At 62.9% G+C, this 56301-nt stretch carries 54 protein-coding genes and 1 tRNA gene (1 of these 55 cut by a window edge); 35 read left to right on the top strand and 20 right to left on the bottom strand.

Annotated elements, in window-relative coordinates:
* Positions 1-293: 293 nt before the first annotated feature.
* A complete protein-coding gene (locus AC57B1_RS10935) occupies positions 294-1070 on the bottom strand; it encodes an enoyl-CoA hydratase (RefSeq protein WP_408353024.1) in 777 nt (258 codons plus the stop codon).
* Between the two features lie 137 nt (positions 1071-1207).
* Between AC57B1_RS10935 and paaN the strand changes: the two genes are divergently transcribed.
* From paaN to paaK, 5 genes are all read left to right on the top strand, one after another.
* Entirely contained in the window at positions 1208-2908 is a 1701-nt protein-coding gene (paaN, locus tag AC57B1_RS10930; RefSeq protein WP_496417502.1) for a phenylacetic acid degradation protein PaaN, read from the top strand.
* Between the two features lie 124 nt (positions 2909-3032).
* Positions 3033-4235 carry a 3-oxoadipyl-CoA thiolase gene (gene pcaF / locus AC57B1_RS10925; protein WP_408187533.1) on the top strand — a complete coding sequence of 401 codons (1203 nt, stop codon included), beginning with the start codon at positions 3033-3035 and terminating at the stop codon, positions 4233-4235.
* 49 nt (positions 4236-4284) lie between these two features.
* Positions 4285-5076, top strand: a complete 792-nt coding sequence (gene paaG, locus AC57B1_RS10920) for a 2-(1,2-epoxy-1,2-dihydrophenyl)acetyl-CoA isomerase PaaG (protein ID WP_496417501.1) — start codon at positions 4285-4287, stop codon at positions 5074-5076.
* Position 5077: 1 nt separating this feature from the next.
* On the top strand, positions 5078-5539 hold the full coding sequence (paaI, locus tag AC57B1_RS10915; RefSeq protein ID WP_496417500.1) for a hydroxyphenylacetyl-CoA thioesterase PaaI: 462 nt from the start codon (positions 5078-5080) through the stop codon (positions 5537-5539).
* Positions 5540-5741: 202 nt separating this feature from the next.
* Complete coding sequence (gene paaK, locus AC57B1_RS10910; protein WP_091798744.1) at positions 5742-7046, top strand: phenylacetate--CoA ligase PaaK; 1305 nt, start codon at positions 5742-5744, stop codon at positions 7044-7046.
* 92 nt (positions 7047-7138) lie between these two features.
* On the opposite strand, the gene mltA is transcribed toward paaK, so the two are convergent.
* On the bottom strand, positions 7139-8371 hold the full coding sequence (mltA, locus tag AC57B1_RS10905) for a murein transglycosylase A (protein ID WP_408353163.1): 1233 nt from the start codon (positions 8369-8371) through the stop codon (positions 7139-7141).
* On the opposite strand from mltA, the gene AC57B1_RS10900 reads away from it, so the two are divergent.
* Positions 8292-8462, top strand: a complete 171-nt coding sequence (locus tag AC57B1_RS10900) for a hypothetical protein (protein ID WP_408353032.1) — start codon at positions 8292-8294, stop codon at positions 8460-8462. The genes mltA and AC57B1_RS10900 overlap by 80 nt on opposite strands.
* A 45-nt stretch (positions 8463-8507) precedes the next feature.
* On the opposite strand, the gene apaG is transcribed toward AC57B1_RS10900, so the two are convergent.
* Complete coding sequence (gene apaG / locus AC57B1_RS10895) at positions 8508-8882, bottom strand: Co2+/Mg2+ efflux facilitator ApaG/CorD (RefSeq protein ID WP_091798739.1); 375 nt, start codon at positions 8880-8882, stop codon at positions 8508-8510.
* Between the two features lie 289 nt (positions 8883-9171).
* On the opposite strand from apaG, the gene rpe reads away from it, so the two are divergent.
* The 8 genes from rpe to AC57B1_RS10855 all read left to right on the top strand — a co-directional run bounded on the left by rpe (position 9172) and on the right by AC57B1_RS10855 (position 16680).
* The gene (gene rpe, locus AC57B1_RS10890) at positions 9172-9855 is read left to right on the top strand and encodes a ribulose-phosphate 3-epimerase (RefSeq protein WP_007180282.1); all 684 of its coding nucleotides are present in this window, start codon (positions 9172-9174) and stop codon (positions 9853-9855) included.
* A 25-nt stretch (positions 9856-9880) separates the two neighbouring features.
* Positions 9881-10597: a phosphoglycolate phosphatase gene (locus AC57B1_RS10885; protein ID WP_408353036.1), complete on the top strand. Its 717-nt coding sequence runs from the start codon at positions 9881-9883 to the stop codon at positions 10595-10597.
* Positions 10598-10964: 367 nt separating this feature from the next.
* Positions 10965-12458, top strand: coding sequence for an anthranilate synthase component I (gene trpE, locus AC57B1_RS10880; RefSeq protein WP_091798732.1), 1494 nt, complete (start codon positions 10965-10967; stop codon positions 12456-12458).
* A gap of 13 nt (positions 12459-12471) precedes the next feature.
* A complete protein-coding gene (locus tag AC57B1_RS10875) occupies positions 12472-13074 on the top strand; it encodes an aminodeoxychorismate/anthranilate synthase component II (protein ID WP_408187528.1) in 603 nt (200 codons plus the stop codon).
* A gap of 17 nt (positions 13075-13091) precedes the next feature.
* The gene (trpD, locus tag AC57B1_RS10870) at positions 13092-14123 is read left to right on the top strand and encodes an anthranilate phosphoribosyltransferase (RefSeq protein ID WP_091800997.1); all 1032 of its coding nucleotides are present in this window, start codon (positions 13092-13094) and stop codon (positions 14121-14123) included.
* Between the two features lie 18 nt (positions 14124-14141).
* A complete protein-coding gene (gene trpC / locus AC57B1_RS10865; RefSeq protein WP_496417499.1) occupies positions 14142-14927 on the top strand; it encodes an indole-3-glycerol phosphate synthase TrpC in 786 nt (261 codons plus the stop codon).
* Positions 14928-14979: 52 nt separating this feature from the next.
* Positions 14980-15606, top strand: coding sequence for a CYTH domain-containing protein (locus AC57B1_RS10860; RefSeq protein WP_496417498.1), 627 nt, complete (start codon positions 14980-14982; stop codon positions 15604-15606).
* 231 nt (positions 15607-15837) lie between these two features.
* Positions 15838-16680 (top strand): uracil-DNA glycosylase, encoded by an 843-nt coding sequence (locus AC57B1_RS10855; protein ID WP_496417497.1) that lies wholly within the window; start codon positions 15838-15840, stop codon positions 16678-16680.
* Positions 16681-16817: 137 nt separating this feature from the next.
* Here the strand turns inward: AC57B1_RS10855 and AC57B1_RS10850 are convergent, their stop codons facing one another.
* The 4 genes from AC57B1_RS10850 to AC57B1_RS10835 form a co-directional block, all read right to left on the bottom strand.
* Positions 16818-17414, bottom strand: a complete 597-nt coding sequence (locus AC57B1_RS10850) for an FMN-dependent NADH-azoreductase (protein ID WP_091798715.1) — start codon at positions 17412-17414, stop codon at positions 16818-16820.
* A gap of 154 nt (positions 17415-17568) precedes the next feature.
* Positions 17569-19359, bottom strand: coding sequence for a M61 family metallopeptidase (locus AC57B1_RS10845; RefSeq protein ID WP_496417496.1), 1791 nt, complete (start codon positions 19357-19359; stop codon positions 17569-17571).
* Between the two features lie 94 nt (positions 19360-19453).
* Positions 19454-20179 carry a DsbC family protein gene (locus AC57B1_RS10840; RefSeq protein WP_091798709.1) on the bottom strand — a complete coding sequence of 242 codons (726 nt, stop codon included), beginning with the start codon at positions 20177-20179 and terminating at the stop codon, positions 19454-19456.
* Between the two features lie 121 nt (positions 20180-20300).
* A complete protein-coding gene (locus AC57B1_RS10835; protein ID WP_496417495.1) occupies positions 20301-21473 on the bottom strand; it encodes a UbiH/UbiF family hydroxylase in 1173 nt (390 codons plus the stop codon).
* 394 nt (positions 21474-21867) lie between these two features.
* Between AC57B1_RS10835 and ychF the strand changes: the two genes are divergently transcribed.
* Positions 21868-22962, top strand: a complete 1095-nt coding sequence (gene ychF, locus AC57B1_RS10830) for a redox-regulated ATPase YchF (protein ID WP_091798706.1) — start codon at positions 21868-21870, stop codon at positions 22960-22962.
* A gap of 113 nt (positions 22963-23075) precedes the next feature.
* Here ychF and AC57B1_RS10825 read toward each other — a convergent pair whose 3' ends face one another.
* A complete protein-coding gene (locus tag AC57B1_RS10825; protein WP_496417494.1) occupies positions 23076-24053 on the bottom strand; it encodes a glycerophosphodiester phosphodiesterase family protein in 978 nt (325 codons plus the stop codon).
* A gap of 327 nt (positions 24054-24380) precedes the next feature.
* Here AC57B1_RS10825 and ugpB point away from each other — a divergent pair, with 327 nt between their 5' ends.
* The 7 genes from ugpB to AC57B1_RS10790 all read left to right on the top strand — a co-directional run bounded on the left by ugpB (position 24381) and on the right by AC57B1_RS10790 (position 32399).
* The gene (ugpB, locus tag AC57B1_RS10820; RefSeq protein WP_408301950.1) at positions 24381-25706 is read left to right on the top strand and encodes a sn-glycerol-3-phosphate ABC transporter substrate-binding protein UgpB; all 1326 of its coding nucleotides are present in this window, start codon (positions 24381-24383) and stop codon (positions 25704-25706) included.
* A 113-nt stretch (positions 25707-25819) separates the two neighbouring features.
* Positions 25820-26704, top strand: coding sequence for a sn-glycerol-3-phosphate ABC transporter permease UgpA (ugpA, locus tag AC57B1_RS10815; RefSeq protein ID WP_091798697.1), 885 nt, complete (start codon positions 25820-25822; stop codon positions 26702-26704).
* Positions 26701-27546 carry a sn-glycerol-3-phosphate ABC transporter permease UgpE gene (gene ugpE, locus AC57B1_RS10810; protein WP_091798694.1) on the top strand — a complete coding sequence of 282 codons (846 nt, stop codon included), beginning with the start codon at positions 26701-26703 and terminating at the stop codon, positions 27544-27546. The genes ugpA and ugpE overlap by 4 nt, the downstream gene beginning before the upstream one ends.
* Before the next feature lie 85 nt (positions 27547-27631).
* Positions 27632-28720 carry a sn-glycerol-3-phosphate import ATP-binding protein UgpC gene (locus AC57B1_RS10805; protein WP_496417493.1) on the top strand — a complete coding sequence of 363 codons (1089 nt, stop codon included), beginning with the start codon at positions 27632-27634 and terminating at the stop codon, positions 28718-28720.
* 49 nt (positions 28721-28769) lie between these two features.
* Complete coding sequence (locus tag AC57B1_RS10800) at positions 28770-29063, top strand: DUF3761 domain-containing protein (protein WP_408353051.1); 294 nt, start codon at positions 28770-28772, stop codon at positions 29061-29063.
* Between the two features lie 233 nt (positions 29064-29296).
* On the top strand, positions 29297-30961 hold the full coding sequence (ettA, locus tag AC57B1_RS10795) for an energy-dependent translational throttle protein EttA (RefSeq protein WP_091798685.1): 1665 nt from the start codon (positions 29297-29299) through the stop codon (positions 30959-30961).
* 316 nt (positions 30962-31277) lie between these two features.
* Positions 31278-32399: a DUF748 domain-containing protein gene (locus tag AC57B1_RS10790; RefSeq protein ID WP_496417492.1), complete on the top strand. Its 1122-nt coding sequence runs from the start codon at positions 31278-31280 to the stop codon at positions 32397-32399.
* Positions 32400-32496: 97 nt separating this feature from the next.
* On the opposite strand, the gene AC57B1_RS10785 is transcribed toward AC57B1_RS10790, so the two are convergent.
* From AC57B1_RS10785 to AC57B1_RS10775, 3 genes are read right to left on the bottom strand one after another with little or no spacing between them, the layout of a single operon-like run.
* Positions 32497-33120: an HAD family hydrolase gene (locus AC57B1_RS10785; RefSeq protein ID WP_408353055.1), complete on the bottom strand. Its 624-nt coding sequence runs from the start codon at positions 33118-33120 to the stop codon at positions 32497-32499.
* Between the two features lie 30 nt (positions 33121-33150).
* Entirely contained in the window at positions 33151-34965 is a 1815-nt protein-coding gene (locus tag AC57B1_RS10780) for an aminopeptidase P family protein (RefSeq protein ID WP_496417491.1), read from the bottom strand.
* Between the two features lie 19 nt (positions 34966-34984).
* Entirely contained in the window at positions 34985-35239 is a 255-nt protein-coding gene (locus AC57B1_RS10775) for a hypothetical protein (RefSeq protein ID WP_496417490.1), read from the bottom strand.
* A gap of 204 nt (positions 35240-35443) precedes the next feature.
* Here AC57B1_RS10775 and AC57B1_RS10770 point away from each other — a divergent pair, with 204 nt between their 5' ends.
* The 7 genes from AC57B1_RS10770 (at position 35444) to AC57B1_RS10740 (ending at position 41592) form a co-directional block, all read left to right on the top strand.
* Positions 35444-36154, top strand: a complete 711-nt coding sequence (locus AC57B1_RS10770; protein ID WP_408353059.1) for a response regulator transcription factor — start codon at positions 35444-35446, stop codon at positions 36152-36154.
* Between the two features lie 63 nt (positions 36155-36217).
* Positions 36218-37504: a glutamyl-tRNA reductase gene (hemA, locus tag AC57B1_RS10765; protein ID WP_091798664.1), complete on the top strand. Its 1287-nt coding sequence runs from the start codon at positions 36218-36220 to the stop codon at positions 37502-37504.
* Between the two features lie 125 nt (positions 37505-37629).
* A complete protein-coding gene (prfA, locus tag AC57B1_RS10760; RefSeq protein ID WP_091798661.1) occupies positions 37630-38712 on the top strand; it encodes a peptide chain release factor 1 in 1083 nt (360 codons plus the stop codon).
* Positions 38713-38719: 7 nt separating this feature from the next.
* A complete protein-coding gene (gene prmC, locus AC57B1_RS10755; protein ID WP_496417489.1) occupies positions 38720-39580 on the top strand; it encodes a peptide chain release factor N(5)-glutamine methyltransferase in 861 nt (286 codons plus the stop codon).
* Positions 39581-39698: 118 nt separating this feature from the next.
* Positions 39699-40010: a Grx4 family monothiol glutaredoxin gene (gene grxD, locus AC57B1_RS10750; protein ID WP_007180255.1), complete on the top strand. Its 312-nt coding sequence runs from the start codon at positions 39699-39701 to the stop codon at positions 40008-40010.
* Positions 40011-40054: 44 nt separating this feature from the next.
* On the top strand, positions 40055-40654 hold the full coding sequence (locus AC57B1_RS10745) for a UbiX family flavin prenyltransferase (RefSeq protein ID WP_496417488.1): 600 nt from the start codon (positions 40055-40057) through the stop codon (positions 40652-40654).
* 152 nt (positions 40655-40806) lie between these two features.
* Positions 40807-41592, top strand: a complete 786-nt coding sequence (locus AC57B1_RS10740; RefSeq protein WP_408185669.1) for a DODA-type extradiol aromatic ring-opening family dioxygenase — start codon at positions 40807-40809, stop codon at positions 41590-41592.
* A gap of 129 nt (positions 41593-41721) precedes the next feature.
* Here the strand turns inward: AC57B1_RS10740 and AC57B1_RS10735 are convergent, their stop codons facing one another.
* Positions 41722-43317 (bottom strand): APC family permease, encoded by a 1596-nt coding sequence (locus tag AC57B1_RS10735; protein ID WP_091798648.1) that lies wholly within the window; start codon positions 43315-43317, stop codon positions 41722-41724.
* Between the two features lie 481 nt (positions 43318-43798).
* Between AC57B1_RS10735 and AC57B1_RS10730 the strand changes: the two genes are divergently transcribed.
* Positions 43799-44002, top strand: a complete 204-nt coding sequence (locus tag AC57B1_RS10730) for a cold-shock protein (protein ID WP_007180251.1) — start codon at positions 43799-43801, stop codon at positions 44000-44002.
* Between the two features lie 112 nt (positions 44003-44114).
* On the opposite strand, the gene AC57B1_RS10725 is transcribed toward AC57B1_RS10730, so the two are convergent.
* On the bottom strand, positions 44115-45365 hold the full coding sequence (locus AC57B1_RS10725; RefSeq protein ID WP_496417487.1) for an Hsp70 family protein: 1251 nt from the start codon (positions 45363-45365) through the stop codon (positions 44115-44117).
* A 188-nt stretch (positions 45366-45553) separates the two neighbouring features.
* On the opposite strand from AC57B1_RS10725, the gene AC57B1_RS10720 reads away from it, so the two are divergent.
* Positions 45554-47029: an MFS transporter gene (locus AC57B1_RS10720; protein ID WP_496417486.1), complete on the top strand. Its 1476-nt coding sequence runs from the start codon at positions 45554-45556 to the stop codon at positions 47027-47029.
* Between the two features lie 55 nt (positions 47030-47084).
* On the opposite strand, the gene AC57B1_RS10715 is transcribed toward AC57B1_RS10720, so the two are convergent.
* Positions 47085-47678 (bottom strand): nitroreductase family protein, encoded by a 594-nt coding sequence (locus AC57B1_RS10715; RefSeq protein WP_408353069.1) that lies wholly within the window; start codon positions 47676-47678, stop codon positions 47085-47087.
* A gap of 188 nt (positions 47679-47866) precedes the next feature.
* A complete protein-coding gene (locus AC57B1_RS10710; protein ID WP_496417485.1) occupies positions 47867-49150 on the bottom strand; it encodes an MFS transporter in 1284 nt (427 codons plus the stop codon).
* Positions 49151-49305: 155 nt separating this feature from the next.
* Between AC57B1_RS10710 and AC57B1_RS10705 the strand changes: the two genes are divergently transcribed.
* Positions 49306-49956 (top strand): TetR/AcrR family transcriptional regulator, encoded by a 651-nt coding sequence (locus AC57B1_RS10705; RefSeq protein ID WP_496417484.1) that lies wholly within the window; start codon positions 49306-49308, stop codon positions 49954-49956.
* A 106-nt stretch (positions 49957-50062) separates the two neighbouring features.
* Positions 50063-50617 (top strand): DUF1415 domain-containing protein, encoded by a 555-nt coding sequence (locus tag AC57B1_RS10700; protein ID WP_408353073.1) that lies wholly within the window; start codon positions 50063-50065, stop codon positions 50615-50617.
* 37 nt (positions 50618-50654) lie between these two features.
* Here AC57B1_RS10700 and AC57B1_RS10695 read toward each other — a convergent pair whose 3' ends face one another.
* Positions 50655-51497 (bottom strand): class I SAM-dependent methyltransferase, encoded by an 843-nt coding sequence (locus tag AC57B1_RS10695; protein WP_408353075.1) that lies wholly within the window; start codon positions 51495-51497, stop codon positions 50655-50657.
* 384 nt (positions 51498-51881) lie between these two features.
* Here AC57B1_RS10695 and AC57B1_RS10690 point away from each other — a divergent pair, with 384 nt between their 5' ends.
* On the top strand, positions 51882-52202 hold the full coding sequence (locus tag AC57B1_RS10690; RefSeq protein WP_091798629.1) for a type II toxin-antitoxin system HicA family toxin: 321 nt from the start codon (positions 51882-51884) through the stop codon (positions 52200-52202).
* Between the two features lie 89 nt (positions 52203-52291).
* On the opposite strand, the gene AC57B1_RS10685 is transcribed toward AC57B1_RS10690, so the two are convergent.
* Positions 52292-52501 (bottom strand): DUF1059 domain-containing protein, encoded by a 210-nt coding sequence (locus AC57B1_RS10685; protein WP_091798627.1) that lies wholly within the window; start codon positions 52499-52501, stop codon positions 52292-52294.
* Between the two features lie 378 nt (positions 52502-52879).
* Here AC57B1_RS10685 and AC57B1_RS10680 point away from each other — a divergent pair, with 378 nt between their 5' ends.
* Positions 52880-54163: a TIGR03862 family flavoprotein gene (locus tag AC57B1_RS10680; protein WP_496417483.1), complete on the top strand. Its 1284-nt coding sequence runs from the start codon at positions 52880-52882 to the stop codon at positions 54161-54163.
* A gap of 44 nt (positions 54164-54207) precedes the next feature.
* On the opposite strand, the gene AC57B1_RS10675 is transcribed toward AC57B1_RS10680, so the two are convergent.
* The 3 genes from AC57B1_RS10675 to AC57B1_RS10665 form a co-directional block, all read right to left on the bottom strand.
* Entirely contained in the window at positions 54208-55332 is a 1125-nt protein-coding gene (locus tag AC57B1_RS10675) for a methyltransferase (protein ID WP_408353079.1), read from the bottom strand.
* A 700-nt stretch (positions 55333-56032) separates the two neighbouring features.
* Positions 56033-56108, bottom strand: a tRNA-Thr gene (locus AC57B1_RS10670).
* 19 nt (positions 56109-56127) lie between these two features.
* Positions 56128-56301 carry the final stretch of a ClpXP protease specificity-enhancing factor gene (locus tag AC57B1_RS10665; protein ID WP_091798546.1) on the bottom strand. The gene runs 336 nt beyond the window's last position, so 174 of the gene's 510 nt are visible here — the last part of the coding sequence; its start codon lies off the right edge, out of view; the stop codon is at positions 56128-56130.

Raw genomic sequence — 56301 nt, 5'->3', positions numbered from 1 at the left:
AATTTTTAAAGATCGAGTCCGCATTCACTACCGAACCAGCACCGTATCGCCAACCTCGCAACACCCGGCACCGCTTCGTTCTGCGTCGCTGCATCAGCAGCAGAGAAACGAGATTATGAAGAACTTTCGCTACGTCGTCAACAGGTTTTTCTAACTTTCTCAACCCGCCCACTCCGCTGAAAGCCTTGCCACTACTGGCTCTCCCGCCCCCCGCGCTCCGTTCTCCGAAGCACGAAAGAGCGAGATTCTAGCGAGCCGGTCAGCGCCTTGCAAGCGTTATTTTGACAAGCGTATTAACGATGCTTGAAAACCGGTTTGCGCTTCTCCACGAACGCAGCCATGCCTTCCTTCTGATCGTCAGTAGCAAAGAGCGAATGGAACAGGCGGCGCTCGAAATGCACGCCTTCCGCAAGCGTTGTCTCGTAGGCGCGGTTGACCGATTCCTTCACCATCATCACGGCTGGCAACGGGAATTCTGCGATCGTGGCAGCCGCTGCTATCGCCTCGTCGACCAGAGCAGCAGCCGGAATAACACGCGATACCAATCCAGCGCGCTCGGCTTCGGCGGCATCCATGAAACGCGCGGTCAGGCAGAGGTCCATTGCCTTCGCCTTGGAGACGGCCCGCGGCAGCCGTTGTGTACCCCCGGCGCCCGGCATGATGCCCAGTTTGATTTCCGGCTGACCGAACTTTGCCGTCTCGGCGGCAAAAATGATGTCGCACATCATCGCCAATTCGCAGCCACCGCCGAGTGCGAAGCCGGCCACCGCAGCAATGATCGGCTTGCGGATGGAGCGAACCGTTTCCCAGTTGCGCGTGATGTAGTCACCCTTGTAGACATCCATATAGGTATAGGTGGACATCATGCCGATGTCGGCACCGGCCGCGAACGCCTTTTCGCTGCCCGTCACCACGATCGCACCGATCGCGTCGTCAGCATCGAACTCGCGCAGCGCGGCGCCCAATTCGTCCATCAACGCATCGTTAAGCGCGTTCAACGCCTTCGGGCGATTCAATGTGACCAACCCGACCCGACCCCGCGTCTCAACCAGAATGTTCTCGTAAGCCATGCCGCCTCCTTAAGGTAGAAAAATCGCGCGCGAAAACACTTCGCGCGGCCATCTTAATAATGCTAACATTCCCCAACCAACCGGTCGGTCAATTATTCGACAGGCTTTCCCCAACGTATAAGCCAAGCCCCTCTGCCATGACACATCCGCTATTCACCAAGCACGAAGACACGCTGCAAAAGGCACTCACCGCGATTGAAACGCGCGGCTACTGGAGCCCGTTCGTCGAAATGCCCAGTCCGAAAGTGTACGGGGAAACAGCTAACGCAGACGGCGAAGCCGCATTCAAGGCGCAACTGAACAAGACGTTTGAGTTGGACCAGCCGTCGACGGGCGAAACCGTCGGGGCCGAAGTCTCGCCGTTCGGATTCCCGCTCGGTGTGCGCTACCCCAAGGCCGCCCCGGCCACCCTGATCGCGGCGGCTGCCGCTGCCCAGGGCGACTGGCGTGCGGCTGGCCCGCAGGCATGGATCGGCGTGTGCCTCGAAATTCTTGCACGCGTGAATCGCGCCAGCTTCGAGATTGGCTACAGCGTGATGCACACGACCGGTCAGGCATTCATGATGGCCTTCCAGGCCGGCGGCCCGCACGCCCAAGATCGTGCGCTCGAAGCCGTCGCGTACGCATGGGACCAATTGCGCCGCATTCCCGGCGACGCCCACTGGGAAAAGCCGCAAGGCAAGAATCCGCCGCTCGCCATGCACAAGCGCTACACCGTCGTGCCGCGCGGCACCGGCCTCGTACTCGGCTGCTGCACATTCCCGACGTGGAACGGCTACCCCGGACTCTTCGCCGATCTGGCCACGGGCAACACGGTCATCGTCAAGCCGCACCCGGGTGCAATCCTGCCGCTCGCTATCACCGTACGAATTGCACGTGACGTTTTGCGCGAAGCAGGCTTCGATCCGAACGTCGTCACCTTGCTGGCCACCGAACCGAACGACGGCGCGCTTGTCCAGGAGCTGGCTGTGCGCCCGGAAATCAAGCTAATCGACTTCACGGGCAGTACGCAAAACGGCACGTGGCTCGAGCTCAATGCTCACCAGGCGCAGGTCTACACCGAAAAAGCCGGCGTGAACCAGATCGTGATCGACTCTGTTGACGACATCAAAGCCGTTGCCCGCAACATCGCCTTCTCGCTCGCCCTGTACTCGGGCCAGATGTGCACCGCGCCGCAAAACATCTACGTGCCGCGCGGCGGCATCCGCACCGCGGAAGGCACGCTCGGCTTTGACGAAGTCGCGCAAGCCATTGCCGGCGCCGTGCAAAAGCTAGTCTCCGACCCGGCCCGCGCGGTCGAGCTACTCGGCGCGATTCAGAACGAAGGCGTAGCCCGACGCGTGGATGAAGCCGCGAAACTTGGTCGCGTTCTCGTCGAGAGCCAGACGCTCGAGCATCCCGCTTTTACCGGTGCCCGCGTGCGCACACCGCTTGTGGTTCAACTGGATGCCGCGACCGACCACGCGCAATTCACCAAGGAGTGGTTCGGCCCGATCTCTTTCGTGATCGCGACAGACTCCACTGCGCAGTCCCTCGACCTCGCCGGTGCAATCGCCGCCGAACATGGCGCATTGACCCTGTCGGTCTACAGCACGGACGAAGCGGTGCTCGAACAGGCGCACGAAGCATCGATCCGCGGTGGCGTGGCCCTGTCGATCAATCTGACAGGCGGTGTGTTCGTCAATCAGTCGGCGGCCTTTTCGGACTTTCACGGCACGGGCGCGAACCCGGCGGCCAATGCCGCGCTGGCTGACCCAGCCTTCGTTGCAAATCGCTTCCGCGTAGTTCAGAGCCGCGTTCATGTTGAACCGAAAGCGGCGCCGGCGGTAGCTGGCTGAATGGCATAAGACAAAGCACGGCTTTGTCCTATACCGTTTGGCCGAATGGACCGGGCCGTGCGCCCCAACTAACATGAGACATCGGATCGGCATCTCTCGCCGATCCGCCTTGGCAGGAATCCACATGAACGACGCCTTCATCTGCGATGCGATTCGCACCCCAATCGGCCGCTACGGCGGCGCCCTGAAAGATGTCCGCGCCGACGACCTCGGCGCCGTGCCGATCAAGGCGCTGATCGAACGCAATCCCGGCGTCGACTGGCGCGCTCTCGACGACGTGATCTACGGCTGCGCCAACCAGGCCGGCGAAGACAACCGCAACGTCGCGCGGATGTCGGCATTGCTGGCCGGCTTGCCCACCGAGGCGCCGGGCGCCACCATCAATCGCCTGTGCGGCTCGGGTATGGACGCGGTCGGCACCGCAGCGCGCGCCATCAAGGCGGGCGAAGCACGCCTGATGATCGCCGGCGGCGTCGAAAGCATGACACGTGCGCCGTTCGTCATGGGCAAGGCTGCTAGCGCATTCTCACGTCAGGCTGACATTTACGACACGACGATCGGCTGGCGCTTCATCAATCCGCTGATGAAACGTCAATACGGCGTCGATTCGATGCCTGAGACCGCGGAAAACGTTGCTGTCGAATTCAGCGTGAGCCGTGCGGATCAGGACGCGTTTGCCTTAGCGAGTCAGCAAAAGGCGGCTCGCGCGCAGCAGGATGGAACGCTGGCCCAGGAAATCGTCGGCGTCGAGATCGCACAGAAAAAAGGCGACCCTGTCCGCGTGCTGCTGGACGAACACCCGCGCGAAACTTCGCTCGAAAGTCTCGGCAAGCTCAAGGGTGTGGTTCGGCCGGACGGCAGCGTGACGGCCGGCAATGCGTCGGGCGTGAACGACGGCGCCTGCGCGTTGTTGCTCGCGAACCAGCAGGCAGCCGATCAATACGGCCTGCGCCGCCGCGCCCGCGTGGTGGGCATGGCGACGGCGGGGGTCGAGCCGCGCATCATGGGTATCGGTCCGGCGCCGGCAACGCAAAAGCTGCTGAAGCAACTCGGCATGACGCTCGAACAACTCGACGTGATCGAATTGAACGAAGCGTTCGCGTCGCAAGGCCTGGCGGTTCTGCGCACACTCGGTCTGCGCGACGACGACCCGCGCGTCAATCCGAACGGCGGCGCTATCGCACTCGGCCACCCGCTGGGCGCGTCGGGCGCACGTCTGATCACGACCGCGCTGTACCAACTGGAACGGATCAACGGCCGCTTTGCGCTTTGCACGATGTGCATCGGCGTAGGCCAGGGCATCGCCCTGGTCATCGAGCGGCTCTAACGCCAACGCTACAGCGCCCATCGGCCAAGAGACTTTGAGGAGACACCCAATGTCATATGAAGCGATTCGTCTCGACATCGACGCATCGAGCCATGTCGCCACCATCACGCTGAATCGGCCGGACAAACTCAACAGCTTTACTCGCGCGATGCATCAGGAACTGAGCGCCGCGCTCGACCACGTCGAAGCGTCCGGTGCCCGCGCGCTTGTGCTAACCGGCGCGGGCCGCGGCTTCTGCGCCGGCCAGGATCTGGCCGATCTCGACTTCACACCCGGCGCCATGACCGATCTGGGTGAACTGATCGAACAACATTTCAATCCGCTGATTCGCCGCCTGCAAGCATTGCCGTTGCCGGTGATCGCCGCGGTAAACGGCACGGCGGCCGGCGCAGGCGCCAATCTCGCGCTAGCGTGCGACCTCGTGCTCGCAGCGCGTTCCGCCAGCTTCATTCAGGCGTTCGTGAAGATCGGCCTCGTGCCGGACTCGGGCGGCACGTGGTTTCTGCCGCAGCGGGTCGGCATGGCTCGCGCCATGGGACTTGCCATTACCGGCGACAAACTCAGCGCGGAAAAAGCCGAAAGCTGGGGTTTGATCTGGCAAGCAGTCGACGACGCGGAGCTTGCCAACACCGCGACGAAACTCGCATCCCAACTCGCGCAGCAACCCACGCGCGCCATTGCCGCAATCAAGCAGGCCATGCGCGCTGGCGTGACCCAAACGCTCGACCAGCAACTCGATCTGGAACGCGATCTGCAACGCGAACTGGGTGCCTCCCACGACTACGCGGAAGGCGTGCAAGCCTTCGTGGAAAAACGCGCGCCGCGCTTCGAGGGACGGTGACATGTCGACTCAAGCAAACCATCCCAGCCAGATGACGCCGGATGAACTCGCCCGCGCTACCGCGGCCGCGATGTACGAGAACGATGCGTGCAGCCGCGCCCTCGGCCTCGAAATCGCCGAAGTGCGCCCTGGATACGCGCGCCTGCGCATGGTCGTGCGCGACGACTTTCTCAACGGCCATCAGATTTGCCACGGCGGCCTCATTTTTACGCTCGCGGATTCCACGTTCGCGTTCGCCTGCAACACGTACAACATCAACACGGTCGCAGCGGGCTGCTCGATCGAGTTCTTGCGGCCTGTGCAAGGCGGCGACGTGCTGACGGCGGAAGCCGTCGAACAGACGTTGAGCGGCCGAACCGGCATTTACGACATTCGCGTAACCAATCGTGCCGAGGAAACCGTCGCGATGTTTCGCGGCAAATCGGCACAGATTAAGGGGAACCTGATTCCTACAGGCGACTGATATCGGCAAACTCGCGGCAAACTCGCGGCCAACTCACGGCGAATTCGCCGCAGCTCCGCAGTGACTTGCGACAAGCCCGCAACAGATTCGTGGCCTAGTGGCGCTCTCTGGCGCCACGCCGTTAAACAGCAGCCCGCCCCGGTTTTCGCGCACAAGCGCACGTACACCAGACCCAAGCATTGAGGCAGCAAGGAGACATTCAATGACCACCGCCCTTCCGCTCGATCCGATCGAGACCGCCAGCCGCGACGAACTTGCCGCGCTTCAACTTGAACGGCTCAAATGGTCGCTGAACCATGCCTATGAAAACTCACCCGTTTATCGACGCAAGTTCGATGAAGCCGGTGTTCACCCGAGCGAAGTGAAAAGTCTCGCCGACCTGGCGCGTTTTCCCTTCACCACCAAAAAGGATCTGCGCGACAGCTATCCGTTCGGAATGTTCGCCGTGCCGCAGGATCAGATTTCGCGGATTCACGCATCGTCCGGGACCACGGGCAAGCCGACCGTGGTGGGTTACACCGCGCGCGACATCGACACGTGGGCGAATCTCGTCGCGCGTTCGGTCCGCGCCGCCGGCGCAAGGCGCGGCGACAAGGTGCACGTGAGCTACGGCTACGGACTGTTCACGGGCGGTCTCGGCGCGCACTACGGTGCCGAGCGCGCCGGGCTCACCGTGATACCGTTCGGCGGCGGCCAGACTGAAAAGCAGGTCCAATTGATCCAGGACTTCCGGCCCGACATCATCATGGTGACGCCGAGCTACATGCTCTCGATTGCGGACGAACTCGAGCGTCAAGGCGTGGACCCGGCCAATTGTTCGCTGCGCCTCGGCATTTTCGGCGCTGAGCCGTGGACCAACGACATGCGTCAGGCGATCGAAACGCGCATGGGCATCGACGCTGTCGACATCTATGGCCTGTCCGAAGTCATGGGACCCGGCGTCGCGTCCGAGTGCGTGGAAACGAAAGACGGCCCGACCATCTGGGAAGACCATTTCTATCCCGAGATCATCGATCCCGAAACCGGCGAGGTGCTGCCGGACGGTGAACTGGGTGAACTGGTGTTTACGTCGCTGACCAAAGAAGCGCTGCCGATTATTCGGTACCGGACCCGCGACCTGACACGCCTCCTGCCAGGCAGCGCCCGCACCATGCGCCGGATGGAGAAAATCACCGGCCGCTCGGACGACATGATGATCGTGCGCGGCGTGAATGTGTTCCCGACGCAGATCGAAGAACTGCTGCTCAAGCAGCATGCACTCGCACCGCACTATCAGATCGTGCTGACCAAGGAAGGCCCGCTCGACGTGTTGACGTTGAACGTCGAACCTTGCCCGGAATCGGCACCGGACACGGCCGCGCTGAACACGGCCAAGCAGGCATTGGCCTATGACATCAAGGCGCTGATCGGCGTGAGCGCGGTGGTGAATGTGCTGGGTGTGAACGGGATTGAGCGTTCAGTGGGCAAAGCCCGGCGTGTGGTGGACAAGCGCCAGTCGGGGCTTTAACAAACGGGAAATACCGAACGGGAAACAGCAGACGGGAAGTAGCGCGCGACGCGGCGTATCCACGCCGAGCCATGCGCTACTCGCACCGCAGGTCAGGAATTCGGCAGCAACAACCACATCCGGCCGCCCTGCTTCATCTTGCCGGCCAGGTCGCCGGCGTCGTCGCCGAGGCCCCAGAAGTAATCGGCGCGCACGCCGCCCTTGATCGCGGAGCCCGTGTCCTGCGCGAAGACGAGGCGATTCATCGGCGAGTTTGTCAACGGACGCGTGGTCTGCAAAAACACCGGCGTACCGAGTGGAATCGCCGTCGGATCGACCGCGATCGACCGCTCAGGCGTCAGCGGTACGCCCAGTGCGCCAATCGGACCGTCCGCGCCGCCGCTCGGCACGTTTTCGCCAGACGGCATCTCACGGAAAAACACAAAACGCGGATTCGTATCGAGCAGCGCATCGACGCGGGCGGGATTCGCTCGCGCCCACGCCTTGATGCCCTGCATGGTCGCCTGTGCGGGCGTGAGTTCGCCGCGATCCAGTAGCCAGCGTCCAATCGACTTGTACGGCTGATTATTGGTGCCGCCAAAGCCTAGACGCATGACGCTGCCGTCTTCCATCACGATGCGTCCGGAGCCCTGCACCTGCAGGAAGAACGCTTCGATCGGATCGTCGACCCACACGATTTCATTGCCGTTGAGCACCCCCGCGCGTTCGAGTTGCGCGCGCGCCGGCAGCGGTGCGCCCGCGCGATACCCGGACGGCCAGCGATACAGCGCGGTCTGATACACGCCGTGCCGCGTACGCGAACCACGCAGCAAGGGTTCGTAGTACCCGGTGACCAGACCGTCGACTGTGCCGTCGGTATTCGCTAACTGAAAGGGCGTGAAATAGGCTTCAAAAAAAGCCCGCGCACTGGTGACATCGAGATCGTCGAGTTGCGAGGCCGCGGCACATGCGCGCGCCCAGTTCGGCTGACGCGCCAGCCGCGCGCAATTTTGCCGCAATGCAGCGGTTGCGCCGATCAGCGAGTCGTCCTGCCAACCCGGAACCTGCTGCCAGGCAACGGCTGTCAGCCGCGTCGCGGCAATCTGGCCGGGTATGATCGCGGCACCCGTGGGTGGCGCAACGGAAGGCCGGACCGCGCCGCTGCCACCGCAGGACGCCAGCAATACCGCAACCGAAAGCGCGCCGAGCCACCCTGCGGCCGTGCGGGCGAAACGCATACAATGTTCGTTCTTGATGGAAACCGCCATGTCTGATCTGTTCGACGAATACCCGATGCTTATCTTCGCGCTGGAATCGCTCCTTGCGCTCTTCCTGCTCGTCTTTATCGTTGTATGGACGTCGTCCGGCAAGAAGAAAGCGACGCGCGCCCACGCGAGTGAACAGCAAAAGCAACAAAAACAGCAAAACCCGCAGTAAAGCCGCAAGTTGAGCTTTCTAAAGACCGCGGGCCGCGCCTCCGGTTCAATGCAATGTGCGCGGCATGCGCAGGATGAACTCCGGCACCGGCGCATCGAACCGCTCGCCGTCCTCGGCCACGCAGAAGTACTCTCCGCGCATGGTGCCGACCGGCGTGGCGATCACCGCCCAACTCGTGTACTCGAAATGCTCGCCCGGTTTGAGCAGCGGCTGATGGCCGACCACGCCGAGGCCCTTCACTTCCTGCACATTCTTGTCGCTGTCCGTTATCACCCAATGACGCGCGATCAGCTGCGCGGGCACCTGGCCTGTGTTACGGATAGTCAGCGTGTACGCGAATGCGTACTGGCGGCGCTCCGGGTCCGACTCTTCGGGCAGGTATTGCACCTGCGAGGAGACGCTGAATTCGTACTGGCTCATCCTGATTCCGGTCTGCTGAAACGGGGCGTGAAAAATCGCGGGAAAGCCCGAACGCCAATGGTTTGCGGGCGCATTGGCGAAGCGGCGCTGATGGTGTTGGCATTCTGCTTGATGCGCGACACGCCCGCAACCGGACAAATCCCTTTGGCCAAGGGCTACTAAGGGGTTTTGTCACATTCGCTGCTCGAATCGAGGCCGGACATGGAGCCGGACTCAAAGCGTCCGCGAACCGCAGCGCCCGCGCACAAAACGGTAAAATGGCGCTTTCCCGCTTGCATCCTCCCCCGCCATGACGCAATTCCGCATCGCCCCCAGCATTCTGTCCGCCGATTTCGCCCGCCTCGGCGAAGAAGTCCGCAATGTCGTCGCCGCAGGCGCCGACTGGATTCACTTCGACGTGATGGACAATCACTATGTGCCGAACCTGACCATCGGCCCGCTCGTCTGCGAAGCGATCCGCCCGCATGTCGACGTGCCGATCGACGTGCATCTGATGGTGCGTCCGGTCGACCGGATCGTGCCGGACTTCGCCAAGGCCGGCGCGAACCTGATCAGCTTTCACCCGGAAGGCTCGGACCACATCGACCGCACGCTGTCGCTGATCCGTGACCACGGTTGCAAGGCCGGGCTGGTGTTCAATCCGGCCACCTCGCTGAATTATCTCGATCACGTAATGGACAAGGTCGATCTCGTGCTGATCATGTCGGTGAATCCGGGCTTCGGCGGCCAATCCTTCATTCCGGAAGCGCTCAACAAGCTGCGCGAGGCACGCCAGCGCATCAACGCCTACACGGAGCGCACCGGCCGCGAGATTCATCTGGAAGTGGACGGCGGCGTGAAGGTCGACAACATCGCGGAAATCGCGGCGGCCGGCGCGGATACCTTCGTGGCTGGTTCGGCGATTTTCGGCCAGCCGGACCACAAGGTCGTGATCGAAAAAATGCGCGCGGCACTCGCCAACATCCAGCACTGAGAATCAACGCATAACCGGCCCGCACATGACCACTCCGTTCCCTGCCCCAGCTTTCACGGGCCCGCGCCTGCAAGCCGCGATCATCGACCTCGACGGCACGATGATCGATACCGCCGACGACTTCACCGCCGGCCTGAACGGCATGCTCGCGCAGCTCGACGCCGAGGAGACTTCGCGCGAGGAAGTGGTCGGTTATGTCGGCAAGGGTTCGGAGCATCTGATCCGCAGCGTGCTGGCGCCGCGCTTCGAAACGGAGCATGCGCAAGAGCGCTTCGACGAGGCGCTCGCGATCTATCAGGAGGAGTACGCGAAGATCAACGGCACGCACACGCGTCTCTATCCCAACGTCGAAGCCGGCCTGAAGGCCATGCGCGACGCCGGACTCAAACTCGCCTGCGTGACCAACAAGCCGCATCGGTTCGCGGTGGAGTTGCTGCAGCAGTACGGGCTCGCGCAATATTTCAGCGTCGTGATCGGCGGCGACAGTCTGGCAAAGAAGAAGCCGGATCCGCTGCCCATGCTCACCGCCGCAGCGCAACTGGGCGTCGAGCCGCAAGCCACGGTGGCCATCGGTGATTCGGAGAACGATGCGCTGGCAGGCCGCGCAGCGGGCATGGCCACGCTAACGGTGCCCTACGGTTACAACCACGGCCAAGCTATACAAACAATAAAATCCGATGGTATAGTTGACTCGCTGCTCGACGCCGCCAAGGCGATCGCAGCGCACCAATCCACGACTTGAAAAGTCCTTCATCCTCATGTTTCTGAATAAAAAACGGAGTCTGATTAGCATCGACCGGGGAGCCTGGCCCTGGCGTCGCTGGTCGCGCTAACCTCGCCTGAGGTACGCTGAAGCTCGTCTTCGGCAACCGTTTTTTACTTCGCTGCGCTCACGCGTTTTTTCCATCACTTTGTTTCGCTGCATCGGTTGATTCGGCCTGCGTGTACCCGCAAAGTACATCTGTGCGCTGAAATCCCTTGCACGCGTCGATGGGAAACTCGCGCCGGTCGGTATCATCGTGTCGAAACGTCGAACGAACGCCTGACCGGGCGCGCTACGCCCCGCTTTGTCCGACGCACGCCGCCGGACCACCGTACAGGATCGGAACATGACCGAACTCGAATTCCAGTCCCTCGCCAACGAGGGTTTCAACCGCATCCCGCTGATCGCCGAAGCGCTCGCCGACCTCGAAACGCCGCTCTCGCTGTACCTGAAGCTCGCGCAGAGCGAGCGCAACGGTGCCAACTCGTTCCTGCTGGAATCGGTGGTGGGCGGCGAACGTTTCGGCCGCTACTCGTTCATCGGCCTGCCGGCGCGCACGCTGCTGCGCACCCGTAACGGCGTGTCGGAAGTGGTGCGCGACGGCAAGGTCGTCGAAACGCACGAGGGCGATCCGCTCGAATTCATCCAGCAATTCCAGGGCCGTTTCAAAGTGGCACAGCGCCCAGGTTTGCCGCGTTTCGCGGGCGGTCTGGCTGGCTATTTTGGCTACGACGCGGTGCGCTACATCGAGAAAAAGCTCGCGCACACGGCGCCGAAAGACGATCTGAATCTGCCCGACATTCAATTGCTGCTGACCGAAGAAGTCGCAGTGATCGACAACCTGGCGGGCAAGCTCTATCTGGTGATCTACGCCGACCCGACGCAACCGGAGGCTTACACCAAAGCCAAACAGCGTCTGCGGGAATTGCGCCAGCGCTTGCGCACCACCGTGCAGCCGCCGGTCACCTCGGCCAGCGTGCGCACCGAGACCTATCGCGAGTTCGCGAAAGACGATTATCTGGCGGCCGTGCGCAAGGCGAAGGAATACATCGCGGCCGGCGAACTGATGCAGGTGCAGGTCGGCCAGCGCCTGATCAAGCCGTACCGCGACAATCCGCTCTCGCTGTATCGCGCGCTGCGCTCGCTGAATCCGTCGCCGTATATGTATTACTACAACTTCGGCGACTTCCACGTGGTGGGTGCATCGCCGGAAATCCTGGTGCGCCAGGAAAAGCGCGGCGAGGATCGCATCGTGACGATCCGGCCGCTCGCCGGCACGCGTCCGCGCGGCAACACACCGGAACGCGACGCGGAACTCGCGACCGAACTGCTGAACGACCCGAAGGAAATCGCCGAACACGTCATGCTGATCGACCTCGCGCGTAACGACGTGGGCCGCATCGCGCAGATCGGCTCGGTGGTCGTCACCGACAAGATGGTGATCGAAAAGTACTCGCACGTGCAGCACATCGTGAGTTCGGTCGAAGGCAAGCTGAAACCCGGCACCACCAATTTCGACGTGCTGCGCGCCACCTTCCCGGCCGGCACGCTGTCGGGCGCGCCGAAGGTCCGCGCGATGGAACTGATCGACGAACTGGAACCCGTGAAGCGCGGCCTGTATGGCGGTGCGGTCGGTTATCTGTCGTTCACCGGCGAAATGGATCTGGCCATCACGATCCGCACCGGCGTGATCGCGAACGGCAATCTGTACGTGCAGGCGGCAGCGGGTGTAGTCGCGGATTCGGTGCCGGAATCCGAATGGCAAGAGACCGAGAACAAGGCACGCGCCGTGTTGCGCGCCGCCGAACAGGTTCAAGACGGCCTCGATAGCGACTTCTGACCGGAGACACACCATGCTGCTCATGATCGACAACTACGACTCGTTCACCTACAACCTGGTGCAATACTTCGGCGAACTCGGCGAAGACGTGCGCACCTATCGGAACGACGAAATCACGCTGGACGAAATCGCGAAGCTCAACCCAGAGCGCATCTGCCTGTCGCCTGGTCCGAGCAATCCGCAACACGCCGGCATCACGCTCGACGTGCTGCGCGAATTCAGCGGCAAGACGCCGATTCTCGGCGTCTGTCTCGGCCATCAGGCGATCGGCGAGGCTTTCGGCGGGCGCGTGGTGCGCGCGCAAACCATCATGCACGGCAAGGTCAGCACGATCGAAACCGACTGCAAAGGCGTGTTCGCCGACCTGCCGAAACACTTCGTCGTGACCCGCTATCACTCGCTCGCGATCGAACGCGAATCGCTGCCCGATTGCCTCGAAGTGTCGGCATGGACTGAAGACGGCGAGATCATGGGCGTGCGTCACAAGGAACTGGCCGTGGAAGGCGTGCAGTTCCACCCGGAGTCGATTCTGTCCGAACACGGCCATGCGCTGCTCGAAAATTTCGTGAAGCAGTCGAAGCTCGCCGGCGCGCAAACGGCCAATCGCAACGCTTGATGAAGAGAGACGACATCATGACGATTACGCCCCAGGAAGCGCTGCAACGGACCATCGAGCACCGCGAAATTTTCCACGACGAAATGCTGCATTTAATGCGGCTCATCATGCGCGGCGAACTCTCGCCGGTGATGGCGGCGGCGATCATCACCGGCTTGCGCGTCAAAAAAGAGACCATCGGCGAAATCACCGCCGCCGCCACGGTGATGCGTGAATTCGCCCGGCACGTCGACGTGCCGGACAACTCGAACTTCGTCGATATCGTCGGCACCGGCGGCGACGGCTCGCAGACCTTCAACATCTCCACGGCAACCATGTTCGTGTCGGCCGCGGCGGGCGCCAAGGTCGCGAAACACGGCGGCCGCGGCGTGTCGAGCAAGTCAGGCAGCGCGGACGTGCTCGAAGCGCTCGGCGTGAATATCGATCTGCAGCCGGAACAGGTGGCGGCTTCGATTGCGGAAACCGGCATGGGCTTCATGTTCGCGCCGAACCACCATCCGGCCATGAAGAACATCGCGCCGGTGCGCCGTGAGCTCGGCGTGCGGACCATCTTCAACATTCTCGGTCCGCTGACCAATCCGGCCGGTGCGCCCAACCAGCTGATGGGCGTATTCCACGGCGACCTCGTCGGCATTCAGGTGCGCGTGATGCAGCGCCTCGGGGCGAAGCACGTACTCGTGGTGTACGGTATGGACGGCATGGACGAAGTCTCGCTCGGCGCGGCGACGCAAGTCGGCGAGTTGCGCGACGGCCAGGTCCACGAGTACGAAATCCACCCGGAAGACTTCGGCATGCAGATGGTGTCGAACCGCACCCTGAAAGTGGCCGACGCCACCGAATCCAAAGCGATGCTGCTCGACGCGCTCGACAATAAACCGGGCGTAGCCCGCGAAATCGTCACGCTGAACGCGGGCACGGCGCTCTATTCGGCGAACGTGGCCTCGTCGATTGCTGACGGCATCCAGTTGGCGCGCGAAGCGATCGCGAGCGGCAAGGCGCGGGCGAAAGTCGACGAGCTGGTCCGCTTCACCCAGCAATTCAAGCAGTAGTCACGTAGCGAGACACTTATGAGCGACATCCTCGACCGTATCATCGCGGTCAAACGCGAAGAAGTCCGGGCGGCAGAACAAAGCGCGCCGCTCGAAGAGTTGCGCCTCGAAGCGTCGTCGCGCGACATCCGCGACTTCGTCGGCGCATTGCGCGCGAAACACGCGGCGGGTCTTGCCGCAGTGATCGCCGAAGTCAAGAAAGCGAGCCCGTCCAAAGGCGTGTTGCGCGAGCACTTCGTGCCGGCCGAGATCGCGCGTTCGTATGAAAAGCACGGCGCGGCCTGCCTGTCCGTGCTCACCGACGTGCAGTTCTTCAAGGGCAGCGTCGCGTATCTGCAGGAAGCGCGCGCGGCCTGCAGTCTGCCGGTGCTACGCAAAGACTTTATCGTCGATCCGTATCAGATCGTCGAAGCCCGCGCGATGGGCGCCGACGCGATCCTGCTGATCGCCGCCGCGCTCGAAACGTCGCAGATGCAGGACCTCGAAGCGCTCGCGCATTCGCTGGGTCTGGCGGTGCTGGTGGAAGTGCACGACGAGAACGAACTGATGGAATCGCTCACGCTGAAAACTCCGCTCATCGGTATCAACAATCGCAACCTGCGCACCTTCGAGACGTCGATCGAGACGACGATCGGCATGCTCGAAGCGATTCCGGACGACCGCATCGTCGTGACGGAGTCGGGCATTCTGTCGCGCGCCGATGTGGAGCGCCTGCGCGCAATGGACGTGCATACGTTCCTGGTCGGCGAGGCGTTCATGCGCGCGGACGAGCCGGGTGTGGAACTTGCGCGGATGTTTTTCTGAGCGCTGTGTCGACACACGACGCAGGGCACGCGGCATAGGTAGCGGAGCAGTCATGGGTATGGAACGCGAAATCAAGCTGGCGCTGCCGCCTGCGCAGGTGCAAGCAGCGACGCAGTGGTTCGTCGCGCGCACCGGGGCGCAGGGTGGTCCGATCAAGCTGGTGAATATTTACTTCGACACGCCTGAACTGATGCTGGCAAGCTCGAAGAGCGCCTTGCGTTTGCGCCAGACGCCCGACGGCTGGCTGCAAACCTTCAAGACGGTCGGCAAGTCTGAAAACGGCATGCACAGCCGGCATGAATGGGAAATGCCGGTGGCCGGTGAAAAGCTGGAGATCGACGCGCTGCTGCGTGAGTGCGACGAACCGTCCGCCGCGAGCGCTTTGCGTCAAGCCGCGCCCGAACTTATCGAACTCTTCCGCACGAATTTCACCCGTACGCTGTGGCATGTCCAGGCGGACGGTTCCGAAGTCGAAGCGGCGATCGATCAGGGCGACGTGCTCGCCAAAGTTGACGGCGAGGCACGCCGCGCACCGATCTCGGAAGTCGAACTCGAGCTGAAGTCCGGTGACGAAGCCGCGCTCCACACGCTTGCCGCGGAGCTCGGCAAGCAGATAGCCGGTCTCGCACCCGACGACATCAGCAAGGCTCAGCGCGGTTATCAATTGCGGGCGGGTTGAGCCGCGTTAAGGCCGCTATCCCTGCCGGCCGGCACAGAGCCCGACTTTCGCGAATGACTTCCTCCCGGCGGCCGCCGGCTCGTGCAACGCAACGTCAGGTGTCAGGCGGGCGCTCGCCTATCCTGCAATCTCGTCGAACAGGAGCGCCTATCCTGCGCCCACGCTGACCAGATACGACACGCCGCCGCCACACCTTGAGCAACACCCCGATTGCTGCGACACTTCCCCGCCATGACCTCTGCTTCCCGCACCCGTTCCAATCCGTCGCAGGCTTCGCTGTTTGGCGAAGCGGCCCCCGAGCCGGCCACTGACATGACGACCACTGCGCCGCAGCAATCCGGTGCCAGCGCGCCGCCGCCAACGCTCGAGGCGCAATTCGAAGCGCTGCCGCCGGCATGGCGCGCGCATCTCAAGCCGTTTATCGAAAGCGATGCGTATGCACCGCTCTGCCGTTTCGTCGACGGTGAGCGCGCCGCCGGCAAAACCGTCTACCCCGCCGACGTTTTCCGCGCACTGCGCCTGACCAGCCCCGACGAAGTGAAAGTGGTAATCCTCGGCCAGGATCCGTATCACGGCGAGGACCGCGGCACGCCGCAAGCGCACGGACTGGCGTTTTCGGTGGCGCCGAATGTGCGCACGCCGCCGTCGCTGCGCAACATCTTCAAGGAAATCGCCGCGAGCCTCGGCCACGAGACGCCGCGTCACGGCTGTCTCGACACCTGGGCGAAGCAAGGCGTGCTGCTGCTGAACACGGTGCTGACCGTGGAGCGCGATTCCGCCGCCAGCCACGCAAAACGCGGCTGGGAAAAATGCACCGACACGCTGATCCATGAACTGGCGATGCGCCACGACGGCCTCGTGTTCATGCTGTGGGGCGCGCATGCGCAAGCCAAGCGCGCGCTGCTCGGCGGCAAGTCGCATTACGTGCTGGAGGCGCCGCATCCGTCGCCGCTGTCGGCGCATCGAGGTTTTCTCGGCTGCGGGCATTTTGCCAAGGCCAACGAATATCTCGCGCAGCACGGCCGCGAGCCGATCGACTGGCGGTTGCCCGACGAAGCGCAAATGCTCGCCTGAATGCGCCACCAACGGACAGGGACGAAGCAACCGCGACACATCGGCGCCACAAAACAAAAACGCCACGGATTCAGAACCCGTGGCGTTTTTTCATTCCAGAACACTATTCGCCGCAGCTTGAAGCGGCGCGGCCGGCTTTACGCAGCGGCGATCGCTTCGCGGGCGGAAGCCAGCGCGGCGCCGGCGGCGTCCGGGCCCATGTTCAGGCCTTCGGCGTAGATGAAGTTCACATCGGTCATGCCGAGGAAGCCGAGGAAGCTCTTCAGGTACGGCGTCTGGCTATCGTTCGGCGTGCCGAGATACTTGCCGCCGCGTGCCGACACGACGTACACCTTCTTGCCCTTCACGAGACCTTCCGGACCGTTCGCCGTGTACTGGAACGTGATGCCGGCGCGTGCGATGAAGTCGAAATACGTCTTCAGTTGCGACGAGATGCCGAAGTTGTACATCGGCGCACCGATCACGACGATGTCGGCGGCTTGCAGTTCGGCGATCAGCGCTTCGCTGCGCGCAGCGATCGCGGCTTGCTCGGCCGTGCGTTGGTCAGCCGGCGTGAAGAACGCGCCGAGGACGGCGTCGTCCAGATGCGGCAGCGGTTCGGCTTGCAGATTGCGGACGACGACTTGCGCGCCCGGATTCGATTGTTGCAGCTTTGCGGTCAGCTCGTTGACGAGTAGCGTCGAGTTCGCGCCTTGCGAGCGGGCTGCCGAGTTGATTTGCAGGATCGTGGTCATGGTTGACTCCAGTTGGGGCGCGCTGTGTTGCGCGAGTGGAGCCATTGTGTTTTTTTACCGACCCGGGAAAAAGCCATCCGGCAGCGACGGATTGTTGCACTGGTAGGACAATCCGCCGCGCCCGGCCGTCCATTGTGGACGGCCCGGATGACGATCAGCTTTCCAGCCAGCGCTCGCGCGCCTTGCGCGCGGCGGCCCGCTTGTCGCTGACGGCGAGCTTGTAGCGCGCGACCTCAGGCCCGTCCAGCTTGACTTGCGCGACGCGCAGTTCGTCGCGGCGGAACGCATGAACCTCGACTTTCGCGCCCGGCTGATAGCGCGCGAGCAACCCGTCAAGATTCGAGCCGGTCACGCGCAGGCCGTCCAGCGCGATCAGCACGTCGCCAGCCGAGAGCCCGGCTTTTTGCGCGGCGCTGCCGTCATGAACGGCCGCGAGCGTGCAATCCGCGCCGCCGCGCACGCGTGCGCCGAGCGACGGCTTGCCGTTCTTTTCGAGTTCCGGCGCGATTGCTACGCCGAACGGCGCGAGCAGCGTCTCGAGCGGCAGATCGTGCGTGCCGTGCACGGCTTCGGCGAACAACTCACCGAGTTTCGCGCCGGTCGCTTCCGCGAAAAGCGCCTCGATCTCGCTTTCGTCGACGCCAACCGGTTTGCCGCGATAGAAGTCACGGCCGAAGCGCTGCCAGAGCAAGCGCATCACGTCGTCGAGCGATTTGCGGTTGTTGGTCTGCGCGCGAATCGTCAGATCGAACGCCAGCGCGACGAGCGAACCCTTGGTGTAATAGCTGACGATCGCGTTCGGCGCGTTCTCGTCCTGCCGGTAGTATTTGACCCACGCGTCGAACGAGCTTTCGGCGACGCTCTGCTTCAAGCGCCCACTGCCGCGCTGCACGCCACCGACCACCTTGCCGAGCAGGCCGAAGTAGTCGTCCTGCGTGATCAGGCCGCTACGCACGAGGATCAGATCGTCGTAGTAAGAGGTGAAACCCTCGAACAGCCACAGCAGCGACGTGTAGTTTTCGACGCTCAGGTCGTACGGCGCGAACACGGCCGGCTTGATGCGCTTCACGTTCCAGGTGTGGAAGTATTCGTGGCTGCACAAACCGAGATAGGTCCGGTAGCCTTCGGTGAGCGCCTCGCGCCCTTCCACCGGCAAATCGCCGCGATTGCAGATGAGCGCGGTCGAAGCGCGGTGTTCGAGGCCGCCGTACCCATCCGTAACGGCCTGGGTCATGAATACGTAGCGATCCACCGGCGCTTTCTTCGACTTGGGCTCGAACAACGCGATCTGCGCTTCGCAGATGCGCTTCAGGTCGGCGGACAGACGCGCCATGTCCAGCCCGACCACGCGCCCGGCGATCACGACGTCGTGCGGCACGCCGTGCGCCTTGAACGTCGCGAGCGCGAATTCACCCAGCGTGACGGGATGATCGATCAGCTCGTCGTAGTTCTGCGCGCGATACTCGCCAAAACCATAACGCTTCGTGCCGCGCGCTTCCGGCAGCGCGGTGGCGACACGCCAGTTGCGATACGCCGCGCCTTCCGGCTTCTGGATATCGACCACGCACTGCGCTTCCTCGTGACCGAGCGGCGAGAGAAACACGCTCGTGCCGTTGAAAAAGCCCGTCGTATCGTCGAGATGCGCGGCGCGTACCGAGAAATCCCACGCGTAGACCTCGTAGCGCAGCGTCAGCGCGCCTTTGACCGGCGCGGCCTGCCAGGTGTGCTTGTCGGTTTTTTCGACGCGCACCTTGCGGCCCGCGTCGTTGAAGGCACGCAGCGTCACGATGTTGCGGGCGAACTCGCGCACCATGTAGCTGCCCGGAATCCACACCGGCAGCATGAAACGCTGACCGGCCGGATCGGGATCGGCGACGGTCACGGTGACTTCGAACAGGTGAGCGGCGGGTTGCTTGGGAACGATGGTGTAGCGGATCGGCTTCATCGGCGGCGATTAGGAGAGGTGAGGCGGGAATAGTTGGGCTTGATGCGAAAGGAGGCGCACGTCGCGCCTCCTTTGTTCGATGTGTTCCGTATGCTCAGCGCACTGCGGACATTTCCTTGTCCAGCCGGTCGGCCGGCACGGCGCCGGGCAGGCGGCGGCCGTCGGCGAGGAACACCGTGGGCGTGCCGTCGACGTTCATGGCGTGGCCGAGCGCGAGGTTCTTGTCGATCGCGGCGGTGTCGCAGGTGCCGGCGGCGGTGGGCGCCTGATGGTCCTGCATCCACGATTCCCATGCCTTCGCACGGTCCGTCGAACACCAGATCGACTTCGACTTCGCGGTCGAATCGGGCGACAGCACCGGGTACAGGAAGGTATAGATCGTCACGTTGTCGATCGATTTCAGCGACGTTTCGAGCTGCTTGCAATACGGGCAGTTCGGGTCGGAGAACACGGCGATCTTGCGCGCGCCGTTGCCCTTCACGACCTTCACGGCGTTGGCGAACGGCAGGCTCGCGAAATCGATACGGTTGGTTTCCGCGAGGCGCGCTTCGGTCAGATTCTTACGGGTCTTCGCGTCGACCATGTCGCCGAGCATCAGATAGTCGCCGTTCGCGTCGCTATAGACGATCTGCGAGCCGAGGTTCACTTCGTACAGGCCGGCGATCGGCGATTTCGTCACGCTCTTGATCGTCACGTCCGCGAGGCGCGTTTGCAGCGTGGCTTTGAGCTTGTCGGTAGTCTGGTCGGCCTGTGCGGAGCAGCCGATCGTGACGGCTGCGATTGCAAGCGCGGCGGCCGCCACGCGGAAAGTCTTTTTCATGCTGAATTCCTGGGTTCAATCGCGCTATTGCGCGTTTCGTGACGTTCCCGGTCTGACCGGAACGGCGTCCATCCGTTCATGATACCTGCCTGGCCGGCCGCGGCATGCCGGGCCGGGCGCGTCACCCCAACGCGGCCGACACCAGCCAGCGTTTGATGAACGGCTGTGCACCGACGAAAGCCATGCCGGTATTGCGTAGCGCCTTGGCGAACGGACCGGGAACGGAAAAGAGTTTTTGCAAACCGTCGGTGGCGATCATCAGCGCGCGAATGTCTTCGCGGCGTGCGCGTTCGTAGCGACGCAGCAGCACCATGTCGCCGAGATCGCGGAACGACTCCTTGCCGGCGACGGTCTCGACAAGCGCCGCGACGTCGCGCAGGCCAAGGTTCATGCCCTGCCCGGCCAGCGGATGGATCAGATGCGCGGCGTCGCCGACCAGCGCGACGCGTGGTGCCACCAGCCGGTCGACCGTTTGCAGCGCCAGCGGGAAACCTTGCGCGGGCGTCACGCAGTCAAGTGCTCCGAACTGGCCGCCCGTCACGCGTTCCACTTCAGCAGCGAGCTGCGCCGGATCGAGCGCGACCAGTTGTTCGGCGTGCTCGGTGCGCGCCGACCACACCAGCGAGACGTGGCCGTCCGGCATGGGCAAGAGCGCGATGATCTCGCCGTCCTTGAACCATTGATACGCGGTTTCGCTGTGGGGCTTCTCGGCCTTGAAATTGGCAACCACGCCGGTTTGCTTATAGTCGCGCCGCACCATCTTCGAGCCGATCTGCGCGCGCACCCACGAATGCGCGCCGTCTGCGCCAACCACCAGATCGGCTTCGAGCACATTGCCGTTGGCGAGGCCGACGCTGGCGCTGTCAGCGGTGAAGTCCAGCGCCTGGGCGCGCGTGTCGATCCAGGTAAGATTCGGCTGGAAGCGCAGCGCGGCGTCCAGTGCGCGCTCGATCACCGACGACTCGACGATCCACGCGAGTTGCGGCACCGAAGCCTGAAACGCGGAGAAATGCAGTTCGGCGTGCGCGTCACCGTAGACGCGCATGTCGTAGACCGGCCCGAGCCGCGTCAGATCGAGCGCCTGCCAGACCCGCAAACGCTCCAGCAGAGCCTGCGAGCTCGACGACAGCGCGTAGACTCGCGAGTCGAAGCTGGCGCCGTGGGGGAGCGCCGCGCAGGGCTGCGCGAGCAGCGCCACGCGCAGTCCGCCTTGCGTCAGCGCCAGCGCCGCGGTCTTGCCGACGAGCCCGCCGCCGATCACGGCGGCATCAAAGGTCTGGTGGTGTGCATTCATCCGCGCATTATAGCCGTGGGGGTTGCGAGGGACGGATCGACACGCTCGGCGTTTGCGCCCGAACAAGCGCGCCGATACTCGCAGACGACCGTCCGCCGCCAGCGCCGCGTCCGCTTCGCGCAGCCGCGTGAATTCGCGGTCTGAAGACAGGAACGCCATGCGCCCGCCCGGACGGCAAGCGCCGCTCTCCGTCTGCCGCAGCAGTGAGCCGATCCGAACGGGTTACAATTACGCTTTCCGTGAAAACTCGCACCCGGTCGTCGAGCAACGCCCCGATCCGGTGTCTTGTCCCGCTCCGCTGCATTTGTCCGCCACGCCACACGCGAAGGCTTCTCGAATCCTGCATATAGCGTCGAGCGCGTCACGCAACTTACTGAATCAATGAAGGATTTCCATGAGCCTCAAATGCGGCATCGTCGGCCTGCCTAACGTCGGCAAGTCCACCCTGTTCAATGCGCTGACCAAGGCGGGCATCGCCGCCGAAAATTACCCGTTCTGCACGATCGAGCCGAACGTCGGCATTGTCGAAGTGCCGGACGCGCGTCTGAAGGCGCTCGCTGAAATCGTCAAGCCGGAGCGCATCCTGCCGGCCGTGGTGGAATTCGTCGACATCGCCGGTCTGGTGGCCGGCGCGAGCAAGGGCGAAGGTCTGGGCAACCAGTTTCTCGCCAACATCCGCGAAACGGATGCGATCACGCACGTGGTGCGCTGCTTCGAAGACGAGAACGTGATTCACGTCGCGAACAAGATCGATCCGCTGTCCGATATCGAGGTGATCAACACCGAACTGGCGCTGGCCGACCTCGCGACCGTCGAAAAGGCGCTGGCGCGCTATTCGAAGGCAGCCAAGTCGGGTAACGACAAGGAAGCCATCAAGAACGCCGCCGTGCTGGAAAAAGTGCGCGCGCAGCTTGACCAGGCCAAACCGGTCCGCGCGCTCGACCTGTCCGACGAAGAAAAAGCCACGCTCAAGCCGTTCTGCCTGATCACCGCGAAGCCGACCATGTACGTGGCCAACGTGAAGGAAGACGGTTTCGAGAACAACCCGCATCTGGACGCGGTCACGAAGTTCGCGGCTGCGGAAAACGCGCCGGTCGTCGCCGTGTGCGCCGCGATCGAAGCGGAAATCGCCGACCTCGACGAAGCCGACATGGAAGTGTTCCTCGCCGACATGGGCATGGAAGAGCCGGGCCTGAACCGCGTGATCCGCGCCGGCTTCAAGTTGCTGGGCCTGCAAACCTACTTCACGGCGGGTGTGAAGGAAGTGCGCGCGTGGACGATCCATATTGGCGATACGGCGCCGCAGGCGGCCGGCGCGATTCACACGGACTTCGAGCGCGGCTTCATTCGCGCGCAGACCATCGCGTTCAACGACTACATCACCTACAAGGGTGAACAAGGCGCGAAGGAAGCCGGCAAGATGCGCGCGGAAGGCAAGGAATACGTCGTGCACGACGGCGACGTGATGAACTTCCTGTTCAACGTGTAAGTTTGAGTTTGAACCTCGGCTTCAGCGCGAGGCGGCCACGGGTGGAAACCTGAACGCCGCCATCCGCGCAGCCGGTGACATTGAAAGAGCCCGCTTTGAGCGGGCTCTTTGCTTTACTGCCCGCCACTTGTGCCGGCGCGCCCGCACTGCAGCGGCAACGCGATACCGTTCCTGACGGCCGTCATCTTCGACGGCGAATCCGCGAGCACGGCGTCGATGCCGAGGCACGCAGCCGTGCGGTAATCGTCCGCGTCGTTCACGGCGATCGCAACGATTCGCACGTCCGGCTTCTGCCTGAAGCACGCGACCGTGGCAGGCGTCCATAACATAGCCTGCACGTCCGAGCGCCCTTCGCCCAGCGTGAACTTCTCGACCACCGTCAATGCGCGACGCAACTCGAACGCGCTCATCGCGTGTTCGGCCGGCGCGTCCACACAACCCTGATTCAGCAGGACTCGCACGAGCCGCCCACGCGTGGCATCGCGCGATTCGAATAGCCGCGCTTGCGGATACGCGGCAAAGCTCCGTTGATAGTCCGCTTCAGTCGAATAGATCGACACGCGCCGCCATGCGTTTTCTTCATCGAGTACGCGCGCGACGGCCAGCGTCTGCGGTTCGGCGGGCAGCGCCTTCATATCGAGGATCACCGGCATGCCAGCCGGCATGATGCGCAGTGCTTCGCGCAGCGTCGGAATGCCCACAGGGTGATCGCGATACGGATAGCCATCCGCGCGGCGGAACGTCCACCCCGCATTCACGCGCGTGAGTTGAGCCGCCGTATACGCGGACACTGGCCCTTTCGCGTCGGTCAACGCCGACAGATCGCCCGGCCGATAAAGAACCGGTACGCCATCCTTGCTCAACTGCACGGTGAGCCACATCGCGTCGGCGTGATTCGTGATGGACAGGCGAATCGCTTCGAGCGTGTTCTCGGGCGCATCGCCCGTGCCACCGCGATGCGCGATGATCGCCGGCAACGCGCTCACCTGCGTGACGGCATTGTTCGGCGTCAAGGGAGGCGTGAGCCAACAACCCGCCAGTAAAAGGCCTGCAATAAAGCTGCCTCCCGTCAATCGTACTGAACTCAGCATCTGGAATCCTGATTAATACCCACCGTGGCGTAACGTACACGAAGCGGGCACACGCGCAACGGACGTCTATCATGCCCGCACGGGAACGGCCGCGTCCACCGAACGAGCTCAGTCCCCGCTCCCACGCAAACTCGCGCATTCATCGCCCACTCAATGGGCATATCAACACCCGCTGTTTCCGTTTTGTGACACCGATGTTAAATTGCGGCATTCGGCGACCGCCAAAAATGGTGCGCGCCGTCCGGCCGCCGACGCCGGACTGTCATCGAACACAACTAGAATCGCGCGATTCGCATCCGCGCCCGTTCCGACACTGGAGACAAATCGATGAGTTTGAAGCCGCTAATCCGTTCGCTATCCGTTGCCGCCGTGTTGAGCGCCGGCCTCACTCAGGCGGCCTGCGCCGCAACTGAAATCCAGTTCTGGCACGGCATGGAAGCCGCGCTGGGCGAACGGCTGAACGACATTGCCAACGCGTTCAACGCGTCGCAAAGCGACTACAAGATCGTGCCGGTGTTCAAAGGCACTTACGACCAGACCCTCGCCGCCGGCATCGCCGCCTATCGCAGCGGCAATGCGCCGGCCATCCTTCAAGTCTACGAAGTCGGCACCGCCACGATGATGCAGGCGAAGAAGGCCGTGATCCCCGTCTCCGAAGTGTTCAAGCAGGCCGGCGTGCCGCTGGATGAAAAGGCCTTCGTGCCGACCATCGCTAGCTATTACAGCGACGCGAAAACGGGCGAGCTGATCTCAATGCCGTTCAACAGTTCGACGCCGGTGCTTTACTACAACAAGGACGCCTTCAAGAAAGCCGGCCTCGATCCGAACCAGCCGCCGAAAACCTGGGCGGAACTGCAGGCCGACGCGCAGAAGCTGAAGGCGTCGGGTATGGCGTGCGGTTATTCGTCGGGCTGGCAGAGCTGGATTCAACTCGAAAACTACAGCGCCTGGCATGGCGCGCCGTTCGCGACGAAGAACAATGGCTTCGACGGCCCGGACGCGCAACTGGAATTCAACAAGCCGCTGCAGGTCGCGCATATCCAGTTCCTGCAAAACATGCAGAAGGACGGCACTTTCACCTACGTCGGCCGCAAGGACGAACCGGTGTCGAAGTTCTATAGCGGCGACTGCGGGATCATCACCAACTCGTCGGGGTCGCTCGCCACGATCAAGAAGTACGCGAAGTTCAGCTTCGGCACCGGCATGATGCCCTACGACGCCAGCGTGAAGGGCGCGCCGCAGAACGCGATCATCGGTGGCGCGAGCCTGTGGGTGCTGTCGGGCAAGGATCCGGCGGTCTATAAGGGCGTGGCGAAATTCCTCTCGTATCTGTCGTCGGCGCCGGTTGCGGCCAAGTGGCATCAGGACACCGGCTATCTGCCGGTCACCACCGCCGCCTATCAACTGACGCAGCAACAAGGCTTTTACGAGAAAAATCCGGGCAGCGACACCGCCATCAAGCAGATGCTCAACAAGCCGCCGCTGCCGTACACGAAGGGCTTGCGTCTGGGCAACATGCCGCAGATCCGCACGATCATCGACGAAGAACTCGAACAGGTTTGGGCTCAGAAGAAGACGCCGCAACAGGCGCTCGACGCGTCCGTGTCGCGTGGCGATGAACTGCTGCGCCGCTTCGAGAAAGCCGGCAACTGAGCCGGCAACTAAGCCGAAAACTGAGCGGAAAACTGAGCGGAAAACTGAGCGAACGAGGTTCCGGCGCGCCCGCGCCGGAACCCGTGGTTGCCGCAGAACCTTGGATATCATCGATGGAAAAGCGCTCCAGCTTCGGCACCAGCCTGCTGCCCTACCTGCTCGTCGCGCCGCAACTCGCGATCACGCTGCTGTTTTTCCTGTGGCCGGCCGGTGAGGCGCTGTGGCAATCCACGCAAAGTCAGGACGCGTTCGGCACGTCGAGCGAGTTCGTCGGGCTCGCCAACTTCAAGCAGCTCTTTGCCGATCCGCTCTACCTGTCGTCGTTCTACACGACGCTGATCTTCTGCGCGCTCGTCACGGTGTCCGGCCTCGTGATCTCGCTGTTGCTCGCAGTCTGCGCCGATCGCGTGACCCGCGGCGCCAAGACCTATCAAACGCTCCTGATCTGGCCGTATGCCGTCGCGCCCGCGATTGCCGCCGTGTTGTGGTCGTTTCTGTTCAACCCGAGCATCGGCCTCGTCACCTACGCGCTGGCCAAGTACGGCATTGTCTGGAATCACGCGCTGAACGCAGGTCAGGCGATGTTCCTCGTGGTGCTCGCGTCCGTCTGGAAACAGGTCAGCTATAACTTTCTGTTCTTCTATGCCGGCTTGCAGGCGATCCCGCGCTCGCTCATCGAAGCGGCGGCGATCGACGGCGCCGGCCCGGTACGGCGCTTTTTCGGCATCGCACTGCCCCTGCTGTCGCCGACCAGCTTCTTCCTGCTGGTGATCAACATCACCTACGCGTTCTTCGACACCTTCCCGGTGATCGACGCAGCAACCGGCGGCGGCCCCGCGCAATCCACTCGCACGCTGATCTACAAGATCTTCGCCGAAGGGTTTCAGGGGCTCGACATTGGCAGTTCCGGCGCGCAGTCGGTGATCCTGATGGGGATCGTCGTCGCGTTGACGGTCGTGCAATTCCGCTTTATCGAACGCAGGGTTCAATACTCATGATCGAGAACCGCCGCGGTTTCGACCTCTTCTGCCACGCGGTGCTGATTCTCGGCGTCGTGCTGGTGGTGTTTCCGGTCTACGTCGCGTTCTGCGCGGCGACCATGAGCGAGCAACAGGTGTTCAGCGTGCCGCTTTCGCTGGTGCCGAGCACGCATCTGTTCGAGAACATCGCGACGGTCTGGTCGCAAGGCAGCGGCAACGCGGCGGCGCCGTTCGGCCGCATGCTGTTCAACAGCCTCGTGATGGCGCTGGTGATTTCGATCGGCAAGATCGCGGTCTCCATGATCTCCGCTTACGCGATCGTGTTCTTCCGTTTCCCGTTTCGCAATCTCGCGTTCTGGCTGATCTTCATCACGTTGATGCTGCCGGTCGAAGTGCGGATCTTTCCGACCGTGCAGGTCGTGTCGTCGATGCATCTGAGCAATACGTACAGCGGTTTGACATTGCCGCTGATCGCCTCGGCCACCGCGACATTCCTGTTCCGCCAGTTCTTCATGACGCTGCCGGACGAACTGATGGAAGCGGCGCGCATCGACGGCGCGGGCGCCATGCGGTTTTTCTGGGACGTGGTCCTGCCGCTGTCGAAAACGAACATGGCGGCCCTCTTCGTCATCACCTTCATTTACGGCTGGAATCAGTACCTGTGGCCGATTCTGATCACGAGCCAGCAATCGCTGACCACGGCCGTGGTCGGCATAAAAAGCATGATCGCCTCCGGCGACACCGCGACCGAATGGCATCTCGTGATGACCGCGACGCTGCTAGCGATGCTGCCACCGCTCGCCGTCGTGCTGACGATGCAGCGCTGGTTCGTGCGCGGACTCGTGGACGCGGAGAAGTAAGCGGCGCCCGTTTGAGCGAGCTTATTCCGGCATTGAAATAACAACACCGCACGACGCGCGGCAAGCAACGAAAGGCTAAAACGGCATGGCTGCACTGACTCTGCAAGGCGTGAAAAAAACCTACGACGGCAAACAGTTCGTGTTGCACGGCATCGACGTGGACGTCGCCGACGGCGAGTTCGTCGTGATGGTCGGCCCGTCCGGCTGCGGCAAATCGACCTTGCTGCGGATGGTGGCGGGACTGGAGCGCATCTCCGAAGGCAGTATTTCGATCGCCGGCAAAGTGGTCAACCAGCTCGAACCGAAAGATCGCAACATCGCGATGGTGTTCCAGAACTACGCGCTCTATCCGCATATGAGCGTGGCCGAGAACATGGGTTACGCGCTGAAGATCGCGGGCGTGGACCGGGCGCAGATCAGGCAGCGCGTGGACGCCGCCGCGCAGATTCTCGAACTCGAAGCGCTACTGCAACGCAAGCCCCGCGAATTGTCCGGCGGACAACGGCAACGTGTCGCGATGGGCCGCGCGATCGTGCGCGAGCCGGCGGTGTTTCTGTTCGACGAACCGCTGTCGAATCTCGACGCGCGCCTGCGCGTGCAGATGCGGCTCGAAATCCAGCGTCTGCATGCGCGGCTCGCCACCACGAGCCTGTATGTGACGCACGATCAGATCGAAGCGATGACGCTCGCCCAGCGCGTGATCGTGATGAACAAAGGCCACGCCGAGCAGATCGGCGCGCCGACCGAAGTCTATGAGCGGCCCGCCACGGTGTTCGTCGCGAGCTTTATCGGCTCGCCCGGGATGAATCTGCTGGAAGGCCGCGTGTCGGACGACGGCTCCGTTTTCGAAGTGGCGGGCAACGGTCCAAAGCTGCCTTTGACGGGCGTGGCGTCGATCGGCCGCGAAGTCGTCAAAGGGCGCGAGTGGACACTCGGCATTCGTCCGGAACACATGAGCCCGGGTCAGGCGGACGCGCCTCACGCGACGCTCACCGTCGATTCCTGCGAACTGCTCGGCGCGGACAATCTCGCGCACGGCCGCTGGGGCAAGCATGACGTGACGGTGCGCTTGCCGCATGCGCATCGGCCCGCGGCGGGCGAAGCGCTGCACGTGGCGCTGCCCGCGCAACATCTGCATTTCTTCGACCCGGCCAGCGGCAAGCGCGCGAACTGAGGCCTGATAAATCGCCCGGGCAGTCAGAATAACAAGCACTCGAAAGACCATGATGGGCATGACCCGTAAGACCTTGCGATCCTGCGCGGTAGTCGCAGCGCTGCTGTTTAGCGTCTCGTCGGCGTTCGCGTATGTTGCGGGCACGACGCCGGACGAAGCGAACCTCAGCAATCACAACACCTACACCAATCGCGACGGCAACACCGTGCACGCGCCGGCCCGCTCGTTATCCGGCAAGGCGCCGGAAGGCGCCACGGCACGTTGCCGCGACGGCACCTACAGCTTTAGCCGCCACCGCAGCGGCACGTGTTCGCGCCACGGCGGCGTGGCGGATTGGCTCTGAGCATCCGGGCGGGACCTGGCCGAACGGACACCCACTGCCGTGCCCTGCCCCTGCCGAAGTACAATGCCATTTGAAGAACCCGCCCGCGCGCGGGGCGTCGCGAAGTTCGACGCCACGCTCCAAGCCGCGCCGGCCGGCGCCGGGCGCTCTGCCCGGCCATAACACCGATTACCCATCCACCCACGACTGCCCGCCCCCTCGCGGCCGGCGTCGTCAACGTCTATTGCAAGCAAATGGCCCAATACGTTTTCACCATGAACCGGGTCGGCAAGATCGTGCCGCCCAAGCGTCAAATCCTCAAGGACATCTCGCTGTCGTTTTTTCCCGGCGCGAAGATCGGCCTGCTCGGCCTGAACGGCTCGGGCAAGTCGACGCTGATCCGCATCATGGCCGGTGTGGACAAGGACATCGAAGGCGAAGCCACGCCGATGCCGAACCTGAACATCGGCTATCTGCCGCAGGAACCGCAACTCGATCCGAACAAGACGGTGCGTGAAGCCGTCGAGGAAGGTCTCGGCGATGTCTTCGGCGCGCAAAAGAAGCTGGACGAAATCTACGCGGCCTACGCCGAACCTGACGCCGACTTCGACGCGCTCGCCGCCGAACAGGCGAAGTACGAAGCGATCCTCGCCACCACCGACGGCAGCGCTGAGCAGCAAATCGAAATCGCTGCCGACGCGCTGCGCCTGCCGGCCTGGGACGCAAAGATCGAGCATCTTTCGGGTGGCGAAAAGCGCCGCGTCGCGCTGTGCAAGCTCCTGCTCGAAAAGCCGGACATGCTGTTGCTGGATGAGCCGACCAACCACCTGGACGCGGAATCGGTCGACTGGCTGGAACAGTTCCTCACGCGCTTCCCGGGCACCGTGGTCGCCGTGACTCACGATCGCTACTTCCTCGATAACGCCGCCGAGTGGATTCTCGAACTCGACCGCGGCCACGGCATTCCCTGGAAGGGCAACTACAGCAGCTGGCTCGATCAGAAGGAAGAGCGGCTGAAACAGGAAGAATCGTCGGAATCGGCGCGTCAGAAGGCCATCAAGAAGGAACTGGAGTGGGTGCGCCAGAATCCGAAGGGCCGTCAGGCGAAGTCGAAGGCGCGTATCGCCCGCTTCGAGGAACTGAACAGCCAGGACTATCAGAAGCGCAATGAAACGCAGGAAATCTTCATTCCGGTCGGCGACCGTCTCGGCAATGAAGTGATCGAGTTCAAGAACGTCAGCAAGTCGTATGGCGATCGTCTGCTGCTCGACAACGTCAGCTTCAAGATTCCGGCTGGCGCGATCGTCGGCATCATCGGACCGAACGGCGCGGGTAAGTCCACGCTGTTCCGCATGCTCACCGGCCGCGAACAGCCGGATTCGGGCGAGATCGTACAAGGCCCGACCGTCAAGCTCGCCTACGTGGACCAAAGCCGCGACGCGCTGGACGGCTCGAAAACCGTGTTTGAGGAAATCTCCGGCGGTGCGGACGTGCTGACGGTCGGCAAGTATGAAACGCCGTCGCGTGCGTATATCGGGCGCTTCAACTTCAAGGGCGGCGATCAGCAGAAGATCGTCGGCAATCTGTCGGGTGGCGAGCGCGGCCGGCTGCACCTGGCCAAGACGCTGATCGCGGGCGGCAACGTGCTGCTGCTCGACGAACCGTCGAACGATCTCGACGTCGAAACGCTGCGCGCGCTGGAAGACGCGTTGCTCGAGTTCGCAGGCTCCGTGCTGGTGATCTCGCACGATCGCTGGTTCCTCGACCGGATCGCCACGCACATTCTCGCGTTCGAAGGCGATTCGCAAGTCACGTTCTTCGACGGCAATTACCAGGAATACGAAGCCGACAAGCGCGCGCGTCTGGGTGAAGAAGGTGCGCGTCCGAAGCGTCTGCGTTACAAGCCGATCGCGCGATAAGGTCGAACCGGGCCGCCTGCTCGTCGGCTGGGCTGACGCGCAGGCCGCCTCGACGGCCGCGCTCTTGCGTGCGCGCGTGCCCACGTGTGCTCGCGCGGGCGAATTTTGCGGCGCCGCGTAGCAGGTTCCGCGAACACCTGGCGTCGCCGAGATGAGCAGCAGGGCACACACCTTGCGTACCATGGCGTGATACATGTCATCGCGGCGGGGCGCGTGCGGTCCGCCGCGATGATCCAATTCAGGCGCGCGCCCGCCCGTCGAGTGCAACGGCCGATCACTGCCACACCGCCCGGAACGCGGTGACGAGGAGGTAAGCATGACGATGTCGAAGGGCAAGCGCTGGGCCGTGGCCGTAGGCGGCGTGCTGCTGGTGCTGATCGTCGTCGTGGTCGGCGCCTTGCAGTTCGCGCAACGCGAGGTCAAGGAGCGCGTGATCGCGGCGCTCGGGCCACTGGGCAGCGCCGAAACCATCGACGTCGGCCTGACGTCCGTCCGTCTCACCAACGTTCTTCTGAAAGCACCGCCTGGCTGGCCGGCCGGCGATCCGCTCAGAGCGGACGAAATCACCCTCACACCCGACATTCGCGATCTGATCGCGCGGCGCATGCATGTCCGCAGCGTGGTGGTGCGCGGCTTCGATATCGCCGTGCTGCGTACCAAGGACGGTGCGATTCGCCTGATGCCGAATCTGCGGCAAACGGTGAACCAGGCCGAAATCGACGCCAGCGGCGCGACGGTGCCCATTACTCGCGAAAAGCAGGTCGATCACATCCGTTTCGAACAGGGCAACTTCCACTTCTACGACATGACGGTCGGTCCACCGGCGTTCAAGGTGACGGTCAGCAATGCCAACGCAACCGTCGACAATCTGCGCCTGCCCGCCCTCACCGAGCCGACCAGCGTCAATGTCACAGGCTCGATCAAAGGCCCCGCGCACACGGGCAGCGTGTCGTTCGGCGGCTGGATCAAGATCGCCAGCAAGGATTCGCAGACCACCAGCAAACTGCGAGGCGTCGACGTCGTGATGCTCGATCCGTACCTGATCAAGAAGGCCGGCGCCAAGGCCCAAGTGGCTAGCGGCACGGTCGACCTGACCGTCGAATCGACGGTGCGCAACTATCAGCTCCACGCACCCGGAACGTTGACGGTCCACAATCTGCAACTCGCCGACAGCGGCAATCCGCTCGACACCTTCATGTCGATTCCGACCAAAGCCGCCGTCGCGGCGCTCAAGACGCACAACGGCGATATCACGCTGCATTTCGTTCTGGATGGGAATTTGCGCGACCCGAAATTCTCGGTGCAGGAAGGCCTGATGCAGCGCATCGGCACCGGCTTTGCGAAGGCGCTAGGCGTGAGCGTCGAGGATGTGGCGAAAGGCGCGGGACAAACCGTGAAAGGTCTGGGTAATGCGTTGAAGAGTCTGCTTGGCCAGTAAGTCAGTCAGCCAAGGCGCAACGCGCGGACACATGCAGGGGTGAAGCGGCGCTTCTCGAAAACTGACGCACCGCCTTGCCGCCAGAACAACGCCCGCCTCAAACCGGCAGCCCCAGCTCGCGTAGTTTCGCTTCGGTTTGCCCGGCGCTGGTGTGATGCACGCCGTGCCAACCGAGCGCCGTCGCGGCTTCGGCGTTCTTCTGATTGTCGTCGATAAATACGAGTTCGGCCGGTTCGATGCCCGGCAATTGCGCCTCGATCCGCTCACGCATGGCCGCGAAGATGGCCGGATCGGGCTTCACCAACTGCACCCGCCCCGACACGACAATGTCGCGAAACCGCCGCAACACCGGGTAATGCTCCCACGCATACGGAAAGGTCTCCGCCGACCAGTTGGTCAGTCCGAAGAGCGGAACTTCGGCCGCTTCGAGCTTTTCCATGATCGCCACGCCCTCGTCCAGCACGCCGGCCACCATCTCGTGCCAGCGTTCGTAGAACGCGCGAATCAGCGTCTCGTGATCGGGAAATTTCGCGACGAGTTCTTCGGTGGCCTCGACGATCGGCTGGCCGCCGTCCTGACGGATTACCCAGTCCATCGAACAGACGTGCGTCAGAAACCAGCGGCGCTCGGTTTCGTCAGGGATCAGTTCCCGATACAGGTACTCGGGGCTCCAGTCGATCAGCACGCCGCCGAAATCGAACACCACTGCCTTGATGGCCATGCACGCTCCGTGAGCAGGTTTCCTGGGCGATCAGATGGGTTGCGTGCGCAACTCCAGCCACGCTTTGGCCTCGCCCGACACATGCGGCGACAGGCGCGTGCGGACCGTCTCGTGATACGCGTTTAGCCACGCGCGTTCGTCCTCGCGCAGCAGCGACAGGTCGAGACAACGTGTGTCGATCGGGCACAGCGTCAAGGTCTCGAACTTGAGGAAGTCACCGAACTCGGTCTGGCCGGCAGGCACGTTCAGCACCAGGTTCTCGATGCGCACGCCCCACTTGCCCGGACGATAGATGCCGGGCTCGACCGAGGTGATCATGCCTTCTTCCATCGCGGTCCACGGTTCGGCCGGCGCATAGTGCGAAATGACCTGCGGGCCTTCGTGCACGTTCAGGAAGTAGCCCACGCCGTGACCGGTGCCGTGGCCGTAGTCGGCGCCCGCTTCCCAGATCGGCGCGCGGGCGATCGCGTCGAGCATCGGCGAACGGATGCCGCGCGGGAACTGCGCGCGCGAAAGCGCCATGGTGCCCTTGAGCACGATCGTGAAATCGCCCCGCTGCGCTTCGCTGATGGTGCCGATCGGCACCACGCGCGTGATGTCGGTCGTGCCGCTCAGATATTGCGCGCCGGAATCGATCAGCAGCAGGCCGTTGCCCTCGATCACCGAATGGGATTCCTCGGTGGCGCGGTAGTGCGGCATGGCGCCGTTCGCGTTGAAGCCGGCGATCGTCGCGAAGCTCAGCGACACGAAGCCGGGACGGCGCGCCCGGGCCGCCGTCAACTGTTCGTCGATAGTGAGTTCGGTGATCGTTTCGCGGCCCAGCGCGCCTTCGAACCAGGCGAAAAATTCCGCCAGCGCCGCGCCGTCCTGTTCCATCGTCTCGCGCACATGCTCGGCTTCCGCCTCGGTCTTGCGCGACTTGAAGAAGGTTGACGGATTGACGCCCTCGACCACCGTGACCGTGGACGGCACCGATTGCAGCGAGCCGAACGTGATGCGGCGCGGGTCGATCAGCAGCGTGCTGCCGGCGGGCAGCGCGGCCAGCGCGTCCGCAGCCTTGGCATAGGGCTCGACGCTGATGTTGTCTTTCGCCAGCGCATCGGCCAGCGCCTGCGGCACCTTGCCGTCCGCGACAAAGAGGGATGCGTGATCCGCGCCGATCAGCGCGTGCGCCACGAATACCGGGTTGTAGCTGACGTCGGCGCCACGCAGATTCAGCAGCCACGCGAGGTCGTCGAGCGTGGAGATGAAATGCCATTGCGCGCCTTTGTCCGCCATTGCGCGGCGAATCTGCGCGAGTTTTTCCGAACGGGCGACGCTCGCGTGCGGCGCGGCATGCTCGAACACGGCGGCGGCCGGGAGCGACGGACGCTGCGGCCAGATCGCGTCGAACAGATCGACGTCGGTGCGCAGTTTCACACCGCGCGCGCTCAGCGCCTGGTTCAAGGCACGCGCCGCCGCCACGCCGAGCACGGCGCCGTCCACGCCCACGGTGCCGCCGGCCGGCACGTTCTGCGCGAGCCATTCGAAATGCGGCGCGGTCTGCTGGCCGCCGGTCATCTTCATCAACTGAACGCCGGTACCAGCCAGTTGGGTATTGGCCTGCTCCCAATAGCGGCTGTCCGTCCAGACGCCGGCGAAGTCGGCGGTGACGATCAGCGTGCCGGCCGAACCGGTGAAGCCGGACAGCCACTGTCGGCCTTGCCAGCGCCCGGGCAGATATTCGGATAAATGCGGATCGGCGGACGGCACCAGGTAGGCAGCAACGCCTTCGCGCGCCATTGCGTTGCGCAAAGTCGCGAGCCGTTCGGGAATGGAGGAAGTTTCGGGAAGTCGGGCATTCATCGGAGTTACCTGCAAATATTCATCGACGGGAAAGCAAGCCGACCGTCACGGCAACGGCGATCAACGCAATGGCGGTGCATACCGGCCATTCGAGCGTATCACCGTCATGAAAGAGACCAATCACATTGCCGGCCATGTGCGCGACGGCCGCACCCAGCACGCCCGCCAGCAGCGCCAGCCACCACCGGGCTCGACTCGCGCGCCGCAGCGGATGCAACCACCAGCCCGCGAGGCCAATCACCGCCCCCAATACCACGAGCCCAGGCCACCCCATTAGCAGCAGGCCTCGCGCAGTTTCGGATTCGTCTCATGGGCGCAAGGGGCCAATACAGCTAGCATTTTTGTCTCATTAACTATAGAAGTTCAGCACGGCGCTTTCCGCATAGCGGTTGAGTTTAGGGGTCGGGGTGATGTTAGGCAAGCTGTAAGCCTTACGGAAAAGCCTGGTCCCCGGTCATTGCCACGCTGAAAGCGCGTCATGCGAATCGCCCTTATCGAGCCGGACCTGCGGCACGCTGAACTGGTTGGCCGGCTGGTTTTCGCCGGCGGCCATCTGTGTCAGCACTTCACCGCGAGCGTCCCGTTTCTGACTCGCGCCAACGAAGAATTCTTCGACCTTCTCATCACCGAAAGCTGGGCCGGCGACCATTCCGCCGAAGACGTCATCCCGCGCGCCCGCGTCATCCTGCCGGGCTTGCCGGTGATCGTGCTGATGTCGGCCCCGCGCGAAAGCCAGATTGTTGCCGCGCTGCACGCCGGCGCCGACGACTGCCTGACCAAACCGGTCCGCGGCCCGGAGATGCTGGCGCGGGTGGACGCGCTGCTGCGGCGCGCGGGCTTGCGGCGGCCGCCCAACCGAAGGCGCGACATCATCGGCGAATATGCGTTCGACGCGGCGCAGTTCGCCGTCACATTCCGTAACCGGACGGTCACGCTCACGCCAAAGGAATTCCGCCTTGCGCTGCTGCTCTTCAGCAATCTGTCCCGGCCGGTGTCGCGGGCGCATATTCTTGAAAACGTCTGGGCACGCCGCCGCGACGTAAGGTCGCGCACCGTCGACACCCACGCGTCGCGGGTGCGCAGCAAACTGCAACTTCACCCCGAACACGGTTATTGCCTGACGCCGCTGTACGGCTTCGGCTACCAACTCGACGCAATCCCGCCGGAAGCCGTCATGGAGGCCGAATGACACCCTCACAATGTAAGAATCGTGGAAACGCTATAATATTTAGCTAAACCATAGCTCTCCCAAATGCAGCTTCTAACGATCGGAATCAACCACCACACTGCGCCTGTCGCCTTGCGCGAACGCGTGGCGTTTCCGCTCGAACAGATCAAACCTGCGTTGGACACCTTCAAGAGCATCTGGCTCGGCCCGTCGGCCAGTACCGCGCCGGAAGCGGCAATTCTGTCCACCTGCAACCGCACCGAGCTCTACTGCGCGACCAACGACCAGGCCGCGCGCGAAGCCGCGATCCAGTGGCTGTCCAAATACCACAACCTGCCCATCGACCAACTCGCGCCGCACGTCTACGCGCTGCCGCAGTCGGAAGCCGTGCGCCACGCGTTCCGCGTTGCGTCCGGGCTGGATTCAATGGTGTTGGGTGAAACGCAAATCGTCGGACAAATGAAGGATGCGGTGCGCACCGCGTCCGAAGCCGGCGCGCTCGGCACCTATCTGAACCAGTTGTTCCAGCGCACCTTCGCCGTGGCCAAGGAAGTGCGCAGCACCACCGAAATCGGCGCGCAGTCGGTTTCCATGGCCGCCGCCGCCGTGCGCCTCGCGCAGCGGATTTTCGACAAGGTCTCGAACCAGCGCGTGCTGTTCATCGGCGCGGGCGAAATGATCGAGCTGTGCGCCACGCACTTCGCCGCGCAGCAGCCGCGCGAACTCGTGGTCGCGAATCGCACGGCCGAGCGCGGCACGCGTCTCGCCGAGCGCTTCAACGGCCGCGCCATTCCGCTAGCGGAACTGCCCTCGCGCATGCATGAGTTCGACATCATCGTGTCGTGCACCGCGTCAACCTTGCCGATCATCGGTTTGGGCGCGGTCGAGCGGGCAGTGAAAGCGCGCCGCCATCGGCCAATTTTCATGGTCGATCTGGCCGTTCCGCGCGATATCGAACCCGAAGTCGGCCAGCTGGAAGACGTGTTTCTGTACACCGTCGACGACCTCGGCGCGATCGTGCGCGAAGGCAATGCATCACGGCAAGCCGCGGTCGCACAGGCCGAAGCGATCATCGAGACGCGCGTGCAGAATTTCATGCAATGGCTGGACGCACGCAGCATCGTGCCGGTGATCCGTCATATGCACACGCAGGCCGACGTGCTGCGTCGTGCTGAAGTGGAACGCGCGCAGAAAATGCTCGCTCGCGGCGACGATCCGGCGGCCGTACTCGAAGCGCTGTCGCAAGCGCTCACCAATAAATTGATCCACGGGCCCACGCACGCGCTCAATCGCGCGAGCAGCGAAAACCGTGACACGCTCATCGAACTCATGAGCGGTTTTTACAAACACTCCGGTTCCACGGAGCGTTAGCGGCGCAGCCAGCACCGCGCTGTCCGGGCCATCCGCTAATGGCCCGCGACGTGCTTCCGACCCAAGGGCATCCGCCCATTCCCCTAGTCGTCGTCCTCACCGGAGCCCGCTCCGATACCCGTCCGATGAAAACGAGCATGCAACGCAAGCTCGACCAGCTCACTACCCGGCTGGCCGAACTGAACGATCTGTTGAGCCGAGAGGACATCACCTCGAATCTCGACCAATACCGCAAGCTCACGCGGGAACACGCCGAGCTTGGGCCGGTGGTCGAGCACTACGCGCTGTGGCGCCAGGCCATGAACGACGCGGCCACCGCGCAGGAACTGCTGGCGGATGCGTCCATGCGCGACTTCGCGGAAGAAGAAATTCGCGCGGCCCGCGAGCGCATGGACAAGCTCGGCGCCGAGTTGCAGAAAATGCTGCTGCCGAAAGACCCGAACGACGATCGCAACATCTTTCTCGAAATCCGCGCCGGCACGGGCGGCGATGAATCCGCGCTGTTCGCGGGCGACCTGCTGCGCATGTACCTGCGCTTTGCCGAGCGCAACCGCTGGCAAGTGGAGATGATGTCGGCGAGCGAATCCGATCTGGGCGGCTACAAGGAAGTGATCGTGCGGATCGCCGGCGAGGCCGCTTACTCGAAGCTGAAGTTCGAGTCCGGCGGCCATCGCGTGCAACGCGTGCCGGCGACCGAAACCCAGGGCCGCATTCACACCTCCGCATGCACGGTCGCGGTAATGCCTGAAGCGGACGAAATCGGCGAGGTCGAGATCAATCCGGCCGACCTGCGCATCGACACGTTTCGCGCGTCCGGCGCGGGCGGGCAGCACATCAACAAGACCGATTCCGCGGTGCGCGTCACGCACTTGCCGACCGGCATCGTCGTGGAGTGTCAGGACGATCGTTCGCAGCACAAGAACAAGGACCGCGCGCTGAAGGTGCTGGCCGCGCGTATCAAGGACAAGCAGTCGCACGAACAGCAGGCGAAGGAAGCCGCCACGCGTAAGAGCCTGATCGGCTCGGGCGACCGCTCGGAGCGGATCCGCACTTACAACTTCCCGCAAGGACGTCTGACGGATCACCGCATCAATCTGACGCTCTACCGCCTCGACGCAATCATGGACGGCGATCTGGACGAGCTGATCGCGGCGCTCGTCAGCGAGCATCAGGCCGAATTGCTGGCCTCGCTGGGCGACGCGGACTAACGCGCGCATGACTTCGGCCACACCTGCTACGCCGGCCACGCCCGCCACGTTGCTGCGCGGCTCGCCGCTGCCGTCGCTCGAAGCGCGGATTCTGCTCACGCACGTGCTCGGCTGGCGGCCCACGCAGCTGATTACGCGCAGCGACGAAGTGCTGGGCGCCGAGCTTGTCGAACGTTATCTGGCGCTGCAAGCGCGGCGCGCAGCCGGCGAGCCGGTGGCGCAACTGGTCGGCGCACGGGAATTTTTCGGACTGGACTTCGAGGTGACGCCGCACGTGCTGATTCCGCGCCCCGAAACCGAATTGCTGGTCGAAACCGCGCTGGCGGCGCTCGAAAACAGCCCGCGGCCTCGCGTGCTCGATCTTGGCACCGGCACCGGTGCGATTGCCGTCGCGATCGCCTCGATGCGGCCGGACGCGCAGGTTTGGGCGCTCGACCGTTCCGCCGAGGCGCTCGCGGTGGCCACGCGCAACGCCGCGCGCCTACTCGACGCGAAGCGTCCCGGCGGCGCTGTCGTGTTGACGCAAAGCGACTGGTACGACTCGCTCGACGCCACGTTGCGCTTTGACGTGATCGTCAGCAATCCGCCGTATATCGCGAGCGGCGATCCGCATCTGGATGAAGGCGATCTGCGCTTCGAACCGCGCGGCGCGCTCACCGACGAAGCCGACGGGCTCAGCGCAATTCGCGCGATCGTCGCCGGCGCGCCCCCACGGCTCGCGGCCAACGGCGTATTGTGGATGGAGCACGGCTACGATCAGGCCGAAGCCGTTCGCGCGTTGCTAACGGCGCACGGCTTTGCGCAAGTCCGCTCGGAACGCGATCTTGCCGGCATCGAGCGGATCAGCGGCGGGCGTTTGGCCGGTTGACCCGCATCGCCTAATATCCACAAGCGCGGAACGGACATCGCGGCGCTCGGCCGGCTGTATCGAAATCCGCTATCATTTCAGCCTATTCCCTACACATACCGGAACCGCAAGGTCAGTCATGGATACGCAACAACGCATCAAGCAAATCGTCGACGACAACGCTGTCGTTCTCTTCATGAAGGGCACCGCTCAGTTCCCGATGTGCGGCTTTTCGGGCCGCGCCATCCAGATCCTGAAGGCGTGCGGCGTCGGTGAAATCAAGACCGTCAACGTCCTGGAGGACGACGAAGTCCGCCAGGGCATCAAGCAGTTCTCGAACTGGCCCACCATTCCGCAGCTCTATGTGAAGGGCGAATTCATCGGCGGCTCGGACATCATGATGGAAATGTACGAATCGGGCGAACTGCAACAACTGTTCGCCGCGGCCTGAGCGGTCCCGGTCAACCCGCTTTTATCCCTAAGGCGCCGCGAGCCATGGAAACACGCGCTGCGGCGCCACGCCGGCTGATCGTCGCGATCACTGGCGCGACCGGTGCCATCTACGGCATCCGTCTGCTCGAGACGCTGCGCCGACTGGGCGGCGTCGAAAGCCACCTGCTGATTTCGAGCGCGGGCTGGCTCAACATCCAGCACGAACTCCAATTGAGCAAAGAAGCAGTGCATCCGCTCGCGGATGTCGTCCATTCGGTGCGCGACGTCGGCGCGAGCATCGCGTCGGGTTCGTTTGCCACCGACGGCATGGTCGTCGCCCCTTGCTCGATGAAGACGCTCGCCAGCGTTGCCCACGGTTTCTCGGACAACCTGATCACGCGCGCCGCCGATGTCACGCTCAAAGAGCGCCGCCGCCTCGTGTTGCTCGTTCGCGAGACGCCGTTCAATCTGGTGCACTTGCGCAATATGACGGCGGTCACTGAAATGGGCGGCGTGATCTTCCCGCCCTTGCCGGCCTTCTACAACCAACCCGCTTCCATCGACGAAATGGTCGATCACACCGTGGCGCGCGTGCTGGACCTGTTTGCGCTCGGACCGGCCTTGTCGCCCGCGTGGGCTGGGCTGCGCGGTGCTCAGGAATAACGCGCCTGTGAAATAAGTCTGCGCACACGCGCTGATTAACAACACCTGCGACACAATCAATTCCTTTTTTAACCGTTTATCAAACAGCGGTTCACCCCTATATTGGTAGCAACCCAATCTCTGCGCCGCACATTAGCCGCGGCGCTGCTGCCATGAACCGCTTGCCTTCGCTTTTCCTGTCGCACGGCGCGCCCACGCTGCCGATCGACCCGTCGTTGCCGTCCGCCGAATTCGGCGTACTCGGCGCACAACTGCCGCGTCCGGAATCGGTGCTGATGCTGTCGGCCCATTGGGGCACGGCGCAGCCAGTGGTGAGCACGTCGACGGCGCCGGAAACCATTCACGATTTCTATGGCTTTCCGCGTCAGTTGTACGAGATCCAGTATCCGGCGCCGGGCGCGCCCGATGTCGCGCGCCGTGCCGCGGTGCTGCTCAACGACAACGGCATCCTCGCGGACGCCCAGCCGCACGGACTCGACCACGGCGCATGGGTGCCGATGCTGCTCATGTTCCCGCACGCCGACGTGCCCGTCGCCCAATTGTCGATCCAGCCGCACATGGACCCGGCGCACCACTTCCGCGTCGGCCGTGCGCTGCGCTCGTTGAGAGACGACGGCGTGATGGTGATCGGCTCCGGCCAGATCACGCACAATCTGCGCGCCGCCGATTTCTCCGCGCGCCCCGAAGATGCCGATCCGCGCGTCGCCGAATTCACCGGCTGGTTCGAGGAAAAGCTCGCCGCGCACGATATCGACGCGCTGCTCGATTACCGCCGCCAGGCGCCGCATGCGGTGCTGATGCACCCGACCGACGAGCATTTGCTGCCTGTCTTCGCCGCATTGGGCGCAGCGGACGACGATTATTCGCTAGCCATCCAGTCGCTCGGAACGTATCAGCGCTCGCTGGCCATGACGAATTACGTGTTCGGCACCGTCTGATCGATTGGCCGCCTTGAGTTAAGGACGGCCTGAACGCCGCAAACAAAAACCCCCGCCTGAATTGCTCGAGGCGGGGGGTTTTTACAGCGGATCCGACTTCGATCCAGCGAGCGGACTCAGCGCGGCACCTTAGTGCGCACCCATGCCTTCGAGTACTTCGTCGTGCTCCTCGCGCTCGTCCAGATATTCCGAGCGATAGCCGCTATTCACGCCCCAGTAGTAAAACACCAGCGAAAACGCGATGACCACCAGCATGTCCCAGCCGTAAGGGATCAGGTCATGACCGCCGAACTGCTTGCTGCCGATCAGCGACAGAATCGCCATCACGGGCAGATAGGCAACCAGCCACCATGCCGCCTTCAGATCACGCCCCCAGCCGGCAAAGCCCGACTTCGCCTGAAAGTAAAAGTACACCGGCAGAGCGACGACCATCAGCAAAATGATCTCGCCGGTCAGCGGCCACTTCGCCCAGTACAGGATCAGCGACGCACAAACGAACGCGAACGGCGCAATGATCTTCATGCCCGGAATATGCAGAGGACGCTCGAGGTCCGTGGCCGCGCGGCGCAGGGACATCAGGCTGATCGGGCCGGTCAGGTACGAGATCACCGTGGCGACCGAAATCACCGCGGCCAGCGAACTCCAACCGCGGAAGAAGAACAGGAAAATGAACGACACCAGCAGGTTGAACCACATTGCCTGACGCGGCACGCCGTAGAACGGGTGCACGTTGCCGAACATCTTCGGCATCGTGTTGTTGCGCTCCATGGCGTAGATCATGCGGCTGGTGGTCGCCATGTAGGTCGTGCCGGTGCCGCTCGGGCTGACGAATGCGTCGACGTAGAGCAGGATTGCCAGCCAGTTCAGATTCAGCGCGATCGCGAGCTCGGCGAACGGCGACGCGAAGTTGAAGTGACTCCAGCCCTTCACCACGTCGCTCGGGTTCACCGCGCCGATATACGCGATCTGCAGCAGCACATAGATCACCAGTGCGAGCAGGATCGAGCCGATCACCGCGAACGGCACGCTCCTCGCCGGATTGCGCGCTTCACCGGCAAGGTTGATCGGGCTCTGGAAACCGTTGAACGCGAACACGATGCCGCTCGTCGCCACGGCGGTCAGCACCGCCGACCAGCCGTACGGCGCGAAGGTGCTCACTTCGCCGAAGTTTTCCTTGTGGAAGCCCGTCAGCATCAGACCGAGAATCGTCGCGCCGGGAATCAGAAATTTGAAGATCGTGATGGCCGAATTGGCGCGCGCGAACAGCTTGACGCCCCAGTAATTCAGCAGGAAGTAAATGATCACGAGCGCCGCGGACAGCAATAACCCGTTGGTGGTTAATGACCCATCCACGAATAGCGCATGCGCCCATGGATAGGGCCACGTACTCATATATTGAATGGATGCTTCAGCTTCGATGGGAATAACCGAAACGATAGCGATCCAGTTGGCCCATGCGCTGATGAAACCGACCAGTGCGCCATGCGAATAGCGCGCATAACGCACCATGCCGCCTGATTCAGGGAACATCGCGCCGAGTTCAGCGTAGGTCAATGCGATCGCGAGAATCACGACCGCGCCGATCACCCATGCACAAATGGCTGCGGGCCCGGCAATTTTTGCAGCCTTCCACGCGCCGAACAGCCAGCCCGATCCGATGATCGAACCCAAGCCGGTCAGCATCAGCGCGAACGGCCCGATGTTCCGTTGTATAGAACTTTTCACGTCTTCTCCTGTGACGGCCGGCGTTGGCGCTTCCGCACCTGCCCCGGCCCCATGCAAGTTTGCAGCAGATCCATGCCCGCACCGCTGACATCGCTTATGGCGCTGGAGACGGGTGACACGCATGCCTGCGCGACGGTTCATTCCAAACAGGTGCAACCGGCGCGCGGCGCGTAGTTTAACGGTTGCACCCAACGTGTGCACCGAAATTAGGGGTTCTCCCTAACAAAAAATTCGGATGAATGGCAAGCTTTGTAAGCAACTTTTGCGCCCGTTGTGCGAAAGTATGTAAAGTTATGTGGAGACTGTTGACCTTCTCTCAAAATCGCCGTATAACGTTCGGGCAGGATTTCAAGCGGCGAGTGAATTGGTCTTTCGTAGTTCGCCCATCAACGGTACTCCGGTTGGTCCCATTACCCCCTTCCTTGATTTTCATGCACCCTCTGGGCTTCGGCCTTATTTACCATCTTTAGGAACAAGTAATATGGAAACCGGTACCGTCAAGTGGTTCAATGACGCAAAGGGCTTTGGCTTCATCACGCCGGACGGCGGTGGCGAAGATCTGTTCGCGCATTTCTCGGAAATCCGCACGGAAGGCTTCAAGACGCTGCAAGAAAACCAAAAGGTTACGTTTGAAGTGAAGACGGGCCCGAAGGGCAAGCAAGCTGCTAACATCAAGCCGGTGTAAGCAACACGCTTCCTTCTGGACGCAAAAAAACCCCGCCTCGGCGGGGTTTTTTTATATCTGCTGCAACTACAAACCTCGATTATCTTCGCTGAATGCGATTGATAATTTCTGGTTATCCAAACAGACGCCGTGCGTGAATACCGAGTCCGGTCGCGACACTTGCGAGACGGTCGCCGAATACCGCTTTGGCATCGGGAAACGCTGCCGCCAATGCACCCGATAAAAACCCCAATCCGGTCGAGCCGCCAGTGAAATAAATCGCACTGAGCTCGCGCGTCGTGACGCCGGCTGCCTGCACCGTGTCGCGCGCCGCTTGCACGATGCGGCGCGTTTCCTCCTGCCCGGCCTTGATGAGCTGTGTTTCGTCGAACGCGAGTCGCAGGTCGTCTTCCACTTCGTCGAGATCGATCACGGTTTCGCCGCCCGCCGCCACGCCGATCTTCGCCTCTTCTGCATGCGCAGCTAGCGCATGGCCCAAACGGCGGTCCACGACGCGCATCAGGCGGTCGTGATGCTTGACCTCGGTGAACAGATGCCGCATCAGCGCGAGTTCGCTGACGCGCTTCGGCGCATAGACAGTGTTGATCAGGTGCCAGGTCGCGAGGTCGAAGTAGATCCGGTTCGGGATCTCGCGGCCTTCCGGGTCCAGCGTCAGATAACCCAGTTCGCGCAGGATCGTCGCCAGTTCCACGCGACGGTCGAAATCCGTGCCCGCGACGTGTACGCCGTGGTGGGCCAGCACGTCGTCCTTGCGCTCGACGCGCTTCATCCGCTCCGGCCCGACCCGCACCAGCGAAAAGTCCGAAGTACCGCCGCCGATGTCGGCCACCAGTACGAGCCCTTCTTCCGTCAGATGCGATTCGTAGTCGAACGCCGCGGCGATCGGCTCATACTGGAAGTGAATCTCCTGCAAACCGACCGAGCGTGCGGCGGCTTCGAGTTGCCGCTGCGCCATCTGATCGGCGCGCGGATCGTCGTCGACGAAAAATACCGGGCGGCCCAGCACGGCGCGGCTAATCGGCCCGCCGGCGCTTTTTTCGGCCGAACGCTTGAGGTGATCGACGAAAATCGCGATCACGTCGGTGTACTTGATCGCGGAACCGTCGCCCAGATCGGTGGAGTTCTCAGCGAGCGGCGAGCCGAGAATGCTCTTCATCGAGCGCATCAGGCGGCCGTCGAAGCCGTCGATGTACGCAGCGAGCGCCGCTCGCCCGAATTCGCGGGTGTTCTCGTCGGTATTGAAAAAGACCGAGGTGGGCAGCGTCGTGTAGGCGCCCTCGACCGGCGCGAGCCTGAGCGCGCCGCCGTCAGGAACGGCCACGGCCGAGTTGGAAGTACCGAAGTCAATCGCGCAATAGTTCATGGCAGGAATCGCCGCTCACGGCTGGCGCGGACAGAAGGGGAGCGGCTTTGTATCACGAAAGGCCAGCCAGCATCAACTGGCGTTTCCGGCACGGTCGCGATAACTGAGAGGCCCGGCTCGACGGAACGAATATTGCTCATTTGGACAGGATACGCCGCCAATTTTCGGAATTCAGGAGACTTCAAGCAATGAGCGCGCCGCCCACCGCCGCTGTTCACGAAAAAAGCGCCACGGTCGTGGATACCGACCTGCCCTCGCGGCTCGACCGCTTGCCATGGGGCCGCTTTCACTCGCTGATCGTGGTGGCGCTCGGTGTCACATGGCTGCTCGACGGGCTGGAAGTGACGCTGGCGGGCGCAGTGGCGAGTGCGTTGAAGTCTAGTCCATCGTTGCACTTTACCAACGCCGACGTCGGTCTGGCCGGCAGCGCCTACATCGCCGGGGCGGTGCTGGGCGCGTTGGGGTTCGGCTGGCTGACCGACCGGCTCGGCCGTCGCAAACTGTTTTTCATCACGCTCGCGCTGTATCTGGCGGCGACTGCGGCGACCGCGTTGTCGTGGAATCTGGCCAGCTTTCTGCTGTTTCGTTTCCTGACCGGCGCGGGCATTGGCGGCGAATACACGGCGATCAATTCGACGATCCAGGAATTCACGCCGGCTCGGGTGCGAGGCTGGACCGATCTGGGCATTAACGGCACGTTCTGGATCGGCGCGGGGCTCGGCGCGGCCGGCTCGCTGGTACTGCTCGATCCGCATCTGCTACCGGCCGACTGGGGCTGGCGGGCCTGCTTCTTCATCGGCGCAGTGCTCGCGCTAGGTATTTTGCCGATGCGCATCTGGGTGCCGGAGAGTCCGCGCTGGTTGCTCACGCATGGCGACGAGCGCGACGCACGCGCGATTGTCGAAGGGATCGAAGCGCGTTTTCGCCACGAAGGCCACACGCTTTGCGACGACAGCCTCATGCGTCTGCGCTTGCGCGCTCGCGGGCATACGCCGCTGCGTGAGGTGTTCCACACGCTCTTCAACGTGCATCGACGGCGCGCACTGGTCGGCCTGTCGCTGATGACCGCACAGGCGTTCTTCTACAACGCAATCTTCTTCACTTACGCGCTCGTGCTCACCGATTTCTACCACGTGCCGGGCGATCACATTGGCTGGTATCTGCTGCCTTTCGCGCTGGGCAATTTCCTCGGACCGCTGCTGCTCGGCCGGCTCTTCGACGTGATCGGCCGGCGCAAGATGATCTTTGCGACTTACACGATGTCCGCGATCCTGCTGACGCTGAGCGGCTACCTGTTCGAGCAGCAGTTGCTCACCGTCGTCACGCAGACGATCGCATGGATGGTGATTTTCTTCTTCGCCTCGGCGGCCGCGAGTTCGGCATATCTGACCGTCAGCGAATCGTTTCCGCTGGAAATTCGCGCGCTGGCCATCGCGGTTTTCTATGCGTTCGGCACGGCGCTCGGCGGCATCGCCGGGCCTGCGTTCTTCGGCCGGCTCATCGACACGCACCAGCGCAGCGCGGTGTTTTCCGGCTATCTGGTCGGCTCGGGGCTGATGCTCGCGGCGGCGGTGATTGCAGCGATCTGGGGCGTGGATGCGGAACGCAAGTCGCTGGAGAGCGTGGCCACGCCGCTCTCCAGCGTCGCGGACGGCGCGGAATAAAAAACGCGCGGTCGTCGCCGCGCGTTTTTTGCTTCGAACGAAACCTTCAAACCGCTCAGAACGCCTTTTTCCAACCACCGCCGTAAGCAATTTCCGCCAGCGGCAAACGCTGACGCACCGACTTCTCGCGCTCGCGCAACACCGGATCCAGCTTGTCCACGTCGCCGTAATGGCCGAGCGAGATGATGGCGATCACGTCGACGTCGGTCGGCAACTTGAATGCCGAGCGGAATGCGTTCGGGTCGAAGCCGCTCATCTGGTGCGCGGCAAGTCCGAGTGCATGGGCCTGCAACACCAGCGCCATTGCCGCGGCGCCCGCATCGTACGGCGCGCAGCGATTCACTTCGCCCTTGTTGGTGAGCGTGTGCGTAGTCACCGCGATCAGCACCGGCGCCGGCGCATTCCAGCCCTGGTTGAACGGCACCAGCGTGGCAAAGGCCTGCTTGAAAGAGACTTCATCGACGCTGCGGTCGAATACGAGGAAACGCCACGGCTGCCCGTTGTACGAAGATGGCGCCCAGCGTGCCGCTTCGAGCACGGATTGCAGATGCTCGCGGCTCACCGGCTCGCTCGAATAGGCGCGCGGGCTCCAGCGGCCTGCAATCAGCTCGTGAATGGCAACTGCGGTAGGGGCGGGTTTGTTGGTCATGCGCTTCTCTCGGTCGAAATTCATGATCGACGGGCAATTGCCCGGGGTCACATAGCATAACCGGGCTTCGGCGCGCGTGCTCCATCAGGCCAGCAGTTTGTTTACGCGCAGTGAAGCACTAGCAAAACGGCCCCGCGCGGGGCCGTCGTTCCAACAACTGTGCCGTGCTCCGTTCGAGTCGATCGGCTTCAGACCGCCTGCGGCTCCGGCACTTTGGCGGGCCGGTTGATTCGCAACACGATCACCGCCGCCACGAGACACAAACCGCCAGAAATCATCGACGCCACCGTGTAGGTGCCGAGGCTCGCGCGCAGCATGCCCGCGCCGAGCGCTGCGAACGCCGCGCCGAGCTGGTGGCCGGCGACGACCCAGCCGAACACCACCGGCGCCGACTCCTTGCCGTAGACGTCGGTAGCCAGACGCACGGTCGGTGGCACGGTAGCAATCCAGTCGAGGCCGTAGAACACGGCGAACAGCGGCAAACCGAAGAAGTCGATGCCGAACGCGTGCGGCAGATACATCAGCGACAAACCCCGCAAACCGTAGTACCAGAAAAGCAGCACGCGGCTATTGAAGCGGTCCGACAACCAGCCAGAGAGTGTCGTGCCGAACAGATCGAAAATGCCCATCGCGGCAAGCAGCGACGCGCCCTGCACTTCCGTCATGCCGTAATCGCCGCACATCGCGATCAGATGGGTGCCGACGTAGCCATTGGTGCTCGCGCCGCAGATAAAGAAGCTGAAAAACAGCAACCAGAAGTCGCGGGTTTTGCTCGCCATCGCGAGCATGCCGAAGGCGATCGCCAGCGGATTCTGTTTCGTGACGGTGCTGTTGATCGGCGTATCGTGCGGCTCGCCGTACGGGCGCAACTTCATATCGGCCGGACGTTCGGGCAAGAGAAACGCCACCAGCGGAATCACGATCGCGGCAGCGATGGCGACGACCCACACCACTTGCCGCCAGCCTTGATGCTCCGCAATGGCCGCGAGCATAGGCAGGAACACCAGTTGTCCGGTCGCTGAACTGGCCGTGAGAATGCCCATGACGAGGCCACGCCGCGTCGTGAACCAGCGCGTCACTACCGTCGCCGACAACGACAGCGCCGCGACGCCCGTCGATCCGCCGACCATCACGCCCCAGATCAGCACCATTTGCCACGGGTGCGTCATCAGCGACGAGAGCGCCACGCCCGCCGCCATCGTGCCGAGCGCGGCCAGCAGCGTGGGACGCACCCCGAAACGCTGCATCGCCGCGGCCGCGAATGGCCCCATGAGACCGTACAGCGCGATATTCACCGAAATTGCCAACGAGATCGTTGCGCGGCTCCAGCCAAATTGATGCTCGAGCGGCACCATCATCACGCTCGGCGTGGCACGCGTGCCCGCTGCCGCCAGCAGCACCAGAAACACCACTGCGACGGTCAACCAGCCGTAGTGGAAACGTCCGCCAATCAGTTTCGCTGCCCAATTCATCGGTTCTCCAATCGACGCCGACCTCGCAGGCCACGCCGCTCATATTCTTACGACTTCAGTAAAAGACTTGTGACAGATCAGTCACAATGAGTGTTGCGATATTAGTTACTGGTCGGTAACATGTCAAGGCGTCAAGTTCATTCAGGTGGCCATCCATGTCCGACAACGAAACTCACAAGCCTGCCAGTACACGGCGTGCACGCGGCGCGCAGACGGCCGGGCCCCAGGCGCAGCAGCATCTGCTTCGTGCCGCGGACGAGTTGTTCTATCGCGAGGGCGTGCGAGCCGTCGGCGTCGATGCGGTTGTCGAACGGGCCGGCGTGAACAAGATGAGCTTGTACCGCCAGTTTTCATCGAAGGACGAGCTGATCATGGCTTATCTGGAGCGCAAGGACGAGCAGTTCTTCGGTTATGTGGAGAGGAGCTTCGCGAAGCATCCGGGCGAGCCGGCCAAACAGCTTCAGCAATATTTCGACGATCTCGCGGGGCGCGCGTCGATCGACGGTTATCGCGGCTGTCCTTTCGTGAACGTGTCGGTCGAGTTTCCGGACGCGGCACATCCGGCGCGACAGTTCGTGTTCCGCAACAAGGCGCGGTTGATGGCGCGCCTCACGGAACTGACCACGGCGGCGGGCGCCGACGATCCCGAAGCGCTGGCCAATGCGCTCGGTTTAATGATCGAAGGCGTGTACGCGGCGAGCCAGACCTACGGCCCGGGATGCGGGCCCATTCTGGCCGCGCCGAAAGTCGCCGCGCAGTTGATCGCCGCCGCATGCGGCACGACGGCGGTGCCCTCGGGCGCTTGAGATTCCTGCTTGACGGTACTGTTTGCGCGAGGCGGTTGCGTGAGCCACGAATCCGTATCCAGGCGCGCCGTTAGAATGACGTTTATTTCCCCCGCCGCCACCTGCCATGTCTTTGTCCGCCGAATCCGATGATGCTGTTGTTGCCGCCACTCGTCACTGGCTGACCGAGGCGGTGATCGGCCTGAACCTCTGTCCGTTCGCCAAGGCCGTGCATGTGAAGGGCCAGATTCGCTACGTAGTCAGCCATGCCGCGGACATGGAAGGCGTGCTGACCGATCTCGAAACCGAGCTTCAGACGCTGATGGCGGCCGATCCGGACGCGGTGGATACGACACTGTTGATCGTGCCCCACGCACTCGGCGACTTTCTCGACTACAACGACTGCCTGTTTTTCGCCGACCGCATGCTCAAGCAGCTTCGGCTCGAAGGCATCGTTCAGATCGCCAGCTTTCATCCGCATTATCAGTTTGAAGACAGTCAGCCTGACGATATCGAAAACTACACGAACCGGGCGCCCTATCCGATTCTGCACTTGCTGCGCGAGGACAGCATCGAGCGCGCGGTTCAGGCGTTTCCCGATGCGGAAGAGATTTACGAGCGAAATCAGGAAACGCTTCGGCGAATCGGCCTTGCTGGCTGGAATGCGTTGATGAAGCCGTAATTCACCCAGCGCCTCGCTGCGAGGAAAGGCCGCCTCGTCAGGCCGATACAAAGAACCGCTCTTTCAGCTCCTCGATACCGAGCGTCGCCATTACCTCATTGAGGCGCTCGGCCGGCCGCCGCCTCGGCAAGTCCTTGTACTGGGCGATGATGAGTTCGTTTTTCATCGAATGCTCCCATCCCACCAGCTCGGTCACGCTGACCTGATAGCCATGCGCCTCGAGCTGCAAACATCGCAGCACATTTGTGATCTGGCTTCCAAACTCCCGCGTATGCAATGGATGCCGCCAGATTTCCGTCAAGGCGTTCCCCAGCGATTTGCCCTTGTTCTGCCGCAGCACACCCGCCACCTCAGCCTGACAGCACGGCACGACCACGATGTATTTCGCTTTCTTCTCCAGAGCGAAGCGCAGCGCGTCGTCGGTCGCCGTATTGCAGGCGTGCAGCGCCGTCACGATGTCGATCTGGCCCGGCAAGCGATCCGACGTGATGGACTCCGCCACCGAAAGATTCAGGAACGACATGCCCGTAAAGCCCAGCCGGTTCGCCAGCTCCTCCGACTTCGCGACGAGCTCCTCGCGCGTTTCGATGCCGTATATGTGCGACGCCCCACCAGCCTGAGCCTGAAACTCCTTGAAGAAAAGGTCGTACAGGATAAAACCTAGGTAGGACTTGCCCGCGCCGTGATCAACGAGGGACACGGCGCCCTGTTGGTCCTTGAGGTCCTTGAGGAGCGGCTCGATGAACTGGAACAGGTGGTAGACCTGTTTCAGCTTGCGACGGCTGTCCTGGTTCATCTTGCCGTCGCGCGTGAGGATATGGAGCTCCTTCAGCAATTCGACGGATTGGTTGGGACGGATTTCGTGGGTTTTGCTGGACATCGGGGGAAACCGTCATCAATTGCAGCGCGAACGTGCGACAGGCGACGGAAAAAGGGAAAAGTTGCTGCCAGTTTACCCAAAGTGCGGCCCGCTTACCGAAAGAGCCGCGCGGATCATGCAAGAAATGCTGTCAATCTGGAACACTTCCTGCTCTAAAAGCTCTACTCAGGGGGGCCAGATAGGCGCAAAAAGCAGCGTGCGTACCGGCTGAGCCCGTCGGCGTCGGCCGTCTCGCCTATAACAAGTGGCTGCGGCCGTGACTTTGATCACGCGAACCGAATGCATGTGGGGAGGACGGTCCCGGAACACGGGCCGAACGTTACGTAACCAGCAGCGCGCCGAGACTTCCACCGGACGCGCGCTCGGAAAATAGAAGAGGCAGCAATGGATACGGTACCCAACGGAAACGTCGAACAGAAGTTTCAGGAAATGCTGGCGAAGCTCATCGCCACCCCGGCCTGGTCGGAGAAGCAGCAACTCGAGCTGGAAATGGCCCGTGACATCTCCACGGAAATGCTCCGTCTCGCCGAAATCATGCGCGACGGCAGCGTGGACATGGAAACCTGCCTGACCATGCTCAAGTACGCCAAAGTGCTCGACTTCGTCATGACAACGCTCGCTTCGCGGCGCGATATCAAGCCGCAAACGCTGCGGGTCATCTTCAAGCTTGCGGGCTTGAAGGTAGACGAGGCCTACCCCGGCTAGAACAGTCCCAATACGTCGCTACCCGCACGGGCGGCCAGACGCCGCTCGTGCAGGTCGCACGGCCTATCTCATTTCCGAAAGACAGCAACTCACGCGCGCGGAGCTTCAACCGGTGGCGTGCCGTCGTGAAAGAGGGTCTTGAGTTGCGACCGCAACTCCGGCGAATCCGTGTGTTTGTGCACAGAGACCGCATGCTGGACTGCCGCGTCGAGCAATTCGCTCTCGGTGTCGGCAGATAGGGCAACCGTGCAGTTCATTTCGCTCGGGAATTCGCGACAATCAATGTATTTGCGGGACATGGCAGTCTCCTTGGTCAGACGTTCAGATATCCACGCAGGCAGCAGACGCGCGAAGCACAGAGCCTTCCGTGACGCGGCGTCACAGACAGCGGAGGCGCGTCGAATGGCAAGAAGACGGGGAGCTGGGTTTGACGCGGGAAAGACGCGCACGGCGTCCGATGGAAGGTGTCTGAAAATTATAGGTCGCGCCAGACGACAACGAAGCCGCAGACGCAATCCAGCCGAACGCGGGACCGCCTGAACCGAGCCTTTTTCAGCCCGCGTGCCCACCCTCGCGTTTGCCCTGCGCAGGCCGCGGTGTAAAAATAGCGCCCTTCGCACCGCCCGCTCATCTGGTCCGGCCGGCGCGCCGCCTCTTCCGCTCATCCGCAGGTCCGCATGTCATCCTCATTCGATTCCGCCCGCGTCGCCGTGATTGGCGGCGGCCCCGCCGGCTTGATGGCCGCCGAGGCGCTCGCCCGGCCAGGCATGCGGGTCGACGTCTACGACGCCATGCCGTCGGTCGGCCGCAAATTCCTGATGGCGGGCAAAGGCGGCATGAATATCACCCATTCGGAACCGCTCGAGCCGTTCCTCGGGCGCTACGGGGCCCGCCGCGAGCAACTCGCATCGCTCGTGAACGCCTTCGATCCCGACGCCTTGCGTGTGTGGTTGCACGGGCTGGGCGTGGAAACCTTCGTCGGCAGTTCGGGCCGCGTTTTTCCGACCGACATGAAAGCCGCGCCCATGCTGCGTGCGTGGCTGCATCGATTGCGCGAAGCGGGCGTGGGCTTTCATATGCGCCACAAGTGGACCGGCTGGGACACCGAAGCGGGCGGGGACGCTGCCACGCATACACTTCGATTTGCCACGCCCAACGGTGAGCAAACTGTAACCGTCGACGCCGTAGTGTTCGCGCTTGGCGGCGCAAGCTGGCCGCGTCTGGGTTCGGACGCCGCCTGGGTACCGTTGATGGCCTCGCGCGAGGTACCGGTGACGCCCTTGCTGCCGGCGAATTGCGGCTTCGACGCCGACTGGAGCCCCTACCTGCGCGAGCGTTTTGCAGGCCAACCGGTGAAGCCGGTAGCCATCGCACTGACGAGCGTAGACAATAAAGTCCACAATCGACAAGGTGAAATACTTCTGACCGAAACCGGCCTCGAAGGGAGCCTGATTTATGCCTTGTCGGCGGTGATCCGCGACCGAATTCTCGCCGACGGTTCCGCGACAATCACGCTGGACCTGGCGCCGGGCTTGCCTTTGGAGCGAGTCGTCGCCGAAGTCACGCGACCGCGCGGCTCACGCTCGATGTCGAGTCACCTGCACGGCCGGATCGGGATCGGCGGAGTCAAACTGGCTCTGTTGCATGAAATTTTGTCGAAAGAGGCCTTCGCCGACGCGAACGGCCTCGCGCATGCCATCAAGGCGCTGCCGGTGCGCCTCACCCGCGCGCGGCCGATCGCAGAAGCGATCAGCACCGCCGGCGGCATTCCCTTCGAGGCGCTCGACGAGCACCTGATGATCGAACGCCTGCCGGGCGCATTCTGCGCAGGCGAAATGCTCGACTGGGAAGCGCCCACGGGCGGCTATCTCCTTACTGCCTGCTTCGCCAGCGGCCTCGCGGCAGGGCGTGGCGCGGCGGCATACCTCGGCAAACTCAAGGCGGGCGGCGCTTCGACGTGACGCGCCGCGTTGCCCGCCTTGCCGCGTGGCAACGCATTGGCCGCTTATCGCGGCTTGAGACGCCACAGCGAAGTGACTTCAGCCATGCGCGCGGTGTGCAGCGCGTCGGTTTCATCGGTCGACTTGGGGTGCCGCGGACGAATGTCCTCGCGCCCGATCACCGTCAATCCGGCCTTGTCGATGGCGGCGAGCAGCCAGTCGCGCGTGCGCAAGCCGAGATGCTCCGCGAAGTCCGACATGATCAGCCAGCCTTCCCCGCCCGGCGACACATGCTCCGCGAGCCCGTTCAGGAAACCGAGCAGCATGCGGCTTTCCGGATCGTAGATCGCATATTCGATCGGAGAAGCGGGCCTTGCCGGCAGCCACGGCGGGTTGCACACCACGAGCGGGGCACGGCCTTCCGGAAACAGATCCGCTTGCACGACCTCGACCTGCTGGTCGTAGCCGAGACGCGTCAGGTTCTCACGCGCGCAAGCGAGCGCTCGGGGATCCTGATCGGTGGCGATGATTTTCTTCACGCCGCGTTTGGCGAGCAGCGCGGACAATACGCCCGTGCCCGTGCCGATATCGAACGCCTTGTTCAGCGAAGGCAGCGGCGTGCGCGCGACGAGATCCACATACTCGCCGCGCACCGGTGAAAACACCCCGTAGTGCGGATGGATCCGCTCGCCCAGTGCGGCAATCTCGACGCCCTTCTTGCGCCATTCGTGCGCACCGATCATGCCGAGCAACTCGCGCAGCGATACGACAGATGCCTCGCCGGTGGCCGGTCCATACGTTTCGATGCAGGCTTGCTGAACATCGGGCGCGCGACGCAGCGGAATACCGTACGCGGCGTCGAGCGGAATCAGGATCATGCCGAGCGTGCGCGCGCGTTGCGACTGTGCCTGCCTGTGCAGGTTGAACGCGTCGAGCGGCGTTTCGCCCTGCTTGCGAGGCTTGCGCTCGAGCCGGCGCGTGACCGCTTGCAGCAGTTGGCGAGCGTTCTGGAAGTCGCCGTTCCACAGCAGCGCCGTTCCTTCGCAAGCGAGACGGTAAGCGGAATCGGCGGTGGTGCGGTCGTCCGCGACAATGACGCGCTTGGGCGGCGGCACGGCCGCTTCGGAGCGCCAACGCGCGGCGCGGGGGCCGTCGGCTTCGGGCCAGGTGATGGTTGCTGGGCTGGTCATGGTAAAGGTGGGATCGGTGTTGCGGGAGCGACGCACTGAGAAACCGCGTCATCGGGGGCGTTGCCCGCCGGAGTTACTTGATAGCGTGGCCGACTGACGCCCGAATAGTACCTCGGTGGTTCGGGTTCGCGGTGCGGTATTCGCCGGCAAACCCCTGGAGAAATGCGCCGACGTGGACTAAAAAGTCCACCATCGACAAGGTGAAAGAGATATGGCATTTTTGGACCGATATCGAGCCTCACCGTTGCGTCACGGAACCGCCTCTCTCTCTGCGCACTTTATCGACGAGGATCGGCTCAGTCCTATCCGACTCCGCGATTTATTCGATTGAATAGGCAAAATCTTATACAAGTGGACAACTCGTCTATCCCGAGACGCAATTCTTTATAGGGGTTTACAGCCGGTTAATGGACAGAAAGGAATGTGACCGGTATAGTTTTCCCAATTAGTGGAACGCAACCATTCCAAGAAGAACCTGAGAGACCCACAGCGGCGCCGGGCAATACCCTCCACGGCGCCAGCTCATCAGAATAAAGCTACGATTGCGGGCGCTAATTCGCGTCCGCAACTCGTTTCTCATTAATCTGCTTATTCAAGACAACACGCATTTCAAACGCGGTGATTTTGTAATCACGCAGCGTGCGCACGCATAAATGAAAAACGGGGTTTCTGAATGAACAGAAACCCCGTTTAGTACAACTGGTGCCGGCTGCAGGACTCGAACCCGCCACCTCATGATTACAAGTCAAGCGCTCTACCTGATGAGCTAAGCCGGCATGAGGCCGTGATTCTACTTCATTTTACGATCTTGAGGCGAGCCCTTCCGCCACCTTTCGATCCATCGTCGTCAGGTTGCGGGGCGTCCGTCGCGCTTTCCGCTTTGGCGGCGGCGGCATCCGCGGCCGGCGCCGTTTCTACCGCACGCGGCGCGGGCGCCTCGGTCTCGTCCGCCACTTCGGCGTCGGTGCC

It is taken from the genome of Paraburkholderia sp. BGA-UO-ETr-F21, from assembly GCF_059567925.1.
Note: the sequence above shows the minus strand (reverse complement) of the source record. Positions and strands in the feature narration are given on the sequence as shown.

What these genes read in the sequence shown, in the direction of transcription:
- ugpB (WP_408301950.1), top strand. Translation starts at nt 24,381, where the DNA reads ATGAGTTTGAAGCCGCTAATCCGTTCGCTATCCGTTGCCGCCGTGTTG.
- AC57B1_RS10825 (WP_496417494.1), bottom strand. Translation starts at nt 24,053, where the DNA reads ATGCTGAGTTCAGTACGATTGACGGGAGGCAGCTTTATTGCAGGCCTT.
- AC57B1_RS10860 (WP_496417498.1), top strand. Translation starts at nt 14,980, where the DNA reads ATGGGTATGGAACGCGAAATCAAGCTGGCGCTGCCGCCTGCGCAGGTG.
- grxD (WP_007180255.1), top strand. Translation starts at nt 39,699, where the DNA reads ATGGATACGCAACAACGCATCAAGCAAATCGTCGACGACAACGCTGTC.
- AC57B1_RS10785 (WP_408353055.1), bottom strand. Translation starts at nt 33,120, where the DNA reads ATGGCCATCAAGGCAGTGGTGTTCGATTTCGGCGGCGTGCTGATCGAC.
- AC57B1_RS10935 (WP_408353024.1), bottom strand. Translation starts at nt 1,070, where the DNA reads ATGGCTTACGAGAACATTCTGGTTGAGACGCGGGGTCGGGTCGGGTTG.
- AC57B1_RS10680 (WP_496417483.1), top strand. Translation starts at nt 52,880, where the DNA reads ATGTCATCCTCATTCGATTCCGCCCGCGTCGCCGTGATTGGCGGCGGC.
- prmC (WP_496417489.1), top strand. Translation starts at nt 38,720, where the DNA reads ATGACTTCGGCCACACCTGCTACGCCGGCCACGCCCGCCACGTTGCTG.
- AC57B1_RS10775 (WP_496417490.1), bottom strand. Translation starts at nt 35,239, where the DNA reads ATGGGGTGGCCTGGGCTCGTGGTATTGGGGGCGGTGATTGGCCTCGCG.
- AC57B1_RS10900 (WP_408353032.1), top strand. Translation starts at nt 8,292, where the DNA reads ATGTCTGATCTGTTCGACGAATACCCGATGCTTATCTTCGCGCTGGAA.
- ugpA (WP_091798697.1), top strand. Translation starts at nt 25,820, where the DNA reads ATGGAAAAGCGCTCCAGCTTCGGCACCAGCCTGCTGCCCTACCTGCTC.
- hemA (WP_091798664.1), top strand. Translation starts at nt 36,218, where the DNA reads ATGCAGCTTCTAACGATCGGAATCAACCACCACACTGCGCCTGTCGCC.
- AC57B1_RS10800 (WP_408353051.1), top strand. Translation starts at nt 28,770, where the DNA reads ATGATGGGCATGACCCGTAAGACCTTGCGATCCTGCGCGGTAGTCGCA.
- trpD (WP_091800997.1), top strand. Translation starts at nt 13,092, where the DNA reads ATGACGATTACGCCCCAGGAAGCGCTGCAACGGACCATCGAGCACCGC.
- AC57B1_RS10885 (WP_408353036.1), top strand. Translation starts at nt 9,881, where the DNA reads ATGACCACTCCGTTCCCTGCCCCAGCTTTCACGGGCCCGCGCCTGCAA.
- AC57B1_RS10710 (WP_496417485.1), bottom strand. Translation starts at nt 49,150, where the DNA reads ATGAATTGGGCAGCGAAACTGATTGGCGGACGTTTCCACTACGGCTGG.
- AC57B1_RS10790 (WP_496417492.1), top strand. Translation starts at nt 31,278, where the DNA reads ATGACGATGTCGAAGGGCAAGCGCTGGGCCGTGGCCGTAGGCGGCGTG.
- AC57B1_RS10780 (WP_496417491.1), bottom strand. Translation starts at nt 34,965, where the DNA reads ATGAATGCCCGACTTCCCGAAACTTCCTCCATTCCCGAACGGCTCGCG.
- AC57B1_RS10805 (WP_496417493.1), top strand. Translation starts at nt 27,632, where the DNA reads ATGGCTGCACTGACTCTGCAAGGCGTGAAAAAAACCTACGACGGCAAA.
- AC57B1_RS10875 (WP_408187528.1), top strand. Translation starts at nt 12,472, where the DNA reads ATGCTGCTCATGATCGACAACTACGACTCGTTCACCTACAACCTGGTG.
- AC57B1_RS10855 (WP_496417497.1), top strand. Translation starts at nt 15,838, where the DNA reads ATGACCTCTGCTTCCCGCACCCGTTCCAATCCGTCGCAGGCTTCGCTG.
- AC57B1_RS10770 (WP_408353059.1), top strand. Translation starts at nt 35,444, where the DNA reads ATGCGAATCGCCCTTATCGAGCCGGACCTGCGGCACGCTGAACTGGTT.
- apaG (WP_091798739.1), bottom strand. Translation starts at nt 8,882, where the DNA reads ATGAGCCAGTACGAATTCAGCGTCTCCTCGCAGGTGCAATACCTGCCC.
- AC57B1_RS10840 (WP_091798709.1), bottom strand. Translation starts at nt 20,179, where the DNA reads ATGAAAAAGACTTTCCGCGTGGCGGCCGCCGCGCTTGCAATCGCAGCC.
- prfA (WP_091798661.1), top strand. Translation starts at nt 37,630, where the DNA reads ATGAAAACGAGCATGCAACGCAAGCTCGACCAGCTCACTACCCGGCTG.
- paaI (WP_496417500.1), top strand. Translation starts at nt 5,078, where the DNA reads ATGTCGACTCAAGCAAACCATCCCAGCCAGATGACGCCGGATGAACTC.
- AC57B1_RS10720 (WP_496417486.1), top strand. Translation starts at nt 45,554, where the DNA reads ATGAGCGCGCCGCCCACCGCCGCTGTTCACGAAAAAAGCGCCACGGTC.
- AC57B1_RS10740 (WP_408185669.1), top strand. Translation starts at nt 40,807, where the DNA reads ATGAACCGCTTGCCTTCGCTTTTCCTGTCGCACGGCGCGCCCACGCTG.
- paaK (WP_091798744.1), top strand. Translation starts at nt 5,742, where the DNA reads ATGACCACCGCCCTTCCGCTCGATCCGATCGAGACCGCCAGCCGCGAC.
- AC57B1_RS10700 (WP_408353073.1), top strand. Translation starts at nt 50,063, where the DNA reads ATGTCTTTGTCCGCCGAATCCGATGATGCTGTTGTTGCCGCCACTCGT.
- AC57B1_RS10730 (WP_007180251.1), top strand. Translation starts at nt 43,799, where the DNA reads ATGGAAACCGGTACCGTCAAGTGGTTCAATGACGCAAAGGGCTTTGGC.
- AC57B1_RS10835 (WP_496417495.1), bottom strand. Translation starts at nt 21,473, where the DNA reads ATGAATGCACACCACCAGACCTTTGATGCCGCCGTGATCGGCGGCGGG.
- AC57B1_RS10685 (WP_091798627.1), bottom strand. Translation starts at nt 52,501, where the DNA reads ATGTCCCGCAAATACATTGATTGTCGCGAATTCCCGAGCGAAATGAAC.
- AC57B1_RS10690 (WP_091798629.1), top strand. Translation starts at nt 51,882, where the DNA reads ATGGATACGGTACCCAACGGAAACGTCGAACAGAAGTTTCAGGAAATG.
- AC57B1_RS10705 (WP_496417484.1), top strand. Translation starts at nt 49,306, where the DNA reads ATGTCCGACAACGAAACTCACAAGCCTGCCAGTACACGGCGTGCACGC.
- AC57B1_RS10845 (WP_496417496.1), bottom strand. Translation starts at nt 19,359, where the DNA reads ATGAAGCCGATCCGCTACACCATCGTTCCCAAGCAACCCGCCGCTCAC.
- trpC (WP_496417499.1), top strand. Translation starts at nt 14,142, where the DNA reads ATGAGCGACATCCTCGACCGTATCATCGCGGTCAAACGCGAAGAAGTC.
- paaN (WP_496417502.1), top strand. Translation starts at nt 1,208, where the DNA reads ATGACACATCCGCTATTCACCAAGCACGAAGACACGCTGCAAAAGGCA.
- AC57B1_RS10695 (WP_408353075.1), bottom strand. Translation starts at nt 51,497, where the DNA reads ATGTCCAGCAAAACCCACGAAATCCGTCCCAACCAATCCGTCGAATTG.
- ettA (WP_091798685.1), top strand. Translation starts at nt 29,297, where the DNA reads ATGGCCCAATACGTTTTCACCATGAACCGGGTCGGCAAGATCGTGCCG.
- ugpE (WP_091798694.1), top strand. Translation starts at nt 26,701, where the DNA reads ATGATCGAGAACCGCCGCGGTTTCGACCTCTTCTGCCACGCGGTGCTG.
- pcaF (WP_408187533.1), top strand. Translation starts at nt 3,033, where the DNA reads ATGAACGACGCCTTCATCTGCGATGCGATTCGCACCCCAATCGGCCGC.
- AC57B1_RS10715 (WP_408353069.1), bottom strand. Translation starts at nt 47,678, where the DNA reads ATGACCAACAAACCCGCCCCTACCGCAGTTGCCATTCACGAGCTGATT.
- paaG (WP_496417501.1), top strand. Translation starts at nt 4,285, where the DNA reads ATGTCATATGAAGCGATTCGTCTCGACATCGACGCATCGAGCCATGTC.
- ychF (WP_091798706.1), top strand. Translation starts at nt 21,868, where the DNA reads ATGAGCCTCAAATGCGGCATCGTCGGCCTGCCTAACGTCGGCAAGTCC.
- AC57B1_RS10725 (WP_496417487.1), bottom strand. Translation starts at nt 45,365, where the DNA reads ATGAACTATTGCGCGATTGACTTCGGTACTTCCAACTCGGCCGTGGCC.
- rpe (WP_007180282.1), top strand. Translation starts at nt 9,172, where the DNA reads ATGACGCAATTCCGCATCGCCCCCAGCATTCTGTCCGCCGATTTCGCC.
- AC57B1_RS10675 (WP_408353079.1), bottom strand. Translation starts at nt 55,332, where the DNA reads ATGACCAGCCCAGCAACCATCACCTGGCCCGAAGCCGACGGCCCCCGC.
- trpE (WP_091798732.1), top strand. Translation starts at nt 10,965, where the DNA reads ATGACCGAACTCGAATTCCAGTCCCTCGCCAACGAGGGTTTCAACCGC.
- AC57B1_RS10850 (WP_091798715.1), bottom strand. Translation starts at nt 17,414, where the DNA reads ATGACCACGATCCTGCAAATCAACTCGGCAGCCCGCTCGCAAGGCGCG.
- AC57B1_RS10745 (WP_496417488.1), top strand. Translation starts at nt 40,055, where the DNA reads ATGGAAACACGCGCTGCGGCGCCACGCCGGCTGATCGTCGCGATCACT.